The following is a 57,671-nucleotide window of genomic DNA, read 5'->3' as shown; positions in this document are numbered from 1 at the left end:
GATGGTGCCGAGCACCGTCGTCAGGCCGAAACCGAGGACGATCAGGCGTGCCGGCTGGGTGGGGCCGGCCATTCCGCGGGCCATGAGCCGAACCTACCGCGCCCCCGGGCTACCGCCCCAGATACGCCCCGATCCACCGCGGGCCCACGCCGGCCGCCAGTAGCGCCAGCAGCACGATCCGCGCCTGGCCGGGCCGCAGGCGCCGCGACAGCAGCGCCCCGGCGGCGACGAGATCGGCCGCGCCGCCGCCCCCGCCGTACGCCGCGTCGACGGGTCCGGACGCGATCCGCGTGGAGACGACCACGACGACACCCGCGTCCAGGGCGCGCCGCACCGCGTCCGCCAGCGCCACCGTCGTGTTCCCGCTTCCGGTGCCCGCCAGCACGATCCCGCGCGCCCCGGCTTCGACGGCCGCGTCGACGAGCGCACCGTCGGCCCCCGGATACGACGCCACGACGTCCACCCGGACCCCCGCGACCGGCGCGGGCTTGGTCAGCAGCCGGTGCGGCGCGGTGCCGGCGAGCTCGGCCACGGGGAGGCCGCCGGCGAAGGGCTGCGGCGCGACCGTGGAGACCTTAGCGAGGCCACGCACCGTCTGGACCTGCCCGGCGAAGGAGAGCAGCACCCCGAGTCCGCGGTAGGCGGGGTCGGCGGCGACGGCGATCGCCTCCGCGAGGTTCGCGGGACCGTCGGCGGCGGGGGAGTCGGCGGGGTGCTGCGCGCCGGTGAAGACGACGGGCCGCGGGTCCGCATGCGTGAGATCGACCAGCAGTGAGGTCTCCTCCATGGTGTCCGTGCCGTGCGTCACCACGACGCCCGCCACGCCCGGGTCGCCGAGGGCGTCCGTGACCGCGGCGCGGATCTCGTCCAGCTGGTCGAGCGTCAGCGCGGACGAGTCCGCCGAGGTCACGTCGCGGACCGTCACGTCGACGCCGGGTACGGCCCCGGCGGTCGCGACCAGCGCCGCGCCCGCGTCGGCGGGGACCGCGGCGCCGGCGTCGTCGTAACGGCTGGCGATGGTGCCGCCCGTGGCGAGCACGATCACTTCAGGCATGCGAGCAGCATCGCATGCCGGACGCGGGCTGCGGTGGCGCACCGCGCCGCGTTTGGCATAGTGGAGGCGGCGAAGCAGCGGCCGGACGGAGGTGAACTTCTCGATGCGCGGACGGGTCTTCATGGCCCCCGTCGCGGTACTCGTGGGCCTGGCCTGCGGTGCCTGCAGCGGGGAGAGCACCGAATCGCGGTCGAGCACCCCCTCGGCCGTCTCCGCCCAGGTGACGGAGGCCCCGTCGAGCACGCCGGACCGCGCGCCGTCGACGCAGCAGCTCGAGGAGATGCTCTCCCGGGCCGTCGATCCGAAGGTCCCGCTCGAGGAGAAGGTGCAGCTGGTGCAGGGCGCCACCCCCGCCGACGCCCCGCTGTTCGACGAGCTGGTCAAGCTGCGCAGCGACAATCCTCAGGTCAGCTGGCACATCGGCCGACCGGTGCTGGAGCAGCCGGGCCTGGCGAAGGCGCAGTTCTCGGTGCTCATGGGCGGCACGAACCAGCTCGCCTACGCGTCCCTCGCCTTCGACGAGGGCCGGTGGAAGCTGCAGCGCTCCTACGCCTGCCAGATGATCGTCCAGGTCGGGCGCGACTCGCCCTCCTGCCACTGACCGCGGGATCCGGGCTACTTCGGCCCGAACCGGTAGACGCTGCCCGTCTTCTGCGTGAGCTTCTTCGCCGGATCGTCGCCGAGCAGCGTGCGGCCGCCCTCCAACTGCACGCCGCCCTGGCCGAAGGCCCGCGCCGGGTCGATCTCGATGGTGCCGTTGCCCTCGGAGGTGTAGCTCTCGATCGTCAGGGTGGTGCCGCTGCCGGGCACCCGGAAGACGGAGTCGTCGGGCGACTCGTCGACCTTCGCCTTCAGCTCGGGCCGCTCGACGGTGCCGCCGAGCGTCACCTGCATGGTCTGGGTGAGGGTGCTGTCGGCGCGGATGGACCGCGTGACGGTCCACGTCGCGCCCGGGGCGACCGGCTCGGCGGGCAGGGGAACGAGCCGCAGGAAGGTCTGCAGCAGGGCCTGCTCGAACGTGGACTGCGCCTCGGCGGAGACTCCGGGCGGGGCAGCGAGGGTGAACGCGCGCACCTCGCCGCTCGGGGCGAGCCGCACGCGGGCGACGGACCCGGCCTCGACCTCGAGGGCCTGCGTGGTGGCGGCGTCGGTGGACCGCGGCGCGGCGAAGAAGAGGTAGACGTCGAGCGGATCGGCGCAGGTCGGCTGCGCGACCATCGGCAGCGTGACGTCGCGGTTGCCACCCGACGGTGGCTCGGTCCCGACCTGGGAGACCTGCAGGGAGTTGGTGAACAGGGCGTACTCCGCGACCGCGGTCGGGCGCACCGTCAGCGCGCGCGGCGCACCGGTGCCGGGGGAGTCGAGCACCACCTTCGCCTGTGGCACGTCGACGGTGACCGCGTGGCTGGGGAGCGCCGGCGGGGTCGCGACGCAGCCCGCCGTCGCGGCCGGGGCCGCCACCGACTGCCGGGCGGGCGCCGCCGACGAGGAGGCGCCGGCGCCGGCGGAGTCGCCGTCCCCGCATCCCGCGAGGGCGGTGACGAGCACCACCGTCGATGTCGCCACCACCGGGACCAGCCGCAACCGCTTGCCATGCACACCGCCACCGTAGTGGATGATGGAGCCATGGATTCCCCCGCAACCGCACGGCCGAGCTGGTATCGGAACCCGCGCATCCTCCTGGCGGTGGTCGCGGTCGCGGTCTTCCTCATCGACCTGGCCGCGAAGACCACGGTGGTCCGGCACATGACCTACGGCGAGAAGATCCACGTGCTCGGCCCGTTCAGCCTGCTGTTCGTGAAGAACCCGGGCGCCGCCTTCTCCATGGCCACCGGCTACACCTGGGTGCTCACGCTGATCGCCGTGGGCGTCGTCGTATGGATCGTGCGGATGGGCTCCAAGCTCACGTCGCTGCCCTGGGCGCTCGGCCTCGGCCTGGTCCTCGGCGGCGCGCTGGGCAACCTCGCCGACCGGATCTTCCGTGCTCCCGGCGTCTTCCGGGGCCACGTGATCGACTTCTTCTCCGTCGGCGACTGGTTCCCCGTGTTCAACACCGCCGACTGCGCGATCAGCGTCGCCGCCGTGCTGCTCGTGGCGCTCACGCTGTTCGGGCGCGACCCCTACGAGGGCTTCGGCGAGAAGCGCACGCGCACACCGGATAAGACCACGGCCGAGAAGGCCGGCACCACCGGATCGGAGGCGACCGATGCGTGAATCGCGCACCATGCCCGTGCCCGACGGGCTCGACGGCCTGCGGGTCGACGCGGGCGTCGCCCGCCTGCTGGGGCTCTCGCGGACCGTCGTCTCCGAGCTGGCCGCCGAGGGCTCCGTCACGCTCGACGGGGTCGCGGTCGGCAAGTCCGACAAGCTGCACGCCGGGGCCCTGCTCGACGTGACGCTCCCCGAGCCCGCGCGGCCGCTGGAGATCGTCGCCGAGCCCGTGCCCGGGATGAACATCCTCTACTCCGACGCCGACATCGTCGTCGTCGACAAGCCCGTGGGCGTCGCCGCGCACGCCTCCGTCGGCTGGACCGGTCCGACGGTGATCGGCGGCCTCGCCGCCGCCGGCTTCCGGATCTCCACCTCGGGCGCGGCCGAGCGGCAGGGCATCGTGCACCGCCTCGACGTCGGCACCTCCGGCGTCATGGCCGTCGCCGTCTCCGAGCGCGCTTACACCGTGCTCAAGCGGGCGTTCAAGCAGCGCACCGTCGACAAGCGGTACCACGCGCTGGTACAGGGCCACCCGGATCCGATGTCCGGCACCATCGACGCCCCGATCGGCCGGCACCGCAGCTCCGACTGGAAGTTCGCGGTCACCAAGGACGGCAAGCCGTCGATCACGCACTACGACACGATCGAGGCCTTCCAGGCCGCGACGCTGCTGGACGTGCACCTCGAGACCGGCCGCACGCACCAGATCCGCGTGCATTTCGCGGCGCTGCACCACCCGTGCTGCGGCGACCAGACCTACGGCTCCGACCCGGTTCTCGCCAAGCGGCTGGGCCTGGACCGGCAGTGGCTGCACGCCCGCACCCTGGGCTTCACGCACCCCACGCAGGGGGAGTACGTGGAGTTCACCTCGCCCTACCCCGACGATCTGCAGCACGCCCTGGACGTCCTGCGGGACGCGTGACCCGGACCCTCGCCGGCTGGGCCGCGCTGCTCGCCGTCGCCCTCGGCCTGGCCTTCTGGCTCGGCTCGGCGACGCCGGTGCGGGTTGCGCGGTCCGACGGTGACCGGCTCGGCCCGCAGTCCGGCCAGGCCGTCGCCGAGTACCTCGGCGAGGCGCGCGCGTCGCTGGCCGCGGCGCCCGCGGGGGAGCGGCGCTGGGCGCTGATCTCCCCGGCGACCGAGTGGACGCCCGACGAGGTGTGGACCCGTGCCGCGGGCCTGGACCGCGTGGGCCGCGTGCTGGTCCGGGTGCGCATCCCCGGCGTCCAGACCCCCACGGCGACGGTGCCGCCCGGCCAGAGCATCGAGGGCGTGCGGGCGGTGAACGAGCTGGCCGCCCTGGCGATGCCGGGACTCGTCGCCCCCGGGGCGCGGGGTGACGCGATCGCCCGTGTCACCGCCTCCCGCTTGCGCGCGGGTGTTCCCGCGGTGGTCGGCGTCGTGGCGTGGGGCACGGGCGAGGCGCTGCGCGCGGTGTCCGGCCGGCCCGGGGTGCGGTCCGTCCAGGTCCTCCCGCGCGACGGTGCCCGGTTCGGCGTCTCCGCCCTGCTCCCGTCGTCGGCGGTGACCGTCGTCCCCGGCCCCGATGACCGTCCGGTGCCGCCGCGATAGATTGCTGTTCTGGATCTGTATCGTGTTGATATGAATTCGTCGCGGGCGCGGCAGTCGGGATGCCTGGTCTCCGTCGTCGTGGCCATGGCGGTGTTGGCGACCTTCGTCTGCGTGGTCGCCTCGTGCGTGACTTTCGGTGACACGACGCGCGACCTCGACGCCGACGGTGTGCGGACGGTTGTGAAGAACTGGACGGGAGCCGTGCTGCCGGAGGGGATCGCCGTCGTGACGGCGCAGGAGTACCCGTCGCGGGATTCGTCGATGCACGCCGTCTTCGACGCCCCCTCCGGTGGTCTCGACGACTTCTTCGCGCAACTCGGCGAACGTAGTGTCCGCGAGCTCGCCCCGGACTGTCGCGACCTTGCGCAGCCGGTCGGGTTCAGTGAGGTGCCAGGCTCTGTACGCCTTCTCGACGCGGCGCCGGGATCCCGGTTCGAACGAGGCGGAAGTAGCTGGCAGTTCCTCGTGACGCAGGCGGTCGAACAGGGCCGCCTCGACAGGTGTCGCACTGTCGTCGCCGTGTCCGCGAGGCCGACCGACCCGTTCGTGGATGCCGCCGTCCAGGCCGGCGGTGCTGGGGTTAGTCGGGTGATCCTCAGCGTGGTGTACACCTGACTCGACAGGTGTCTCACGTGGGACCCGGAGGTTTGCAATATAGATCAGGCTAACCTAAGTCCATGAAGAGGCAATGGGCGATGGTTCTGGTGGGTACGGCGCTGGCGGTCGCCGCGTGCTCCGGCGGTGGCGGGGGCGACGGTGCTCCGTCGGATACCCGTACCGTGACCCACGCGCGGGGTACGACCCAGGTCGCGCAGCATCCGCAGCGGATCGTGACCCTGGAGCCGCTGGAGCTGGACACGGCGGTCGCGCTCGGGATCACGCCGGTCGGCGCGGCGGTCGCCAGCAACGTGACGACGATGCCGGCCTACCTCGGCGTCAGCGGCGTCGAGGCCGTGGGCACTGTGCCCGATCCGGACGTCGAGAAGATCGCCGCCCTCAAGCCCGATCTCATCCTCGGAACGGAGGCGCGCCACGCGGCGCTGTACGACCGGCTCAGCAAGGTCGCTCCGACGGTGTACATCAAGACCCAGGCGGATCCCTGGCAGGACAACGCGCGCGTGATCGGCGACGCGCTGAATCGCAGCGCCGACGTCGACAAGCTGCTCGCCGACTACAACGGGCGGTGCGCCGCGATCAAGGCGGAGTTCTCGCTCGACGGGAAGACGGCGCAGTTCATCCGGCCGCGCAGCTCCCAGCTGAGCCTGTACGGACCCACGTCCTTCGCCGGCAGCGCCCTGCAGTGCGTCGGCTTCACGATTCCCCCGCGCGACTGGGCGGACGGGATCCAGGCCGACATCTCCCTCGAGAACCTGTCGACCGCGCAGGCCGATTACGTCTTCGTGCCGTCGCAGAAGCCGGGGGACGCCTCCACGATCCCCGCGGAGATCCGCGACAACCGCGCCTGGTTCCCGCGCGTGTCCGTCGTGGACACCGCGTACTGGGTCTCCGGCGTCGGGCCGAAGGGCGGCGGCATGGTCCTCGACGACATCGAGAAGATCCTGCGCGAACAGCGCTGACGACGCTGGCCGCTTCTCTGCTCGCTGGATCGGTACCGTGGTGAGATGACATCGCGGGGGCGGGTTTTCGTGGAGGTGGCACTGCTGGTGACGCTGACGGCCGGCGAGGCGCACGAGATACATCTCACGATGTGAGAAAGCTCTCCGCGATCACACAGTGAATCCGCGCCATCGCGAACTAGCGTCGGAGGCATGGCCACCGTGCATCGCAGCAGCGGATTCATCGCCCTTCCGGCGCGTTCGTTGTGGGACGTCCTCGTCGACCTGGAACGCCTGCCGCAGTGGCAGCCCTTCGTCACCTCGGCAGCGCTGCGCGACCCGGTCGCCCTCGGCGCCCGCGTGGATTGGGTGCCGGATCTGCGCGCGGCGTGGGTCCATCGCCGGTTCGCGGAACCCGCCCGCGTGACCGAGTTCGCGCCGGAACGCGCCCTCGCGCTCACGCAGGAGGAGCCCGCGGGGACCACCGTCCTGCGCTGGGTGCTGCATCCGGTCGAGGGCGGCACCGTCGTCGAGCAGACCGTGACCTCCGACGGCCCGTCCGGGCCGTTCTTCGATCGCCTCGTCGCCCGGCGGTTCGCCGCCGACGCCGACACGAGTCTCGCGCGGCTGGCGATGCTCGCGGGCCCGCCCCGCGCCGCGGAACCGCTCCACGTCGTCATCGCGGGCGGCACCGGGGCGCTGGGCCGCCGGGTGGCGGCCGACCTCGTCCGCCGCGGGCACGACGTCACGATCCTCACCCGCTCGATCCGCGACGACCTGCCGTACCCGCAGGTCGCGTGGGACGGGCGCACCGTCGGCGCGTGGGAGGCGGTGCTCGACGCGCCGAACACCGCGGTGATCAACCTGGCCGGGAAACTGGTCGACTGCCGGCCCACCGCGGTGAACGTCGCCGCGCTCACCGCGAGCAGAGTGGACGCGACCCGCGCGCTCGTCGCGGCGGCCCGCGGTAAGGGCGTCCGCCGCTGGGTGCAGGCGAGCACGACGGCCATCTGGAGCGACGCGGGGGAGCTGTGGTGCACCGAGGACACTCCGTTGCCCGACCCGGGGCTCCCCCAGATGACCGGCGTCGCCCGCCCGTGGGAGGAGTCCGCCGCCGACGCCGAAACCGACCACCTGACCGTGCTGCGCACCTCCATCGTGCTCGACACCGACTCGCCCGCGCTGGCGAAGATGGTCGGCGTCACCAGGGCCTTCCTGGGCGGCCGGCTCGGCGACGGTCGGCAGTGGTTCAGCTGGATCCGCCGGGACGACTGGCTCGCGGTCGTCCGGGCGGGACTGGGAATCGAGCCGGGCGTCGACCTGTCCGACGGCGTGGTGGTCGCGGCCGCGCCGCACCCCGTGCGCAACGCCGACCTGATGGGTGCGCTGCGCCGGCACCTGCACCGGCCGCCCGCGCCGCCGACACCCGCGCCAGTCCTGGCGCTCGGCGCGATCGCGATGCGCAGCGATCCGGCCCTCGGCCTCACGGGCCGGCACGCCACGTCGACGGTGCTGCCGGCCGCGGGCTTCGCGTTCGCGCATCCGGACCTCGACGGGGCCCTGGCCGATCTCCTCGACTGACGGGGCTCGTCCGCAATCGACCGATTCGCCCGGGGCGAACGGAGAATCAATTGTGAGTGGGCGCTCACTTCTGTAGTCTCGAAGTCGTGCCCGCGGCTAACGAAACTCGAACCCGCGCGCCGCACCTGCCGCCTGACGAGCGGCGCGCGGCGCTGATCGCCGCCACCCGGGACGCCCTGCTCGAGCACGGCGCCGTGCCCACGACCAAGCAGATCGCCGCCGCCGCGGGCGTCGCCGAGGGCACCATCTTCCGCGTCTTCGACTCCAAGGAGGCCCTGCTCGACGCGGTGATGATCGAATCCTTCGACCCCGACGAGTTGCTCGCGCAGATCGACGGCATCGACCCCGCGCCGCCGCTGCGGGAACGGCTCTACCGGTTCACCGAGCTCGTCCAGGCCCGGTTCCAGCGGATCTTCGGCCTCATGGACGCACTCGGCCTCGTCGCCCCGCCCCACACCCGCGACCGGGAAGCGCACCGTCGGGCGAAGGACGGCGGCCCGGCGGTGATGGCCCGGCTCCACGGCGTCATCGGCGACGACGCCGACCAGCTATCCGTCCCTCCGGAGGAGGCCATTCACCTCCTGCGCCTGCTCACCTTCTCCGGCAGCCACCCCCACATCAGCGACGGGCACGTCCTGTCGCCGCAACGCATCGTCGACGTCCTGCTCGACGGCATCTCAGCCCAGCCCACCACTCCCTTCGCGGGAAGGAACAGCCCCCAGTGACCCTTCTCAGACTGATCGTCGAGCACCTGCGGCCCTACCGGCCGTGGCTGCTCGCCGTGGCCGCCTTCCAACTCGTCAGCGTCGTCGCGAACCTGGTGCTGCCCAGCATCAACGCCAAGATCATCGACCTCGGCGTCACCCCGGGCGACACCGGCTACATCTGGCGCATGGGCGGAATCATGCTGGTGATCACGCTGTTCCAGGTGATCGCCGCCGGCGGCGCGACGTACTTCGCGGCCCGCAGCGCCATGGCCTTCGGCCGCGACACCCGGCGGTCCCTGTTCGGCCGCGTCCGCACCTTCTCCGGTCGCGAGGTCTCCGGCTTCGGCGCCGCCTCGCTCATCACCCGCACCACCAACGACGTGCAGCAGGTGCAGCTCCTCGTGCTGATGACGCTGTCGATGATGATCCAGGCCCCGTTCATGGCCGTCGGCGGCGTCTTCATGGCGCTGCGCGAGGAACCCGGACTCGCCTGGCTCATGGTGGTCGCCGTGCCCGTTCTCGGCGCGGTCCTCGGCGTGGTGATCGCCAAGATGATTCCCGGCTTCCGCGTGGTGCAGACCCGGCTCGACTCGGTCAATCAGGTACTCCGCGAACAGCTCACGGGCGTCCGGGTGATCCGGGCCTTCGTCCGCGAGCCCGTCGAGCGCGAGCGGTTCGACGGTGCCAACACCGTCCTCACCGACGCCTCCGTCCGCGTGATGCGGCTGATGGCGGTCATGTTCCCGTGGGTGATGCTGGTGCTCAACCTCTCCACGGTCGCGGTCTGGTGGTTCGGGGCGCACCTCATCGCCGACGGCTCCGCCCAGATCGGCTCGGTCACCGCCTACATGCAGTACATGATGCAGATCCTCATGTCGGTGATGATGGCGACCTTCATGGTGATGATGGTGCCGCGCGCCTCCGTCGCGGCCGAGCGCATCACGGAGGTGCTCGACACGACCTCCACGGTCGGACCGCCGGAGCGCCCCGACGCACTCCCCGCGATCACCGGCACCGTCGAGCTCGACGACGTCACGATGTGCTACCCCGGCGCCGCGAAACCGGTGCTGCAGAACGTGAACCTGACGGCCCGCCCGGGGGAGACGGTCGCGATCATCGGGTCCACGGGCTCCGGCAAGTCGACGCTGATCAACCTGCTCGCGCGCCTCTTCGACGCCACCGCCGGCGCGGTGCGCTACGACGGCGTCGACGTCCGCGATCTCCGCACCGACGCCCTGTGGGGGCACGTCGGACTGGTGCCGCAGCGCGGCTACCTGTTCAGCGGCACCGTTGCGAGCAACCTGCGCTTCGGCAACCCGGACGCCACCGACGACGACCTCGCGGAGGCGCTGCGCATCGCGCAAGCCGACGACTTCGTCGCCGAGATCGGCGGGCTGGACGCGCCGATCGCCCAGGGCGGCACCAACGTCTCCGGCGGGCAGCGGCAGCGACTCGCCATCGCCCGAGCCCTCGTCGCCAAGCCCGCGGTCTACCTCTTCGACGACAGCTTCTCCGCGCTCGACCTCGCGACCGACGCGAAACTGCGTGCGGCCCTGCGGCCGTACACGCGGGACGCCACCGTCTTCATCGTCGGCCAGCGCATCTCGACGATCGCGGGCGCCGACCAGATCATCGTTCTCGAGGACGGCGAGGTGGTCGGCCACGGCACCCACGCCGAACTCCTCGAGACGTGTCCCACCTACCAGGAGATCGCCGGCAGCCAGGCGACGGCGGGGAGTGCAGCATGACCGGACCGGGAGCACGGGCGTCCGCCGCCGCGACGGCGGGCTCGCCCGCACAGAAGCCGATGACCTTCTGGCCCTCGCTGAAACGACTGTTGGGCCGGCTGCGGGAGCAGCGCTCGGCGATGACGGCCGCGGTGCTGCTGTCGGTCGGCTCGGTCACCGCCGCGGTGATCGCGCCGAAGGTGATCGGCAGCGCGGTCGACGCGATCTACGACGGCTTCCGCTCGCAGCTGCAGCACGGGCCGGGCATCGACTTCCAGCACGTCGGCACCATCCTCGCGTGGGTGATCGGGTTGTTCGTGGCGAGCGCGCTGCTGCAGTACGCGCAGGGCTTCCTGCTCAACGGCGCGGTGCAGCGGGTCATGTACTCGCTGCGGCGCGAGGTCGAGGAGAAGCTGAACCGACTGCCGTTGAGCTACTTCGACAAGCAGCCCCGCGGCGAGTTGCTCTCCCGCGTGACCAACGACATCGACAACCTGGGCCAGTCGCTGACGCAGGCGCTGAGCCAGCTCATCGTCTCGGCGTTCACGGTGGTCGGGGTGCTGATCATGATGCTCGTCGTGTCGCCGCTCCTGACCGCTGTCGCGGTCGTCGTGATCCCGCTCATCGTGATCTTCGCGGGACAGATCATGAAGCGCAGCCAGAAGCACTTCGTCGCGCAATGGAAGTCGACGGGCTCGCTCAACGCGCAGGTCGAGGAGGCCTTCACCGGCCACGACCTGGTCACCGTCTACGGCCGCGGCGACGCGCTGCAGGAGCGCTTCGCGCAGGAGAACGACGCGCTCATGAACGCGAGCTACAAGGCGCAGTTCCTCTCCGGCCTCGTGATGCCGATCAGCATGTTCGTCGGCAACCTGCAGTACGTCGCCGTGTGCGTCGTGGGCGGGCTGCGGGTGGCCGCCGGCGGCATGAGCCTGGGCGACGTGATCGCCTTCATCCAGTACTCGCGGCAGTTCACCCAGCCCGTCACGCAGATGGCCTCGATGGTGAACATGCTGCAGTCGGGCGTCGCCTCCGCCGAGCGGGTCTTCGCGATCCTCGACGCCGATGAGCAGACCGCCGAGCTCGCCGGCGCGCTGCCCGTGCCCACGCGTGGCCGTGTCGCCTTCGAGGACGTCTCGTTCGGCTACAAGCCCGACGAACCGCTGATCGAGGGGCTGAACCTGGTCGCCGAGCCGGGCCGCACCGTCGCGATCGTGGGCCACACCGGCGCGGGCAAGACCACCCTGGTCAACCTGATCATGCGGTTCTACGAGCTCAGCGGCGGCCGGATCACCATCGACGGGGTCGACATCGCCGAGGTCGAGCGCGCGGACCTGCGGCGACGGATGGGCATGGTGCTGCAGGACACCTGGCTGTTCGAGGGCACGATCCGGGAGAACATCCGGTACGGCCGCCTCGACGCGACCGACGAGGAGGTCTACGCCGCCGCGCGCGCCACCTTCGTCGACCGCTTCGCGCACTCGCTGCCCGACGGCTACGACACCGTGCTCGACGACGAGTCCGGCAGCGTCTCCGCGGGTGAGCGGCAGCTGATCACCATCGCGCGGGCCTTCCTCGCCGAGCCGGCCATCCTCATCCTCGACGAGGCGACCAGCTCGGTGGACACCCGCACCGAGGTGCTGCTGCAGCGGGCCATGCACGCGCTGCGGGCCGACCGGACCAGCTTCGTCATCGCGCACCGCCTGTCGACCATCCGCGACGCCGACGTCATCGTCGTGATGGACCACGGGCGGATCGTCGAGCAGGGCTCGCACGACGAGCTGCTCGCGGCCGGCGGCCACTACGCCGACCTGTACCGGGCCCAGTTCGAGGGCGTCGAGATCTGACGCGCGAGTCCGCGAACGGCTCGCCACCGGGGCGACGGTCCGCGGCCGGGTTACGCTGGTGTTCGACGGAACGGACGATATGGGGCAGAAGCGGCGGACATGAGTGACGAACTCGCACCCGGGACGGTGATCGGCGGTTATCGGATCGAGCGGCGCCTCGGATCCGGCGGCATGGGCTCCGTCTACCTCGCCAAGCACCCGGAGCTGCCCCGATACGACGCGCTCAAGGTGCTGGGCGCCGGCTACTCGGGCGACGAGGCCTTCCGCAAGCGCTTCCTGCGGGAGGCGGAGCTCGCCGCGCGCCTCGACCACCCGAACGTGGTCACCATCTACAACCGCGGCACCGAGGGCGCCCGGCTGTGGATCGCGATGCAGTACGTCGAGGGCGACGACTGCTCGGTGCTGCTCAAGCGCAGCCCGGGCGGGCTCGACCCCACCGTCGCCGTGGAGATCATCGGCCAGATCGGCCGAGGCCTCGACCGCGCGCACCGCGCCGGCCTGCTCCACCGCGACATCAAGCCCGCGAACATCCTGGTGGCAGCCGTCGACGACGAGGACGACGGCGACGAGCGGCGCGCCCTGCTCACCGACTTCGGCGTGGCGAAGGGCGGCGAGGACACCTCGCAGCTCACGGCCGTCGGCACCGTCCTCGCGACGCTCGCCTACGCCTCCCCGGAGCAGCTGTGTGGCGAGGAACTCGACCCGCGCTCGGATCAGTACTCGCTGGCCGCGACGTTCTTCCACCTGGTCACCGGCAAGGTGCCCTACACGGGGGCGAGCACCGATGCGGTGATCGACGCGCACTTCAACGCGCCGCCGCCGCGGATCTCGCAGATCCGCCAGGGCGTGCCGCCCGCCGTCGACGCCGTGGTCGCGCGGGGGCTCGCCAAGACCCCGGCGGAGCGATTCGCGACGTGCAAGGAGTTCGCGACCGCGCTCAAGTCCGCGCTGACGGCGCCCGTCGGCCGCGCCGCGCCGCGCCCGGTGCCGCGACCCACGCCGCCCGGTTACGTGCCCGGTCCCGGGCATCCGTCGGGCCCGCAGGCCCCCGCGACCGCGGGACGTCCGTCCCTGCCCGTGCAGCGGACCGTCGCCCCGGGGATCCGGGGGCAGGCGAACCGGCCGAGCTACCCGACGGGGCGTCCCCCGCAGCCCGCCGTTCCGCAGTCCGCAGCCCCGCAGCCGTTGTACGGGGCGACCGCGGGTGCCCAGTCCGGCGCGATGCCGCGCCCGCCGGCGCCGCGCGCGCAGCCCGCGAAGCCCTCGGCACCGGCCACGCCCTCGGCGCCGGGCGGGATGTCGCCCGCCGTGCTGGTGCTGGTGGGGGTGGCGGTGGCCGCGTTGCTGGTGTTGATCCTGGTCATCGCCTTCGGCTGACGATCCGCGGGACGTGTCGGTGGAGGGGCCTACACTGCCTAATGACAGCGATGAGATTCTTCACCGGAGGTGAGTAGCCCATGACGTCCGCCGCCGGCTCGTTCGTCCATCTGCACAACCACACCGAGTACTCGATGCTCGACGGTGCGGCCAAGGTCGACCCGTTGTTCGCCGAGGCGAAGCGGCTGGGCATGACGGCGGTGGGCATGTCCGACCACGGCAACATGTTCGGCGCGTCGGACTTCTACAACACCGCGGTGAAGTACGAGATCAAGCCGATCATCGGTATCGAGGCGTACATCGCGCCGGAGTCGCGGTTCAACACCAAGCGGGTGAAGTGGGGCGATCCGTCGCAGAAGAGCGACGACGTCTCGGGCTCGGGCGCGTACACCCATATGACGATGGTGGCGGAGAACGCCACCGGCCTGCGGAACCTGTTCAAACTCAGCTCGCTGGCGTCGCTCGAGGGGCAGCTGGGCAAGTGGTCCCGCATGGACGCCGAGATCATCGCCGAGCACGCTGCGGGGATCATCGCCACCACCGGCTGCCCGTCGGGCGAGGTGCAGACGCGGCTGCGGCTGGGGCACGAGCAGGAGGCGCTGGAGGCCGCGGCGAAGTGGCAGGAGATCTTCGGCAAGGAGAACTTCTACCTGGAGCTGATGGACCACGGCATCGACATCGAGCGCCGGGTCCGCGAGGGCCTGCTCGACATCGGCCGCAAGCTCGGGATCAAGCCGCTGGCCACCAACGACTGCCACTACGTCACGAAGGACAAGGCCGAGTCGCACGGCGCGCTGCTGTGCATCCAGACCGGCAAGACCCTGTCCGATCCCACGCGGTTCCAGTTCGACGGTGACGGCTACTACCTGAAGTCGGCGCAGGAGATGCGTGACCTGTGGGATTCGCAGGTGCCCGGCGCGTGCGATTCGACCGTGGAGATCGGCGAGCGCGTCCAGTCCTACAAGGAGGTCTGGGAGCACAAGGACCGCATGCCGCGGTTCCCGGTCCCGGAGCACCACACCCAGGAGTCGTTCCTCGAGTCCGAGGTCATGGACGGCCTGAACCGCCGGTTCCCGGACGGCCCGCCGGCGGACTACGTCGAGCGCGCGAAGTACGAGCTCTCGGTGATCAACGAGATGGGCTTCCCCGCGTACTTCCTCGTGGTCGGCGACCTGATCGCGCACGCGCACGAGGTCGGCATCCGCGTGGGCCCGGGCCGTGGCTCCGCGGCCGGCTCGCTCGTCGCGTGGGCGCTGGGCATCACCAACATCGACCCGATCCCGCACGGCCTGCTGTTCGAGCGGTTCCTCAACCCCGAGCGCGTGTCGATGCCCGATATCGATATCGACTTCGATGATCGCCGGCGTGGGGAGATGATCACCTACGCCTCGGAGAAGTGGGGCTCGGACAAGGTGGCCCAGGTCATCACGTTCGGCACCATCAAGACCAAGGCCGCGATCAAGGACTCGGCCCGCGTCATCTACGGCCAGCCCGGCTACTCGATCGCCGACCGCATCACCAAGGCGCTGCCGCCGCCCATCATGGCCAAGGACATCTCGGTCAAGGGCATCACGGACCCCTCGCACGAGCGGTACAAGGAGGCCGTCGAGGTCCGGCAGCTCATCGAGACGGACCCGGACGTCAAGAAGATCTACGACATGGCGCTCGGGCTCGAGGGGCTGATCCGCAACGCGGGCGTGCACGCCTGCGCGGTGATCATGTCCTGTGATCCGCTCACCGACGCGATCCCGGTGTGGAAGCGCGCGCAGGACGGCGCCATCATCACCGGCTGGGACTACCCGTCGTGCGAGGCCATCGGCCTGCTGAAGATGGACTTCCTGGGCCTGCGCAACCTCACCGTGATCGGTGACGCCCTGGAGAACATCAAGGCCAACCGCGGCATCGAGCTCGACATGGACGAGCTGCCGCTCGACGACGAGACCACGTACCAGCTGCTGCAGAAGGGCAACACCCTCGGCGTCTTCCAGCTCGACGGCGGCCCGATGCGGGATCTGCTGCGCCGCATGCAGCCCACCAAGTTCGAGGACATCGTCGCCGTCGGCGCCCTGTACCGCCCCGGCCCGATGGGCATGAACGCGCACAACGACTACGCGGACCGGAAGAACGGGCGGCAGGACGTCAAGCCGATCCACCCGGAGCTGGAAGAGCCCCTCAAGGAGATCCTCGCGGACACGTTCGGCCTGATCGTGTACCAGGAGCAGATCATGCACATCGCGCAGAAGGTCGCCGGGTACAGCCTGGGCCAGGCCGACATCCTGCGTCGCGCGATGGGCAAGAAGAAGAAGTCGGTGCTGGACGAGGCCTACGGCGGTTTCCAGCAGGGCATGCTCGACAACGGCTTCTCGCAGGCCGCGATCACCGCGCTCTGGGACACCGTGCTGCCCTTCGCCGGGTACGCGTTCAACAAGTCGCACGCCGCCGCGTACGGCCTGGTCTCGTACTGGACCGCGTACCTCAAGGCGAACTACCCGGCCGAGTACATGGCCGGGTTGCTCACGTCGGTCGGTGACGACAAGGACAAGGCCGCCATCTACCTCGGCGACTGCCGCCGCCTCGGGGTCACGGTGCTCCCGCCCGACGTCAACGAGTCGCACCTGCAGTTCACCTCGGTCGGCGAGGACATCCGGTTCGGCCTCGGCTCGGTGCGCAACGTCGGTGAGGGCGTCGTCGCGTCCATCGTGCGCAGCCGCGCCGAGAAGGGGAACTTCACCTCCTTCTCCGACTACCTCGCCAAGATCGAGGTCGCGGCCTGTTCCAAGAAGGTCACGGAATCGCTCATCAAGGCGGGCGGTTTCGACTCCCTCGAGCACCCGCGCAAGGGCCTGTTCCTGGTGCACAGCGACGCCATCGAATCGGTGCTGTCCACCAAGAAGGCCGAGGCCGTGGGCCAGTTCGATCTCTTCGGTTCCATGGGAGAGGAGGAGGGCGCCGCCGGTCCCATCGACGACGTCTTCACCATCAAGGTGCCCGAGGAGGAGTGGGACGGCAAGCACAAGCTCGCCCTCGAACGCGAGATGCTCGGCCTGTACGTCTCCGCGCACCCGCTCGACGGGGTGGAGCACGTGATCGCCGCGCAGACGGACACACCCATCCCCGCGATCGTCGAGGGCGACGTCAAGGACGGCACCCAGGTCACCGTCGGCGGCATCCTGCAGTCGGTGAACCGGCGCGTGAACAAGAACGGCGCCCCGTTCGCGTCGGCGCAGCTCGAGGACCTCTCCGGCGGTATCGAGGTCTTCTTCTTCCCGCAGGCCTACGCCGCGTTCGGCGCCGAGGTGGTCGAGGACGCGGTGGTGCTGATCAAGGCCCGCGTGAACTTCCGCGACGACAAGGTCACGCTGATCGCGAACGACATCGCGCCCATCGACCTCTCTCAGATCGGGGTCGCGAAGCCACTGTCGCTCACGATGCAGACGCGGGTGTGCACGCAGGACAAGGTCTCCGCGCTCAAGCAGGTGCTGCAGCGGCACCCGGGCGTCTCCGACGTGCACGTCAAGCTCGTCAGCGGCGACAAGGCCACCACGCTGCGGCTCGACGACACCTTGCGGGTGAATCAGTCGTCGTCGCTGATGGGTGACCTGAAGGCGCTGCTGGGGCCCAACTGCCTCTCGTGACCCTCTCCTGACGTGGACGCGGCCGCGCTCGCCGCGTCAGACTCCCGCTCCGGCGCCGAAGATCCGCTGGAACAGGTCCTCTCCGTGACTGGTCGGGAGGGGGCGGCCGGGTAGCACCCGGAAGGTGCGGTCGCCGGAGTCGAGGCGTTCGGCGCGGAGGAAGGCGTGCCGCGGATCTGCCGCGTCGGCGAGACCGCGCGCGAGCTCGTACATGTGGGTCACGTACACGACGGTGATCCCGCAGTCCCGCATGGTCTCGACGATCTGCCGCGCCAGTGCCGCGCCCTCGCGTTCGTTCGTCGACGCGAGCGATTCGTTGCAGAGCAGCAGCGCGCCGGGGCGGATCACGTCGGCGATCGCGCTCATGCGCCCCAGCTCCTCCTCGAGCCGCCCGGCGGTGTCTCCGCCCTCGCGCTCCTCGCCGCCGAAATGGGTGAGCACCTGGGGGTGGACGGCGCCGCGGTACTCGCGCGCGGGGACCGGCATGCCGCAGCGCAGCATGAGCTGCGCTGTCCCGATGCTCCGCAGCAGCGTGGTCTTCCCGCCGTGATTCGCGCCGGTGATCATCGTGACCGCCGCGTCCTCGGTGTCGATGTCGTTCCCGACCGCCGGCTCCCGGGCCTCGAGGGCGAGCACGGGGTGGTAGAGCCCGCGGCAGGTCAGGCCCCGCGCCGCCGGCTCGGGCAGGCACCAGGGCGCGCCGCGCTCGTCGAGGGCGGCGAGGAGGTTCATGACGGCGCGGTAGAAGCCGAGCTCGTCGGCGATGGTCCGGAAGTACGCGGCCACGTGTTCCGCCGCCTGCGCGACGGCGTCCGCGGCCGTCCGGATGCCGCGGCCCGCCAGCACGGCCAGGGCCTCCGCGGCGGCGGGGTCGTCGACGTCGAGGTCGATCGTTCCGTCCCGTCCGCGCAGGCGGCGCCACGTCGAGTGGTCCGGGTGGCGCAGCACGTGATCCGTTCCGTGCGCCCCGGCCCCGAGGCGCACGCTGATCAGTTCTCCCTTCGCGAACCGGAGCTCCTTGAGGTGCGCCCGCACCGTCGCCAGGTACTCGTCGTCGAGCTCGGTCGCGATGCACGTGAAGAAGGCGTCGAAGCCCGCCGAGGAGAAGCCGCCGCGCCACCGGTCGCAGGCCGCCCGCAGCTCGGCGAACGCGTCCACGAACATGTCCAGCACGTCGAGGGAGCGGTAGAGCACCTTGTCGGGCGTCGCGCGGGTGAAGAGCCCGAAGTAGTTGTGCCGCTCCCGTTCGACCGCGGCTGCTGCGATCCGGCGCAGCTCGTCGACCGCGTCGGGGTGGACGAGGCAGTCCCGCAGGACCTCGTGCCGGTAGCGGATGTCCGCCGCGGAGGCGACGTCGCCGAGCAACAGGCTCTCCGCGACGCGGTACAGCGCGTCGTCGCCGGCGGCCATGACCGGAAGCAGGCGGTCCAGCCCGAGGTTGCGGCGCAGCTCCTCGGAGCGCGGAGGCGCCGCCGGGGTGTCGTGCAGATCCCGGTCGCGGCACAGCAGGCGCGTCCTCATGACGCGATCCTGCGGCGCAGGGTCTCGGCGTCGAGGCCGTGCCGGCGGGCGAGGGCCGCGGCGTGGGCGGGCCCCTGCGGCCGGCCCCGTCGTACCCGGTAGGTGCGCTCGGCGGGATCGGCGGGGACGTCGGCGGTCATGCTCACCACCCCGTCGCCGAGCAGGGCGATCTCGTCGACGAAGGTGACGTAGACGCAGCGCGCCCCGGTCGACACCAGTCCGCGGACGACGGCGGAGCCGAGGCGGATCCCGTCCTCCAGGGAGGTCGACGCGAAGGTCTCGTTCATCACCACGACGCTCCGATCGGTGGCCGCGGTGAGGATCTCGCGCATACCCGCGATGTCGGACTCCAGCCTGCCGTGCCGGTCGTCGGCGGATTCGGGGCGCTCGAACTGCGTGAACAGCGCGTCGAAGAGCCCGATCTCGGCCGCGGTGCCGGGCACGGGCAGGCCGAGCGCCGCCAGGTGGTGGATCTGGCCGAAGGCCCGCGCGAGCGCCGTCTTCCCGCCGTGGTTGGGGCCGGTCACCACGAGGACGCGCTCGTCCGCGTCGAGCCGGAGGTCGTTGCCGACGACGGGCGTTCCGCGGCGGTGCAGGTCGGTCGCCATTGCGAGGTCGACGGTGCCGCGCGCGTCGAGGACGGGATCGTCGGCGATGGTCGGGAGGGTGAACGGCAGTCCGGCGGCCTCCGAGCGGGCGACGAAGTCCAGATAGCCGAGGTACCAGCGGATCTCGAGGTCGGCCGCGGTCACGACCGGGTCGCCGTAGCCGGCGCGCCGCTCTCGGAACCGGGCGAGCGCGGCGAACGCCTCGGGGAACAGGGCGGTGACGTCCGTGAGGATGGCGGCCTCGACGCCGTCGAGTCCGGGGCGGACGGGGGCGTCCTCCGCGCGGCGGGTGGCACCGTCGACCCGGAACCGCTCGAAGACCGCGGCGACCTCGGCGCCGTAGTCCGGTTCGCCATGATAGCGGCCCACGCGGACGTCGGACTTCTTGATCCGGACGGTGTACTCGACCGCATCCATCAGCGCCGTGACCTCCGCCGCATCACGCTCGAGCCCCCGATGTCCGGGCGAGTCCGACAGCGCGTCGAGGTGGACCAACAGGTCGCGCACCGCCGCCGGCGGGTCCGTCGGCTCGGCGAGCGCCGCGCGGAGGTCGGCGACGGCGGCGAGGTAGCGGCGGGCGCCGTCGAGCGCCCACGCGTCGCGCTCGGGGCGCAGCCGCAGGCGCTCGGCGTTCGATGCGGCCTCGCGCATCCCGGCCATCGTCGCGCAGAACCGGCGCAGCGCTGTGGTGAGGCGCGCGTCCCGGCGCAGCACCCGGCATACGTCCTGCCGGTACCGCGCGGCGGCCACCGTCGGGGCCGGGGCGCGGAAGAGGGGCGCGATGTCCGGGTCGTGCGCCGCGGCCTCGGCGATGATGCGGTCCAGTCCCAGATCGGCGAAGTACGCGGGGTCGCGGCCGGGGGAGTCATGGGAGGGCGCGCCCAGGAGGGAGGGGGAGTCCACGGCGCACCTCCGCTCTCGTCCGTGTCGTCACGGGCCGACCGGCGGGTGTGGCGGCGGCGCCTCACGAGGTCCGCCGGTTCTTCGACCGTACGTCCGCGGCGAACGCGGGGGCAAGGGCCGTGCTGGGCGGCGTGACCGCGGTCTACAGGCCCGCGCGCTCCATCTCCTGGTCCCACGCCTCGATGAGATCCTGGCCGGACAGGCCGGCGGCCTCGAGGGCGTCCCGTCGTCGACGGAGGCCGGGCCTCGCCGGCTCGTACCGCTGCAGCCACGCCTCCTTCTGCGTGCGCCAGTAGCCGATCACGGTCATCGCCGCGTTCGGCAGGCCGCGCTCGTGCCGCAGGTGCTTGCGGATCGCGCGCGTGGCCGATGTCTCCGCGGCAGCCCAGACGTACACCCCGTCGCCGGGGAGCGCGAGGTTCCGGACCGCATCGGGGAGGCCCGACGGTGCGCGGCCCATCCCGCTGCCCGTCAGCCACGTGGTCGTGAGGTCCGCCGCCGACGGCAGGTCCTGGACGTCGTCGTCGGAGGCGACCTCGACGATCGCGTGGGCGCGGACGTCAGCGGGGAGTTCCTCGGCGATCCGGCCGATCGCGGGGAGCGCGGTCGCGTCGCCGACCAGGAAGACGGACGTGACGCCGGCGGGGCGGCGGTACCAGCCTCCCGCCTGGGAGAGTCCGACCGCGTCGCCCGGCCCGGCTCGCATAGCCCACTCGGCGGCGACGCCGCCCTCGTGCACCACGAAGTCCACGTCGAGCGTTCCCGTTCCGACCCGGCGGACCGTGTAGCTGCGCTGTTCGGGCGCGGCGGCGTCGTCGAAGTGCCAGGCGCCGCCGGCGATCCGGGGGCGCGGGGGCGTACGCCTGCCCGGACTGGGGAACGCGATGGTCAGGCGTTCGTCGGGGTCGCCGCTGCTGACCCACTGCGCGAGCTCCGGCCCACCGAACCGCACGCGGACCATGTTCGGTGTCACGCGGTGCGCCGCGACGACCTCCGCCTGGTAGTACCCGTCGAATCGGGCCATCGGTCCGGATCTCCTTTCAGCGCAGCGACTGCGCGGCCGCGGCCAGGTCGTCGACCAGCGCGGACGCGGTCAGGACGAGGCCGTTGTTGTACTGCGGGTTCAGCTTCGCCACGCGGCCCGCCTGGACCGCGGGGAGCGTGCGCCAGGTCTTGACGTCCGCGATGGATCCGTCGGTGTCCTGGTGGAGGATCAGGTCGGCGCCGGCGAGCACGTCGAGGTTCTCGAGGCTCGCCTCGAAGGAGCCCTTCGACGGGTCGACCTGCCGGTCGCCGAAGAGGACGTCCATGCCGATCTCGCGCCCGATCGCGGTACCGAAGGTCTGCGCCCACACCAGGACGGTGCCGCGGGCCTTGCTCCCGGTCGTGGTCACCATCGCGATCCGCTTGCCCGCGAGCGTCCCGGCGAGGTCCCGCTTGGTCGCCGCGACCTTCGCGTCGTAATCGGCGACGTACTGCTGCGCGTTCGCCGTGCGACCGACGGCGGCGAGCTGTGCGTTCATGTCCTCGCGCCACTGCGGGCGGTTCACCTCGACGGCCAGGATCGCGGTGGCGCCGGAGAGCTGGGAGTTGTTGTACCAGTCGCCGCGGTAGGCGTTGGCGCGCATCACCACCAGGTCCGGCGCGTGGATCAGCACCTCTTCGGCCGTGGGACGCGCCCCGGCGGCGGGGGAGAGGATCGTCACGTCGTCGCCGAGCCTGCCGGCGAACTGCCCCGACGGCCGCTTCCCCTGGTCGTAGGCGTTCGCGGTGGCCACGACGGGATAGCCCGCGAGCAGGGCGAACTCCAGGTCGCCGCGGCCCTCCATGACCACGACCCGCTTCGGCTCGCGAGGGACGGCGAAGGACAGGTCGAGGTACCGGACGTCGACGGTCGGCGCCCCGGACCCCGACGAGTCAGTGCTCCCGCAGGCGGCGGTGCCCAGCGTCGCTGCGACGGCGCCCGCCCCCGCGAAGTGCAGGAAGGAGCGGCGGCTGCGCAGCGTTCGTGGCACGACGACTCCCGTGATGAGGACCGGTTTGGTTAGGCGATCCTAAGGGGGGAGGCGGTCGAGGCGCAAGGCGCCGGAGGTGCAGTTACGCGCGGGCGTGGACTGCGCGCGCCGCCCACCACACCGCGACGCCGACTCCGGCCGCGGCGAGCACGGCGGGCGCGAATGAGGCCGCACCCGTGGCGAGCGTGAGTACGACGCCCAGGGCGAGCACGACCAGCGCGGCGACCAGCGCCTCGGCCTTGTAGCGGGGCCACGCGACACCGAAAACGTCGACGGTGGACCGCTGTGCTGCGGCACGGAGGTCGGAAGTCGAGGATGCGGCGACGGTGGTCATGGAGTTCACCCTACCCTGCGACCGAGATTTCGGCCACCCGAACTCACGGTCCGGCGGGTCGATCTGGGATGATGGGACGCGTGTTGCGCTGGATAACCGCAGGAGAATCGCACGGCCCCGCCCTCGTGGCCCTCATGGAGGGCATGGTCGCGGGCGTCGAGGTCACGTCGTCGGACATCGCCGCCCAGTTGGCGCGGCGACGCCTCGGCTACGGCCGGGGTGCGCGGATGAAGTTCGAGGCCGACAAGGTCACCATCCTCGGTGGTGTCCGGCACGGCCGTACCCAGGCGGGTCCCGTCGCCATCGAGATCGGCAACACCGAGTGGCCCAAGTGGGAGCAGGTCATGTCGGCCGACCCCGTCGACCAGGAGCTGCTCGACGGCATGGCCCGCAACGCGCCGCTCACCCGGCCGCGCCCCGGTCACGCCGACTACTCGGGGATGCTGAAGTACGGCTTCGACGACGCCCGTCCCGTCCTCGAGCGCGCCAGCGCCCGCGAGACGGCCGCCCGCGTCGCCGCCGGTACCGTCGCCCGGAACTTCCTGCGCCAGGCCTTCGGCGCCGAGGTGGTCAGCCACGTCATCTCCATCGGAGCGTCCGAGCCCTACGTCGGGCCGACCCCGTCGGGCGACGACCTCGAGAAGATCGACGCCTCGCCCGTGCGGGCCTTCGACGAGGCCGCCGAGCAGTCGATGATCGCCGAGATCGAGGCCGCCAAGAAGGACGGCGACACCCTCGGCGGCGTCGTCGAGGTCGTGGTCACGGGCCTGCCGGTGGGCATCGGCTCCGTCGCGTCCGGGGAGAGCCGCCTCGACGCGCGCCTCGCGGCCGCGCTCATGGGCATCCAGGCGATCAAGGGCGTCGAGGTCGGCGACGGCTTCGAGACCGCCCGCCGCCGCGGCAGCGCCGCGCACGACGAGATGCTGCCCGACAAGGGCGGCGTGCTCCGCTCGACCAACCGCGCGGGCGGCGTCGAGGGCGGCATGACCAACGGTGAGGAGCTGCGCGTCCGCGCGGCGATGAAGCCGATCTCCACGGTGCCGCGCGCGCTGCGCACCATCGACATGCAGACCGGTACCGAGGCCGTGGCGATCCACCAGCGCAGCGACGTCTGCGCCGTGCCCGCCGCCGGCGTCGTGGCCGAGGCCATGGTGGCGCTCGTCGTGGCCCAGGCGGCGCTCGAGAAGTTCGGCGGCGACAGCCTCGACGAGACCCGCAGCAACTTCGAGCGGTACTCCGAGCAGGTGGCGGCGCGGTTGCAGCGGGTGACGCCCGAGGCGATCTGATGGGCACCGCGCCCGGCCGCGAGCCGGGGCCCGCGGCGATCCTGATCGGCCCGCCCGGGGCGGGGAAGACGACCATCGGCCGTCGGCTCGCGCGCGCCCTCCGGGTGGAGTTCCTCGACATCGACGAGGAGATCGAGCGCCGCGAGGGCCGCACCATTCCGCAGATCTTCGCCGGCGACGGCGAGCCCGCCTTCCGCGCCATCGAGGAGGAGGTCGTGGCCGACGTGGTCGCGCACCATCCCGGCGTCGTCTCGCTCGGCGGCGGCGCCGTTCTCTCCGAGACCACCCGTACGCTGCTGCGCCGGCACCAGGTGGTCTACCTCGAACTGACCGAGGAGGAGGGGATCCGGCGGACCGTCAGCCCGGCCGCGTCGAACCGCCCGCTCCTCAAGGGCGACGACCCCGCCGCGGCGTACCGCGCCCTGATGGCGCGGCGCACGCCGATCTACCGTGAACTCGCGACGATCCGCGTCTCCACCGTGGGGCGCGCACCGTCGTCCGTCGTCCGGCAGGTGCAGCGGCGCCTCAAGGACACCGCACCCGGGCGGGAACGCCGCGGCCCCTGGCCGAAGCTGCCCACCGTCCTCCGCACGTCCGCCAAGAATCGATCGGAGTAGTAGATGAGCGAGAATCCGGTGAAGGTCCGCGTCGACGCGGGCAGCCCCTACGACGTGGTGATCGGTCGCGGGCTCCTCGACGAGACCGTCGCCGCGGCCGGCGAGGCGACCACGGCCGCGATCTTCTACCAGCCGACCCTCGCCGAGACCGCCGAGGTACTGCGGCAGGCCCTGGCGGACAAGGGGATCGATGCGCACCGCATCGAGCTGCCCGACGCCGAGGCCGGCAAGGACCTCCAGGTCGCCGGGTTCTGCTGGGAGGTGCTCGGCCGCATCGGCCTCAGCCGCCAGGACGTGATCTACAGCCTCGGCGGCGGCGCCGCGACCGACGTCACCGGCTTCGTGGCGGCCACCTGGATGCGCGGCGTGCCGGTGGTGCACGTCCCCACCACGCTGCTCGCGATGGTCGACGCGGCCGTCGGCGGCAAGACAGGCATCAACACCGACGCCGGCAAGAACCTGGTCGGCTCCTTCCACGAGCCGCGGGCCGTGATCGTCGACCTGGTGACGCTGGAGACGGTGCCGCGCAACGAGATCGTCGCCGGCATGGCCGAGGTCATCAAGACCGGCTTCATCGCCGACCCGGTGATCCTCGAGCTGATAGAGAAGGACCCCGAGGCCGCGCTCGATCCCACCGGCGACGTGCTGCCCGAGCTGGTCCGCCGCTCCATCGAGGTCAAGGCGAAAGTGGTCTCCGCCGACCTCAAGGAGTCCTCGCTGCGCGAGATCCTCAACTACGGCCACACTCTCGCACATGCGCTGGAGCGCCGCGAGCGCTACCGCTGGCGCCACGGCGCCGCCGTCTCCGTCGGCCTGATCTACGCCGCGGAGCTGGGTCGCCTCGCCGGCCGCCTCGACGACGAGACCGCCGACCGGCACCGTCGGGTCCTCGAATCCGTCGGCCTGCCCACGAGTTACGACGCCGACGCCTTCGGTCAGCTGCTCGAGTACATGGGCAAGGACAAGAAGAACCGTGCGGGCCTGCTCCGGTTCGTCGTGCTCGACGGCTTGGCCCGTCCCGGCCGGCTCGAGGGCCCGGACCCGTCCCTGCTGGTCGCCGCCTACTCCGCCGTCGCCAAGGAGGGGACGCAGCCCGCGGGCGCCGTGCTCCTCTGAGCGCTGCTGCGCAGTTGACCTCAACCGTCGTTGTGGTCTTAGCGTGGCCGCATGACGAATGTCGCACCGGCGCGAGCGGGGCGGAAGCAGTGGGCGGGGCTCGCGGTGCTGGTCCTGCCGACGTCGGTGGCGTCGCTCGAGCTCACCCTGCCCAATCTCGCCCTGCCGGCGATCGCGCGGGATCTCGGCCCTTCGGCCTCTCAGTCCCTCTGGCTCGTGGACGTCTACGGTTTCCTGCTCGCGGGGTCGTTGATGGCCATGGGGGCATTGGGTGACCGGGTCGGTCGTCGTCGGCTGCTCCTGTTCGGTGCCGCGGGATTCGGAGCGGTATCGGTCCTCGCCGCGTACGCGCCGAGTGTTGAGGCGCTCATCGCCGGCAGGGCGCTGCTCGGGGTGATGGGCGCGACTCTGATGCCGACGGCGCTCGCACTCGTCGCGACGATGTTCGCTGATCCACGCCAACGGACGTCGGCCGTGGGCGCCGTGATCGCGAGCGTCGCCGGAGGCACCGCGGTGGGTCCCCTGATCGGCGGTTGGGTTCTCGAGCACTTCTGGTGGGGTGCGACCTTCCTGACCGTGGTGCCGTTGGTGCTCGCCCTCCTCGTGATCGGCCCGTTCGTCCTTCCCGAAGGACGCTCGCAGGGGGCGGGGTGCGTGGATCTCCTCAGTGTCGCGTTGTCTCTGGTCGCCGTCCTGTCGGTCATTCTCGGTCTGAAGGAGATGGCGGAGAACGGTATCCGTCTGCCGGCGACCGTGACGCTCGGCCTCGGCGTGGTCGCGGCCGGAGTCTTCCTCCGGCGCCAGCGGCGAATCGACGATCCGCTGGTGGATCTGACCCTGTTCCGTTCCAGGCGGTTCCGGCTCGCGATCGTCACCCTGCTGCTCGGAATCTTCGCCCTGTTCGGCACGAACTTCCTCCTCGCCCAGTATCTGCAACTGGTCCTCGGGCTTTCCCCGCTCGCCGCCGGGCTCTGGACCGTCCCCGCCGCGCTCGGGGTGCTCGCAGCGGCGACGGCCGCGCCGGTCGCGGCACGACGTTGGCCGCCCGGCAACGTCGTGGTCGCCGGGCTCCTCGTCGCCGCCGGGGGCTTCGCGGTGCTGATGCGCGTGGACCCCGCTGGCGGAGCGATGCTTCCGGTCGTCGGTTCGGTGATCGTCTCACTGGGCCTGGGGGCGATGATGACACTGTCCACCGACCTCGTCGTCGGAGCCGTGCCCGTCGCCCGTGCGGGGCAGGCTTCCGCGCTGTCCGAGACGGCGCCGGAACTGGGTGGAGCGCTGGGCGTCGCGATCCTCGGCAGTGCCGCTGCGGTCGTCTACCGCGGCCGCCTGTCCGACGTGTCGGTGACGGAGGTCCCGGCCGAGGTGGCAGCACGTGCTTCGGAGACTCTGTCCGGTGCGTTTGTGGCAGCCGATCTCATGCCGCCCGCCGCCGGCGGCGAGCTGATCGCGGCAGCGCGCGAGGCGTTCACGACGGGCTTGCACACGGTCGCGACCATCGATCTCGTGCTCATGTCGGTTCTGGCACTGCTCATCGCAGTCGTGATCCGCCGCTGAGGCGGAGGGCGCCTCGCCCCATCGATCAGTCCAGCCCGAGTAGGTCCGCGGTCCGCTCCAGGGTGTAGTCGAACAGCGCGTCGGCGGGCTCGAAGGTGTTCGCGTACTGGCCGAACAGCTCGAAGCTCACGGCGCCGAAGAGCTGCGTCCAGGCGAGCACGCCCAGTGCGAGCTGGGCTCGATCGGCGTCCGGGGCCACGACCTCCGCCGCGGCGCGCAGCTGCTCGTCGAGCCCGCCCGACGGTGCCGGGCCACCGCCCTTCCCGCACACCGCGATCCGCGCGAAGGCGCCCGACGTGCGGATCGCGGCGGCGGTCGTCTCCGCCGGCGCGTGGTAGCCGGGCACCGGCGAGCCGTAGAGCAGCGTGTATTCGTGCGGGTTCGCCAGGGCCCAGGCGCGCAGGGCCCGTCCCGCGGCGAGCCACCGCGCCCGCGGGTCGTCAACGCTCGCGTCCGCCGCCTCCACCGCGTCACCGAGCGCCGTGTAGGCGTCCGTGATCAGCGCGGTGAGCAGCGCGTCGCGGCTGGAGAAGTAGCGGTACACCGCCGACGAGGCCAGGCCCAGGTCGCGGGCGACCGCGCGCAGCGACAGTGCGGCGGCGCCGACCTCGCGGAGCTGGTCCCGCGCGCTGCGGGTGATCTCGGCGGTGAGTTCGGCGCGGGCGCGCTCGCGGGCGGTCAGGGAGGCGTTCACCCCTCGATCATTGCACTGATCCGAAACGAGAGCACTGCTCTTGACAACGGCGGGTCGAAGACGGAGCATGGAATCGAAACGAGAGCAGTGCTCACACTTTGGAGGATCTCATGACCGCACCCGCCGCCGACCACGTCCGCCCCGGCCGCACCGCGACCGCGTTCAACAACACCGTCGCCTGGCTCGCCCGGCGCGGCGTCTCCCTATACGGCAGCAGGGAACTCGCGGTCCGCGGGCGCACCTCGGGGGAGTGGCGCACCACCCCCGTCAACGTCCTCGCGGTCGACGGCGGCGAGTACCTCGTCGCCGCGCGCGGCGTCACCCAGTGGGTGCGGAACATGCGCGTGGCGGGCTCGGGCGAGCTCCGGCTCGGGCGGAACGCCGATTCCTTCACCGCCACCGAGGTCACGGATCCGGCCGCCAAGGTGCCAGTGCTGCGCGCCTACCTGCGCAAGTGGGCCTGGGAGGTGGGCGCCTTCTTCCCCGGCCTCTCCGCCGACAGTTCCGACGACGAGCTCGCCGCCGCCGCGGTCCGCTACCCGGTCTTCGTGCTCCACCGTCCCTGAGGCGACCCCGGCGGCGCGCCCGCCCAGCTAGGGTGGCCGCGTGGCGCTGGTGGGCAGGGACGACGAGCGCGCGCGGATCGACCGGCTGCTCGCCGGGGCGCGCGCCGACCGCGGCGGGGCTCTCGTCGTGCGCGGCGAACCGGGCATCGGCAAGACCGCCCTCCTTGATCATGCGGTGGGGCTCGCGTCCGACGCCGGCATGCGGGTCGTCCGCGGGGCGGGAATCGAGTCCGATTCCGAACTCGCGCACGGCGGCCTGCACCAGCTCCTGCACCCGTATCTGAACCGGCTCGACGGATTGCCGGTCCCGCAGGCCGCGGCACTGCGCACCGCGTTCGGCCTCGCCGAGGGGTCGGCTCCGAATCGCTTCCTGGTGTCCGCGGGCGTGCTGGCACTGCTCTCCGACCTCGCCGACGAGGCGCCCCTGCTGTGCGTGGTCGACGACCTGCAGTGGCTCGATCGGGGATCGGCGGTGGCGCTGCAGTTCGCGGCGCGCCGGTTCGCCGCTGATCCGGTCGCGCTGATGTTCGCGGTGCGCGAGACGTCGATGCCCTTCGCCACCCCCGGAATCGACACCCTGCACCTGGACGGCCTCGAGGCGCACGCCGCGGCCCGCATCCTCGACGCGCACGCGCCGGGGATCGACGACGCCCTGCGCGCCCGGGTGCTCGAGGAATCGGCGGGCAATCCGCTCGCGCTCATCGAACTCGGTGCGGTGCCGCGGTCGGGCGGCGGAGCACCGTCGGAACCCGTCGGCCCGGTGGGCGCGCTGGCCGCGCCGTTGCGCGTCCAGGAGGCCTTCCGCGGACAGATCGCGGCCCTGCCCGAGCCGACGCGCCGCGCCCTGCTCGTGGCCGCGGCGGACTCCGCGGCCCCGCTGGCGACGATCGTGCGCGCCGTCGAGGGGCTCGGCGGCGCGGTCGCGGACCTGGCGCCCGCGGAACGCGCCGGCTTGATCGGGATCGGGGACCGCGTCTCCTTCCGGCATCCGCTGGTGCGGTCCGCGGCGTACCGGGGCGAGCCCCTGCCGCACCGGCTCGAGGCGCACCGGGCTCTCGCGCGCGCCTGCGCGGCGGACCCGGACCGGTACGCGTGGCATCTCGCCGCGGGCACGCCGACGCCGTCCGAGTCGGTCGCCGTCGCGCTCGACGGGGTCGCGGAGCGCGCCCGGCATCGCGGCGGGGCCATGGCGGTGTCGATCGCGTACGACCGCGCGGCGCGGCTCAGCGAGGACGATCCGCGCCGCGCCGCGCGGATCGCGCGCGCCGCCCAGGCCGCCTACGACGGCGGACGGCCCGACCGCGCACAGCGGCTCGCCGCGGAGGCCCTGTCGCTCAGCAGCGACCCGGGGGTCTGCGCCGACGCGGTCTACGTGCTCGGCGCCGTCGCCTACGAGCGCGACTCCCCGCGCGCCGACGCCGAGCTCACCCTCGATGCGGCCGCGTCGACGATGGACGACGACCCCGAGCGGACCGCGCTCGCCCTGTACGAGGCGGGGCACGCCGCTCGGCACGGTGCGGAGGGCGATCTGCTCGGCCGGGTCGCCGCGATGCTGAGCGACTTCGCGCCCCCGGCGCAGTGGACGCTCGTGATCGACGCGATCCGTGGCTGGGCCGAGCTCGCCGACGGGCGACCGGGACCGGCAGTCGCCCGGATGCGTCCGCTCGCGGCGGGGGCGGACGCCCCGTTGACCCATGCGATCACCGCCGCCATCAGCGGGCTGCTCACCGCGCGGGAGGACGAGGTCGTCGGCCTCGTCGCCGACATGCTGGACGCCGCGCGGGCGGAGGGGGCCCTGGGCTGGATCCCGTACTGCCTCGGCGTCCTGGCAGTGGCCCGGCTGCTCCGCGGGGAGTTCGCGGACGCCCGCGTCTGCGTCGCGGAGGGGGCGGCGGTGAGCGAGGAACTGGGTAACCGGACGGAGTACCTCGCGCACCGCTCGCTCGAGGTGTGGCTCCTCGCGGTCGCGGGCGAGCAGGACGCGTGTCGCGCCCTCGCCGAACGGACCCTGCCCGATGCCCGGAACCGGCATCGCGTCGACGCCGAGGTCGGGGCGTGGGGGACCGGTCTGCTCGATCTCGCCGCGGCGCGATACGCGGACGCGCTGACCGTGCTGGAGTCGGTGTGCACCGGACCCGCAGGGCGCGACGTCCTCCTGCGCGCGGTCCCCGACCTGGTCGAGGCCGCCGCGCGGGGCGGGGTGCCCGAGCGGGCGGCCGCGCCGTTCGCGGGCTTCGTGGAGTGGGCGGAGGTGGTCGACCGCCCCGTGACCAGCGGCCTCGTGCTGCGCTGCCGTGCCCTCCTCGCCCCCGACGACGAGGGCGAGGACCTGTACCGCGCCGCGCTGCGGCTGCACGAGGAGGCCGCCGGCGGCTACGACCTGGCCCGCACCCGACTGGTGCACGGGGAGTGGCTCCGCCGCCGGCGCCGGCGGACGGAGGCGCGGGCGGAGCTCGCGGCCGCACTCGCCGGGTTCGAGGACGTCGGCGCCGCGCTGTGGGCGGAACGCGCCCGCGCCGAGCTCGTGGCGCTCGGCGGCCAGGACGCGGGCCGGCGCAGCGCGGGCCCGCTCAACCGGCTCACCCCGCAGGAACTACAGGTGGTGCAGCTCGCGGCGGCCGGCTGCACCAACAAGGAGATCGCGGCCCGCCTCTTCCTCAGCCCGCGCACGGTCGGCTACCACCTCTACAACGCGTATCCCAAGCTCGGCGTCGCCGCCCGAGGCGACCTGGCGGCCCTCGTCGCGCACGGAAGCGGTACCGGTACGTCGCACCCGGAACCCGGTCACCGTGACTGATCCGCCCGCCGCTGTGCGCTCGTAGCGTTCTCCGTAGGGCATTCGGCCCCACACCGGACAACCGCACCAAGGAGCGATCATGACGCAGTACTTCCTCAGCCTTCCCCACGACTCCGCGGAGGAGACGACGATGGCCGACATCGACCCCGCCGAGCTGGAGGCGCTCTTCGCCGAGGTCGGGGCGTTCAACGACGAGCTCCAGTCGACGGGCGCGTTCGTCTTCGCCGGCGGCCTGCAGCCACCGTCGACCGCGACCACCGTCGACGCCTCGGGCGACGCGCCGGTGTTCACCCCGGGCCCGTTCGTGGAGGCGCCCGAGTACCTCGGCGGCTTCTGGGTGATCGAGGCCGACAACGACGACGACGCGATCGAGTGGGCCAAGAAGGCGTCCCGCGCGCTGCGCAGCCGGGTGGAGGTCCGCGCGCTGCAGGAAGCGCCCGCGTGACCGGTGCCGGCGCTCGACCGCCGGTACATTCGGGACTGTGACCGAGACCAGGACCATCGATCAGTCCAGCGGCGTGCTGGAGGTGCACACCGGCGTGGCCGGGCGGTCGGCCCGGCTGGGGCACCGCCTGGTGCTCGCGCCGACGACGTGGCGGGCGGCGATCGAGGTCGACGGCGAGCAGCCGGTCTCCCTCGTCGTCACCGTCGACGCGGGCTCCCTGGAGGTCGTCTCCGGCGAGGGCGGGCTCACGCCGCTGACCTCGCCGGAGCGGGCGGTGGCCACCGCCAACGCGCACCGCTCGCTCAAGGTCAAGGCGAACCCGACGATCGAGTACCGCTCGGCGACGATCGAGGCCTCCGAGAACGGCTTCCGCGTGCGCGGGGAGCTGACGATCTGCGGCACCACCCGCCCGTGCGACTTCGCCCTCGCGTACGAGGAGGCCGAGCCGGCTCCCGCGTTGGCCACGGCCGTCCCGGTGCGGCAGACGGATTTCGGGATCAAGCCCTTCTCGCTCATGATGGGCACCCTGCAGGTGGTCGACGAGGTCACGGTCGTCGCGCGCGCGACGGTCTGACGCAGCGGGACGGTCCGACGCCGCGCGGCGGCGCGCGACCGCCGCGCCGCGATACCGTGGCAGGATGCCGCAGACGATCACCGACCACGCCCGCCGGCGCGACACCCTCCGCGCCGCGCTCGCGAGCCACGACCCCGCCCTCGACGCACTGCTCGTCACCGATCTCGACAACGTGCGCTACCTCGCGGGCTTCACCGGCTCCAACGGCGCGCTGCTCGTGGCCTCGGATCCCGCCGCCGACGCCATCGCCACCGACGGCCGCTACCTCACCCAGGTCGCGGAGCAGTCCGGCGACCTGCGCGCGATCATCGAGCGCGACGTCGCGAAGGCCCTCCTCGCGGAGGCGGACGGCACCGTCGGCTTCGAGGCGACGGCCCTGAGCTACGCCGACCACGCCCGGCTCGCGCCGGAGGCGCGCCTGGTCCCGACCACCCGGCTCGTCGAGAAGCTCCGCGAGGTCAAGGACGACGGCGAGATCGAGCTTCTCCGCCGCGCCTGCGCGATCAGCGATCAGGCCCTCGGCGCGCTGGTGGAGGAGGGCGCGATCCGCCCCGGGGCCACGGAGGCGCAGGTCGCGCGGCGCCTCGAGAATCTGATGTACGAGTTCGGGGCCGAGGCGGTCGCCTTCGAGACCATCGTCGCCGCCGGGGCGAACTCGGCGATCCCGCACCACCGGCCCACCGACGCGGTGCTCGCGGCCGGCGACTTCGTCAAGATCGACTTCGGCGCGCGGTTCCGCGGCTACCACGCCGACGAGACGCGCACCTTCGTCCTCGGCGAGCCGGCGGCCTGGCAACGGGAGATCTACGACGTGGTCCGGGCGGCGCAGACCGCCGGGCGGGAGGCCCTCGTGCCGGGCGCCGACGTCCGCGCGATCGACGGCGCGGCCCGCGCGGTGATCGAGGCCGCGGGCTACGGCGAGCAGTTCCTGCACGGCCTCGGTCACGGCGTCGGTGTGCAGATCCACGAAGCCCCGACGCTGGGCAAACTCGGCAGCGGTACACTGTCCGACGGTGCTGTGGTCACCGTGGAGCCGGGTGTGTACCTCCCGGGTCGTGGTGGAGTCCGCATCGAGGACACCCTCGTGGTCCGTGCGGACGGACCGGAACTGCTGACGCGCACCACCAAAGACTTGATCGCACTCTAGGAGAATCGACACAACGTGGCATCGACTGCTGATTTCAAGAACGGCCTGGTCCTCAACCAGGAGGGCCAGCTGTGGCAGATCATCGAGTTCCAGCACGTGAAGCCGGGCAAGGGCCCCGCCTTCGTGCGGACCAAGCTGAAGAACGTCGTGTCGGGCAAGACCGTCGACAAGACCTTCAACGCGGGCGTCAAGGTCGAGGTCGCCACCGTCGACCGGCGTGACTTCGACTACCTGTACCACGACGGCTCGGACTACGTCTTCATGGACGCCGAGACCTACGACCAGATCAACCTGGACGACGCCAAGGTCGGCGACGGCGCGAAGTTCCTGCTCGAGAGCATGCGCGTGCAGATCTCGATGCACGAGGGCGAGGCGCTCTTCGTCGAGCTGCCCCTGTCGGCCGAGTACGTCGTGCAGCACACCGACCCGGGCCTGCAGGGCGACCGCTCCACCGGCGGCACCAAGCCCGCCACCCTGGAGACCGGCGCCGAGATCAACGTCCCGCTGTTCATCAACACCGGCGACAAGCTCAAGGTCGACACCCGTGACGGCGGCTACCTGGGGCGCGTGAACTCCTAAGTGCCCGAGCAGTCTGACAACCGGCGCCCGAAGAAGTCGGGCGCCCGACACCGGGCGCGCAAGCGCGCCGTCGACCTGCTGTTCGAGGCGGAGGCCCGCGGGGTCACCGATCTCGACGACCTGCTCGCGGAGCGCCGGCAGCTCGCCGCCGACGACGCCTCCGTCGCCCCGGTGTCCGAGTACACCGCCACGCTGGTCACCGGCGTCGGCCTCGACGGCGCCCAGGTCGACTCGGTGATCTCCTCGCACCTGACGGGCTGGACGCTCACGCGCCTGCCCGCCGTCGACCGGGCGATCCTGCGGATCGCCGTCTGGGAGCTCTTCAACGCCGTCGACGTGCCTCCCGCCGTCGTGGTCGACGAGGCCGTCGAGCTCGCCAAGGAGCTCTCGACCGACGATTCGCCGACCTACCTCAACGGGGTGCTCGGCAAGGTCGCGGCGCTCGCGCCGCAGGTCCGGGCCGCAGCCGCCGCCCAGCCGGCCGACCGCCCGGAGTAGCCGCTCAGCCCTTGAGGCGCTCCGCGAGGGCGCGGGCGTTGCGCAGCGCGAGGGCCTGCACCACACCGATGGGGTGCACGCCGCTCGCGGTCGGCAGGGCCGAGGCGTCGGCGATCACCACGTTCGGCACGTCCCACAGCGCGCCCTCCGGGTTCGCCGCGCCGCGCCGCTCCGAGGACGCCATCCGGACGGTGCTCATCGGGTCCTGCGCGCCGAGCGCGATCTCGCCGACGCCGTACCCGGCCGCGTGCGACTGTTCCAGGAACCGCTCGACCGGGCGGTCGCCGGGAACGTGATCGCCCCCGCGCTGCTGGCCGGTGAAGATCCGCCGCGCCCCCGCGGCTTCGAGGATGCGGACCGCGGTGTCCACACCCGTCCGCAGGTTCGTCCGGTCGGCCTCCGCCAGGTCGTACCGCACGGAGGGCTCGCCGGAGGCGTCCATCACCACCTCGCCCGCGCCCCGGTCGCGCAGCACCACGCGCACGATCGACAGGTGCGGGAACTGCCGCATCACGTTGAGGTGTTCGACGGGGTTGCGCCACGGCACGAAGCTCGACGCCAGCGCGGGCGTGAGCGGCGCGGTCTCGTACCGCACGCCGAAGCCGTTGCCGTCGAGGTTCGCGTGCGCGTCGCTGAACCGGGTCGATGGTGCGCCCAGCCACGGGTCCACGGTCTCGCCGAACAGGCCGACCGCAGTGGCGGTGGGGTGCAGGTGCAGGTGCTTGCCCACGTGCTGCCCGCCGATGCCCGAGCGGGCGAGCAGCGCCGGCGTCTCGAAGCCGCCCGCGGCCACCACGACGGCGCTGCAGCGCACCGTGAGCCACGAGCCGCCCGAGGTCCGCGCGATCACCGTGCGGGCGCGCCCGCCCTGCGTCTCGATCGACCGGGCCTGTGCGCCGGTCACGATGCGGGCGCCCTTCTTCTCGGCGTCGCGCAGCCACGTGCGGCCGGCGTCCTGCTTGGCCGCGACCCGGCTGGACGGGCCCCACCGGCCCTCGGACTCAAAGTCGTCCGCCAGGCTCACGGGCCGTACCGGCAGGTCGAGCGCGCGGCAGCCCTTCTCCAGGATCACGTCCCGCGCAGAGGGGGTGCCGGCGCCGTCGGTCACGCCCGAGCGCTGCCACACCTCCGCGAGGGCGGCGTCCAGTGCGGGTCCGGTGTCGATGCCCCGCGCCGCCCAGTCGGCGCGCACCTCCTCGGGCGGGAGGAAGTAGCCGCCGTGCGAGACGGTCGTGCCCCCGCCGAGGCAGCGCGAGGTCAGGAGGTAGGACTGCGCGTTCTCGGTCCAGAACGGTCCCGGCGCGTACAGCTGCGCCAGGTTGTCGAGGTCGGAGTCGCCCACCTCCGTGGGCGCGACGTAGTCGCCGCGCTCGAGGACCAGCACGTCGAGCCCCGCCTCGGCGAGCGCCGCCGCGGCCACCGCGCCGCCCGCGCCGGAGCCGATCACCACCACGTCGCACGCGGTCGAGGCGTCGATCTCGTAGCGCGCGGGGGAGAGGGGCCGCTGCGCGCGCAGGGCGCGGGCCCGCGGCTTCTTCATGGGCGCCTGCCGCGGGTAGCCGATCGCGGCCATCAGCTCGGCTCCCGGGCCGTGCTCGCCGTCGGCCCCGCCCGCGGCGTAGTAGGCGAGCAGCGCGATGTTGCGCAGGCGCTTGAACAACATTCGCTTCTGCACGAACCGCGACCGGGACAGATCGATCAGCACCCGCTCGCGTTCGGCGGCCGAGAGGTCGGCGAAGCGCTGCCCCCGGGTCCCCAACACAGTGGTGCAGAACACGCGGTTGTCGAAGAGTGACAGGGACTGCGCGAGCGTCACGCCGTCGCTGTCGCGTGGACTGCGGTCGGCGTAGGAAACGGCCAGGTCACCGGCCCGGAGGTCGCTTGCGGAGGGGATCGCCACCCCGTCCCCCGGGGCGAAGGAGTCGACGATCGCGGACAGCGTCGTGCGTTGCCTGGTCGACAATTCCATGACCTGAACGTACTGGTATGCTTCGTGTCGCATCAAGGCATCCTTTTCAGTCCGTCCAGTGAGGCGGAGCGAGCCGTCCGGAGAGGCGGAGAAGGGGGTCACGTGGCTCGGGAACTCATGTCCGCGGCCGATGTCACCCGAACGGTGGCTCGGATCGCGCATCAGATCATCGAGAAGACGGCCTTAGACACCAGGGCCGCGGGTGATGAATCGCATCCCCGCGTCGTCATCTTCGGCATCCCTACGCGCGGTGCGGTTCTCGCCGCCCGGCTGGCGGCCGACATCGAGGAGTTCTCGGGCGTGGCGGTGCCCGTCGGTCACCTCGACATCACCCTCTACCGCGACGATCTGCGGCACAAGCCGCACCGTCCCCTCGAGCGCACCACGGTGCCGCCGCAGGGGGTCGATGGTGCGCTGGTCATCCTCGTCGACGACGTCCTGTTCTCGGGCCGGACGGTGCGCGCCGCGCTCGACTCGCTGCGCGACATCGGGCGGCCCGCCGCGGTCCAGCTCGCGGTCCTCGTCGACCGCGGTCACCGGCAGCTGCCGATCCGCGCCGACTACGTGGGCAAGAACATCCCCACCTCCCGGCAGGAGGACGTGCAGGTGCGGCTGCAGGAGAAGGACGGCGAGGACGCCGTGGTGATCTCCGAGCTGCCCGCACCGGAGACGACGGAGGACGCGCTGTGACCAGGCACCTGCTCTCCGCCGCGGACCTGAGCCGCGCCGAGGCCGAGGAGATCCTCGACGAGGCGGACCGGCTGCAGCAGGCGCTGATGGGCCGCGAGGTCAAGAAGCTGCCCACGCTGCGCGGCCGCACCGTGATGACGGTCTTCTACGAGAACTCCACCCGCACCCGCGTCTCCTTCGAGGTCGCGGGCAAGTGGATGAGCGCCGACGTGATCAACGTCTCCGCGTCCGGCAGCTCCGTCGCGAAGGGCGAGTCGCTGCGCGACACCGCGCTCACCCTGCACGCCGCCGGCGCCGACGCGCTGATCGTCCGGCACCCGGCGTCCGGTGCGGCGCAACAGATCGCGGACTGGACCCACTCGGCCGCCGCGCTCGGCGGCCTGCCCGGGCCCGTGGTGATCAACGCCGGCGACGGCATGCACGAGCACCCCACCCAGGCCCTGCTCGACGCGCTGACCCTGCGGCAGCGGCTCGGCGGCATCGAGGGCCGGCGCATCGTCATCGTCGGCGACGTGCTGCACAGCCGGGTCGCCCGGTCGAACGCGCTGCTGCTGTCCACGCTGGGTGCCGAGGTCGTCCTGGTGGCGCCGCGCACGCTGCTGCCGGTCGGCGTCGAGACGTGGCCGGTCACGGTCGCCGATTCGCTCGAGGCCGAGCTCCCCGGGGCGGACGCGGTGATGATGCTGCGCGTGCAGGCCGAGCGCATGAACGGCGGCTTCTTCCCCAGCGAGCGCGAGTACTCGGTGCGCTTCGGCCTCAACCCGCAGCGCGCGGCCCTGCTGCCCGATCACGCCGTCGTACTGCACCCCGGACCGATGCTGCGCGGCATGGAGATCGGCTACTCGGTCGCGGACTCCGCGCAGGCCGCGATCCTGCAGCAGGTCAACAACGGCGTGCACGTCCGCATGGCGGTCCTCTTCCATCTTCTCGCCACTGAGGGAGGCCCCGAATGAGTGTGCTGCTCACTGATGTCCGGCCGTACGGCGAAGGCGATCCGGTCGACGTCGCGATCGCCGGCGGCGAGATCACCGCCATCGGTGCCGGTCTCACGCCCGCCGAGGGCGCCGAGGTGATCGACGGCGGCGGCAAGGTCCTGCTGCCGGGCTTCGTCGACCTGCACACGCACCTGCGCGAGCCCGGCCGTGAGGACACCGAGACCATCGAGTCCGGTTCCGCCGCCGCCGCGCTCGGCGGCTACACCGCCGTCTTCGCCATGGCCAACACCAGTCCGGTCGCCGACTCCGCCGTGGTCACCGACCACGTCTACCGCCGGGGCCAGGAGGTCGGCCTCGTCGACGTGCACCCCGTGGGCGCCGTCACCGTCGGCCTGAAGGGCGAGAAGCTCGCCGAGATGGGCATGATGGCCGCCGGCCCCGGTCGGGTGCGGGTGTTCTCCGACGACGGTGTCTGCGTGTCGGATCCGCTGCTCATGCGCCGCGCCCTGGAGTACTCGGCGTCGCTGGGCGTGGTCATCGCGCAGCACGCCGAGGAGCCGCGCCTGACCAAGGGGGCCGTGGCGCACGAGGGTCCCGAGGCCGCGCGCCTGGGCCTGGCCGGCTGGCCGCGCGCCGCCGAGGAGGCGATCGTCGCCCGCGACGCGCTGCTGGCCCGCGATGCCGGTGCGCGCGTGCACATCTGCCACGCCTCCACGGCGGGCACCGTCGAACTGCTGAAGTGGGCCAAGGGCCAGGGCATCGCGATCACCGCCGAGGTGACCCCGCACCACCTGCTGCTCGACGACTCGCGGCTGCAGACCTACGACGCGGTGAACCGGGTGAACCCGCCGCTGCGCGAGGCCTCCGACGTGGCCGCGCTGCGGAAGGCGCTGCGGGACGGCGTGATCGACTGCGTCGCCACCGATCACGCGCCGCACGCCGAGCAGGACAAGTGCTGCGAGTTCGCCGCCGCCCGCCCCGGCATGCTGGGACTGGAGACGGCGCTGGCGATCGTCGCGCAGGTCTCGGTGGAGACCGGCGACCTCGACTGGCGCGACGTGGCGCGGGTGATGAGTGAGAAGCCCGCGCAGATCGCGCGCCTGGACGATCAGGGCCGGCCGATCGGCGTGGGTGAGCCCGCGAACCTGACGCTGGTCGACCCCGACCTGGGGTGGACGGTGCGTGCGGACGAGCTCGCCAGCCGCTCGCGCAACACCCCGTTCGCGGAGCTGAGCTTCCGGGCCAAGCCCGTGCTCACGCTGCTCCGCGGTCGGGTCACCGCCCGCGACGGCGCGGCCGCGCAGCCCGGGACCGGGGTGCGGGCGTGAGCGTCAGCGACTTCGCCACGCTGCTGCTCGTGCTCGTGGTGTTGGCCGCCCTGTTCGCGCTGATGGCGCTGGGCTGGCGCCGCCGCGGGCAGCGCCAGGCCGCGTCGGTGGGCGAGATCCCCAGCACGCCGGAGCAGCTCAGCGAGCTGGTCTTCGGCCCGGTCTCCGGCGTGTACGTCGGCAGCACCGTGGCGCCGCACTGGCAGGACCGGGTGGCGGTGGGGGACTGGGGCTACCGCGCCACCGTGAACCTGAGCCGCTACGCCGACGGCTACCTGATGGAGCGCGGCAGGGGCAACCCGATGTGGATCGCCGACGAGCACCTGGTGGAGGTGCGGCGAGCCTCCAAGCTGGCCGGCAAGGTGATGCCCGGCGACGGACTGCTGGTGTTCCGCTGGGAGCTGCCCACCGGCACCGTCGTGGACACGGGCTTCCGCGCCGACGACAAGACGACGTATCGAAAACTGATGGACGTGAGGGAAAGTTAGATGGCTGCCGACAACAAAGCACTGCTGGTCCTGGAGGACGGAACCGTGCACCGCGGAGTCGAGTTCGGCGCCGTCGGGCAGACCCTCGGCGAGGCCGTCTTCTGCACCGCGATGACCGGCTACCAGGAGACGCTGACCGACCCGTCGTACGCGCGACAGATCGTGGTGGCGACCGCCCCGCAGATCGGCAACACGGGCTGGAACGACGAGGACGACGAGTCCCGCGGCGACAAGATCTGGGTCGCCGGCTACGCCGTGCGCAACCCCACCCGCCGGGTGAGCAACTGGCGCGCCAGCGGCACCCTCGAGGGCGAGCTGGTGGACCAGGGCGTCGTCGGCATCGCCGGCATCGACACCCGCGCGCTGGTGCGCCGCCTCCGCGACAACGGCTCCATGCGCGCCGGTGTGTTCTCCGGCGAGGCGCTCGCTCCCGAGGCCGAGCTCCTCGACCGGGTGCGGGAGCAGCCGTCGATGAAGGGGCAGAACCTGATCGGCGAGGTCTCGACCACCGAGTCCTACACCATCGAGCCGGAGGGCGAGGCCCGCTTCACCGTGGTCGCCGTCGACCTCGGCATCAAGACCAACACGCCGCGCATGTTCGCCGAGCGCGGCATGCGGGTGCACGTGGTGCCCTCGACCATCACGCTCGACGAGGTGCGCTCGTTCAACCCGGACGGCTTCTTCCTCTCCAACGGCCCCGGCGACCCCGCCACCGCCGCGCACGAGGTGGAGCTGACCCGCGGCGTCCTGGACGCCGGGCTGCCGCTGTTCGGCATCTGCCTGGGCAACCAGCTGCTGGGCCGTGCCTTCGGCCTGGAGACCTACAAGATGAAGTTCGGCCACCGCGGCATCAACATCCCCGTCGTGGAGCACGCCACCGGCCGGATCTCGATCACCGCGCAGAACCACGGCTTCGCCCTCGAGGGCGAGCGCGGCGCCGAGTTCGACACCCCGTTCGGCCGCGGCCGCGTCAGCCACGTGTGCGCCAACGACGGGGTCGTGGAGGGCGTCGAGCTGCTCGACGGCCGCGCCTTCTCGGTCCAGTACCACCCGGAGGCCGCTGCGGGTCCGCACGACGCCGCCTACCTCTTCGACAAGTTCGCGACTGTTATGGGAGACAAGTAAATGCCACGGCGCACCGACATCCAGCACGTCCTGGTGATCGGCTCGGGCCCGATCGTGATCGGCCAGGCCTGCGAGTTCGACTACTCCGGCACCCAGGCCTGCCGCGTGCTGCGCGCCGAGGGCCTGCGCGTCTCGCTGGTGAACTCGAACCCGGCGACGATCATGACGGACCCCGAGTTCGCGGACGCCACCTACATCGAGCCCATCACCCCCGAGTACATCGAGAAGGTGATCGTCGCCGAGCGCGACAAGGGCTTCCCGATCGACGCCGTGCTCGCCACCCTCGGCGGCCAGACCGCGCTCAACGCCGCGGTCGGCCTGCACGAGCAGGGCATCCTCGAGAAGTACGGCATCAACCTCATCGGCGCCGACTTCGACGCCATCCAGCGCGGTGAGGACCGGCAGAAGTTCAAGGACATCGTCGCCAAGATCGGTGGCGAGTCCGCGCGGTCCAAGGTCTGCTTCACCCTGGACGAGTGCAAGGAGACCGTCGCCGACCTGGGCTACCCGGTCGTCGTGCGGCCGTCGTTCACCATGGGCGGCCTCGGCTCGGGCATGGCCTACGACGAGGCCGACCTGGTCCGCATCGCGGGCGCGGGCCTCGCGGCCTCACCGACCGCGAACGTGCTCATCGAGGAGTCGATCCTCGGCTGGAAGGAGTACGAGCTCGAGCTCATGCGCGACGGCCGCGACAACGTGGTGGTCGTCTGCTCCATCGAGAACGTCGACCCCGTGGGCGTGCACACCGGCGACTCGGTCACCGTGGCCCCGGCGATGACGCTCACCGACCGCGAGTACCAGATCATGCGCGACCAGTCGATCGCCATCCTCCGCGAGGTGGGCGTCGACACCGGCGGCTGCAACATCCAGTTCGCGCAGGACCCGCGCGACGGCCGGCTGGTCACCATCGAGATGAACCCGCGCGTCTCGCGCTCCTCGGCGCTGGCGTCGAAGGCCACCGGCTTCCCGATCGCCAAGATCGCCGCGAAGCTCGCCGTGGGCTACACGCTCGACGAGATCCTCAACGACATCACCGGCGAGACCCCGGCGTGCTTCGAGCCCACGCTCGACTACGTCGTGGTCAAGGCCCCGCGCTTCGCCTTCGAGAAGTTCCCCGGCGCCGACGACACGCTCACCACCACGATGAAGTCGGTGGGCGAGGCCATGAGCCTGGGCCGCAGCTTCGCCGAGGCCTTCGGCAAGGTGATGCGTTCCCTGGAGACCAAGCGCCACGGCTTCTGGACGGGTGCGCCCGTCGAGGGCACGCTCGAGGAGCTGCTGCAGGAGATCACCGTCCCCAAGGACGGCCGGTTCTACCTGATCGGCCGGGCCTTCGAGCTGGGCGCCACCGTGGAGCAGGTCTTCGACGCCACGGCGATCGATCCCTGGTTCCTCGAGGAGATCAAGGCGGTCATCGACCTCGGCACGCAGGTCCGCGACGCGGACCTGACGCCGGACCTGGTGCGGCTGGCCAAGACCCACGGCTTCTCCGACCTGCAGATCGCCGAGCTGCGCGGGGTGAGCGAGGACGAGATCCGCGCCTTCCGGCACGAGCACGACGTGCGCCCGGTCTACAAGACCGTCGACACGTGCGCCGCCGAGTTCGAGGCGAAGACCCCGTACCACTACAGCAGCTACGAGCTGGACCCGTCGGCCACCGGCGAGGTGGCCCCGCAGACGGAGCGGCCCAAGGTGCTCATCCTCGGCTCGGGCCCGAACCGCATCGGCCAGGGCATCGAGTTCGACTACTCGTGCGTCCACGCCGCGCTCACCCTGAGCGAGGCCGGCTACGAGACCGTGATGATCAACTGCAACCCGGAGACGGTCTCCACCGACTACGACACCGCCGACCGGCTCTACTTCGAGCCGCTGACCTTCGAGGACGTGCTCGAGGTCTACCACTCGGAGCAGCGCTCCGGCGAGGGCGGCCCGGGCGTCGTCGGCGTCATCGTGCAGCTCGGCGGGCAGACGCCGTTGGGCCTGGCCGCGCGCCTCAAGGCCGCGGGCCTGCCCATCGTCGGCACCTCGCCCGAGGCCATCGACCTCGCCGAGGACCGCGGCGAGTTCGGCCGCGTGCTCACCGAGGCCGGGCTGCCGGCGCCGAAGTTCGGCACCGCCACCACCGCCGAGGGCGCCCGCGAGGTCGCCGCCGGGATCGGCTACCCCGTGCTCGTGCGCCCGTCGTACGTGCTCGGCGGCCGCGGCATGGAGATCGTCTACGACGAGCAGGCGCTCCTCGACTACATCTCCCGCGCCACGGAGCTCGCGCCCGATCGCCCGGTGCTGGTGGACCGGTTCCTCGAGGACGCCGTGGAGATCGACGTCGACGCGCTGTGCGACGCCACGGGCGAGGTCTTCATCGGCGGCATCATGGAGCACATCGAGGAGGCCGGCATCCACTCCGGCGACTCGGCCTGCACCCTGCCGCCCACCACGCTCGGCCGCGCCGACATCGACGCGGTGCGCGCCGCCACCGAGGCACTCGCCCGCGGTATCGGCGTGCACGGCCTGATGAACGTGCAGTACGCGCTCAAGGACGACGTGCTCTACGTCCTCGAGGCCAACCCCCGCGCCTCGCGGACCGTGCCCTTCGTCTCGAAGGCCACCGCGGTCCAGCTCGCGAAGGCCTGTGCCCGGGTCATGCTCGGCCAGACCATCGCCGAGCTGCGCGAGCAGCAGATCCTGCCCGCGGAGGGCGACGGCTCGCAGATGCCGATCGACGCGCCGGTCTCCGTCAAGGAGGCGGTGCTGCCGTTCAACCGCTTCCGGCGCGCGGACGGCACCGGCGTCGACTCGCTGCTCTCGCCCGAGATGAAGTCCACCGGCGAGGTGATGGGCGTCGACCGCGACTTCGGCACCGCCTTCGCCAAGTCGCAGACGGCGATCAGCGGCTCGCTGCCCGCCACCGGCAACGTCTTCGTCTCCGTCGCGAACAAGGACAAGCGGGCCCTGATCTTCCCGATCAAGCGCCTGGCCGACCTCGGCTTCTCCATCCTCGCCACCGAGGGCACCGCGGACGTGCTGCGGCGCAACGGGGTCCAGGTGGAGACGGTGCTCAAGCACTCGGACGTCATCCCCGAGGGTGAGCAGTCCATCGTCGAGAAGATCAAGGCCGGCGACGTGGGCCTGATCATCAACACTCCGTTCGGCAACGCCGGCCCTCGCGTCGACGGCTACGAGATCCGCACCGCCGCGGTGCAGGCCTCCGTGCCGTGCGTGACCACGGTGCAGGGCGCCTCGGCGGCCGTGCAGGGCATCGAGGCGGCGCTGCGCGGCGGCATCGGCGTCAAGAGCCTGCAGGACATGCACGCGGCACTGGTGAACCGGTGACCTTCGCCGCGCGCGTCGCCACCGCCGTCGCCGACCGGGGGCGGCTGGTCGTGGGCATCGACCCGCACCCGCCGCTGCTCGCCGCGTGGGGCCTGTCCGACGACGCCGCCGGCGTGCGGGCCTTCGGGCTGCGCTGCGCCGAGGCCTTCGCCGGCGAGGTCGGCTTCGTCAAGCCGCAGGTGGCCTTCTTCGAGCAGTTCGGCGCCGCCGGGATGCTCGCGCTGGAGGAGGTCATGGCCGCGTGCCGCGAGGCGGGCGCGGTCGTGATCGCCGACGCCAAGCGCGGCGACATCGGCTCCACCATGGCCGGCTACGCGCGCGCCTGGCTCGGCGACTCGCCCCTGTCCGCCGACGCGGTGACGCTCTCGCCCTACCTCGGCTACGGCTCGCTGCGACCGGCGATCGACGCGGCCCGCGCCGCCGGGCGCGGCGTCTTCGTCCTCGCCCGCACCTCCAACCCCGAGGGCGCGCAGGTGCAGGCCGACGGCGTCGGGCAGCGGATCGTCGACGACGCCCGGGCCGACAACGCCGACGGGACCGGCACCGTCGGCCTCGTGGTGGGTGCCACCCGCGAGCACGGCCTGGACCTGGACGGCCTGGCCGGGCCGATCCTCGCGCCGGGACTGGGCGCGCAGGGCGCCACTCCGGCGGACCTCGCGGCGATCTTCGGCACGGGTGCGACGGTGCTGCCCAACTCGTCGCGGCAGGTGCTCGGGGCGGGCCCCGAGGCCGCGGCGCTGCGGTCCGCGGCGCTGGCCGTGCGGGACGAGGTCGAGCGCGCGCTCGGCTGATCCGTCCTCGCCCGATCCGATCCTCGCCCGATCCGCCGCGGCTATCGTCGACGGGGTGAACGTCGATGTGACACCGCTCCCCGGCATCGGAGTGCGCAAGGACTTCGAGCTCGCCACCGGCCGCCGCGTGGGGGTCGTGGCGCACCGCGACGGCACCGTCGAACTGTTCCTCTCGGAACGCGACGATCCCGACGCGAGCGCCGCCCAGGTGCCCCTGTCCGGCGAGGAGGCCGGCGTGCTCGCCAACCTCCTCGGCGCGCCGCAGCTGGTCAACCAGTTGCGCGCTGACCAGCGCGGACTCGAGGGCATCAACACGCGGCAGCTGCCGATCCTCGCCGGCTCGCCGTACGACGGGCGGACACTGGGGGAGACCCAGATGCGGACCCGGACCAAGGTCTCGCTCGTGGCGGTGATGCGGGCGGGCGAGGTGCAGCCCTCGCCCGGCCCCGAGTTCGTCTTCACCGCGGGCGATCTGCTGGTGGTCGTCGGGACGGCCGAGGGGCTCGACGCCGCCGCGCAGATCCTGACGAACGGGTGACCCTCCACCTCGACGAGAACACGGTCGCGCTGATCGAACTCGGCGCCATCTTCTTCGTCCTGGGCTTCCTCGGCCGCGCCGCCAGCAAGGTGGGGGTCTCGCCCATCCCGCTGTACCTGATCGGCGGCCTGGCCTTCGGGGTCGGCGGCGTGATCCCGCTCGGCGAGGCCTCGGAGTTCAGCCACACCGCCGGCGAGATCGGCGTGATCCTGCTGCTGCTCATGCTGGGCCTCGAGTACACCGCGGCGGAGCTCACCACCGGCCTGCGGCAGTCCTGGCTCGCCGGTGTGGCCGACATCGTGCTCAACGCCACCCCGGGCGCCGTCGTCGCGCTCGTCCTCGGCTGGGGGCCGACCGGCGCCCTCGTACTCGCGGGCGTCACGTACATCTCGTCGTCGGGCATCGCCGCGAAGGTGCTCAGCGACCTCGGCCGGCTCGGCAACCGCGAGACGCCCGTCGTGCTCTCGGTGCTGGTCTTCGAGGACCTGGCGATGGCGATCTACCTCCCGATCCTCACGGCGATCCTGGCCGGTCTCGGACTCGCGGGCGAGGTCTCGGCGGTGACGATCGCGGTGGTGGTGGTTAGCGTCGTGCTGATCTCGGCGGTCAAGTACGGCCACCGGGTATCGGCGCTGGTCTACAGCGACGACCGCGAGGTCTTCCTGCTCAAACTCATCGGCGCCGCCCTGCTGGTGGCGGGTGTGGCGTCGGCGCTGCAGGTCTCCGCGGCCGTGGGCGCCTTCCTGCTCGGCATCGCCATCTCCGGGTCGATCGCGCACGAGGCGACGCGCCTGCTGGAGCCGCTGCGCGACCTCTTCGCGGCCCTGTTCTTCGTGGTCTTCGGGCTGAACACCGATCCGCGGGCCATTCCGCCCGTCCTCGGCTGGGCGGTCCTGCTCGCCGTCGTGACCACCGCGACGAAGCTCGCCACCGGGTGGTGGGCGGCGAAGCGGGTCGGCGTGAAGCGGATGGGCCGGGCCCGCGCCGGCGCGGCCCTCGTGGCGCGCGGGGAGTTCTCCATCGTCATCGCCGGACTGGCGGTCACGGCGGGTGCCGTGGACGGCCGCGTCGCCGCGCTCGCCACTACGTACGTCCTGATCATGGCCGTGGTGGGGCCGATCATCGCCCGGGTCGTCGAGCCCGTGGTCCGGGCGGGGGAGCGGACGGTGCGGCGCGTGCGTTCCGGCGCATCGCCCTCGGCGGGGTGACGGCGGGCCCTCGTCGACGGCGAACGGGGCGCCGACACGCCCGGGCCCGCCGCGAAGTGCAGGTATTTTCGCAGGTCACTTGAGTTTCACCTGTCACATCGGTCGGTCGCTCGTCGCGAGGTTCTACCGATCTGAAAGCATTGTGGTGCAACGGTTCTCGATTGCAACGCACACTGTGTGCAGCTGTTCGGGCCGTCGCCCGGCCGGGACGCCTACAACACCGCCAAACCGCAGGTGAGAGGGGGGTGGGGTTCCCATCCCGCGCGAAACGTGGGTACCGTCGCAGGAGTCGCAAGTACGCGGCAAAGACCTAAGTACATCGAAGACGGAGGAATCGTGGCCCTTCCCCAGTTGACCGACGAGCAGCGCGCCGCTGCTCTGGAGAAGGCAGCTGCCGCTCGTCGTGCACGCGCCGAGCTGAAGAACCGGCTCAAGGGCGGCACCACCACCCTGCAGCAGGTGCTCAAGGACGCGGAGACCGACGAGGTCATCGGCAAGATGAAGGTCTCGGCACTGCTCGAGGCGCTTCCCAAGGTGGGCAAGGTCAAGGCGCAGGAGCTGATGACCGAGCTCGAGATCGCCCCCACCCGCCGCGTGCGGGGTCTGGGCGACCGGCAGCGCAAGGCGCTGCTCGAGAAGTTCTCCGCCTGACACGTAGTGTCCGGAGAAGTTCCCGCGGGCCGGAGGGGCCGACTGGTTGTACTGGTCGGCCCCTCCGCCGTCGGTAAGTCGTCTGTGGTCGGCAAGCTCCGCTCGGAGGTTCCCGACCTGTTCTTCTCGGTGTCCGCCACCACGCGCGATCCGCGCCCCGGTGAGGTGGACGGCCGGGACTACCACTTCGTCGGCGACGGAGGTTTCGACCGCCTGATCGCCGACGGTGCGCTCCTCGAGTGGGCGGAGATCCACGGCGGCCTGCAGCGGTCGGGGACGCCCGCGCAGCCCGTGTACGCGGCGCTCGAGGCCGGGCGGCCCGTGCTGGTCGAGGTGGACCTCGCCGGCGCGGCCAGCGTCAAGGCCGCGCTGCCCGAGGCGGTCACCGTCTTCCTGAGCCCCCCGAGCTGGGACGAGCTGGAGCGCCGGCTCCGCGGCCGGGGCACCGAGAGCGCTGAGAAGATCGAGCGCCGACTCGAGACCGCGCGGGCCGAGATGGCCACGCGGGACGACTACGACGCGGTGGTCGTGAACGACGACTTGGACCGCGCCGTGTCGGATTTGGTATCCTTGCTGGTCGGCGCCGGCGACCCGACGGCCTAGCCCTGCCGCCTTGCGGGCGTAGACTGGGCGGACCAGCGATAATCGTGAAGTTTGTGACGTAGGAGAAGCGTGAGCACCACCACTGAGACCGTGTACGACCAGCCGCTCGGCATCACCAACCCGCCGATCGACGAGCTGCTCGAGCGCACCTCCTCGAAGTACGCCCTGGTGATCTACGCGGCCAAGCGCGCGCGTCAGATCAACGACTACTACAACAGCCTGTCCGACGGCATCCTCGAGTACGTCGGCCCGCTCGTCGAGCCGGGCCTGCACGAGAAGCCGCTGTCGATCGCCATGCGCGAGATCCACGAGGATCTCCTGGAGCACACCGAGGGCGAGTAGAGCTGACGCGCCCATGATCATCGTCGGCGTCGGCGGCGGTATCGCCGCCTACAAGGCGTGCGCTCTGGTCCGGCACTTCACCGAACGCGGGCACGAGGTGCGGGTGATCCCCACCGAGTCCGCGCTCAAGTTCGTCGGTGCCGCGACCTTCGAGGCGCTGTCGGGCAACCCCGTCCAGACGGGGGTCTTCGAGTCGATCCCCGAGGTGCCGCACGTGCGCCTCGGGCAGTCGGCCGACCTCGTCGTCATCGCCCCGGCGACCGCCGACCTGATGGCGCGCGCCGCCCAGGGCCGCGCCGACGACCTGCTGACCGGCACCCTCCTCACCGCCCGCTGCCCGGTCGTCTTCGCTCCGGCGATGCACACCGAGATGTGGGAGCACCCCGCCACCCGGGCCAACGTCGCGACTCTGCGCGAGCGCGGCGCCGTCGTCATCGAGCCCGCCTCGGGCCGGCTCACCGGGAAGGACACCGGCGCCGGCCGGCTGCCCGAGCCCGACGAGATCGGCGCCCTCGCCGACGTCCTGCTGGAGCACCCGGGAGCACTGAACCGCGACCTCGAGGGCCGGAAGGTCGTCGTCTCCGCGGGCGGTACCAAGGAGGCGCTCGACCCGGTCCGCTACCTCACCAACCGCAGCTCCGGGAAGCAGGGCTACGCCCTCGCCCGGCTCGCCGCGCAGCGCGGCGCGCAGGTGACGCTGGTCGCGGGGAACACCGTCGGCCTGGCCGACCCGTCGGCCGTCGAGGTCGTGCGCATCGCCTCCGCGCTGGACCTCCAGGCCGCCATGGCCGAGCACGCCGCCGACGCCGATCTCGTGATCATGGCCGCCGCGGTCGCCGACTACCGGCCCGCCGAGGTCGCCACCACCAAGCTCAAGAAGGGCGCCGACGGCAAGAGCGAGGCCCTCGAATCGATCACCATGATCGAAAACCCCGACGTGCTCGCCGGGCTCGTCGCCGCGCGCCGCGAGGGCTCCCTGCGCTCCGACGCCGTCATCGTCGGCTTCGCCGCGGAGACGGGCGACGCCAACGGCTCCGTCCTCGACTACGGCCGGGCCAAGCTGCGCCGCAAGGGCTGCGACCTGTTGGTGCTCAACGCGGTCGGCGACGGCCGCGCCTTCGAGGTCGACGAGAACTCCGGCTGGCTGCTGGGTGCGGACGGCGGCGAGACCGCCCTGCCCCTCGGCTCGAAGGCCGCCATGGCCGCGCGCATACTGGATGCCGCGGTCTCCCGCGTGCCGGCAGCGCGCTAGCATTTCCAATCGCAAACATCATCGAGAGGACGTCCGAAGTGGTTTCCGGTTTCGCCAGTTCCGCCCACCGCCTGTTCACCAGCGAGTCGGTCACCGAGGGCCACCCGGACAAGATCTGTGACGCCATCTCGGACTCGATCCTCGACGCCCTCCTCGCGGAGGATCCGACCTCGCGCGTCGCGGTCGAGACCCTGGTCACCACCGGCCAGGTCCACGTCGCCGGCGAGGTGACCACCTCCGCCTACGCCGACATCCCGCACATCGTGCGCGACAAGGTGCTCGAGATCGGCTACGACAGCTCCGCCAAGGGCTTCGACGGCAACTCCTGCGGCGTGAACATCGCCATCGGCGCGCAGAGCCCCGAGATCGCCCAGGGCGTCGACCGGGCCTACGAGCACCGCGTCGACGGCGCGCAGGACGAGATCGACGCCCAGGGCGCCGGCGACCAGGGCCTGATGTTCGGCTACGCCTGCTCGGACACCCCCGAGCTCATGCCGCTGCCGATCTCGCTGGCCCACCGCCTCTCGCGCCGCCTCACCGAGGTGCGGAAGAACGGCGCCCTGCCCTACCTGCGCCCGGACGGCAAGACCCAGGTCACCATCGAGTACGCGGGCGAGCAGCCCGTCCGCCTCGACACCGTGGTCATCTCCAGCCAGCACGCCGCCGACATCGACATCGACGGCATGCTCGCCCCCGACCTGCGCACCCATGTGCTGAACACCGTGATCGCCGACCTGAACCTGCCCAGCCTCGACACCTCCGCGGTGCGGCTGCTGGTGAACCCGACGGGCAAGTTCGTGCTCGGCGGGCCGATGGGCGACGCGGGCCTGACCGGCCGCAAGATCATCGTCGACACCTACGGCGGCATGGCCCGCCACGGCGGCGGCGCCTTCTCCGGCAAGGACCCGTCGAAGGTGGACCGCTCGGCCGCGTACGCGATGCGCTGGGTCGCGAAGAACGCCGTCGCCGCGGGCCTCGCGGAGCGGATCGAGGTCCAGGTCGCCTACGCCATCGGCAAGGCCTCGCCCGTCGGCCTGTTCGTCGAGACCTTCGGCACCGAGCAGCTCGACCCGATCAAGATCCAGCAGGCCATCGCCCAGGTCTTCGACCTGCGTCCCCGCGCGATCATCAACGACCTCGACCTGCTCCGGCCGATCTACGCGCCCACCGCGGCGTACGGCCACTTCGGGCGCACCGACATCGACCTGCCGTGGGAGCGCACCGACCGCGTGGACGCCCTGCGCTCCGCGGCCGGCCTCTGACACCCGCCCCGACCGGTGTGACCGCACCCGGCCCCGCCGAGGCCGCGCAAGCGGCCGTCGAACTCCCGATCGCCCGCGTCCTGCCGCTGCTGCAGGTCAGCCACCTCGATCGGGAGTTCGACTATCTCGTCCCGCCCGAGCTGGACGAGCAGGCCCGGCCCGGCGTCCGGGTCCGGATCCGGTTCTCCGGCCGGCTCGTCGACGGCTATCTCCTCGAGCGGCTCCCGCGCACCGAGCACGAGGGCAAGCTCGCGCCGCTGCAGCGCGTCGTCTCCCCGCTGCCGGTCCTCACCCCGCCGGTGCTCAAGCTCGTCACCGAGGTCGCCGCACGCTACGCCGGAACCAGGGCCGACGTGCTGCGCCTCGCGATCCCGCCGCGACACGCCCGCGTCGAGAAGACCCTGCTGGAGCAGGAACCCGCCGAACCCGCGCCGCCGGAGGCACCCCCGGCAGCCCTCGCCGAGTACACCCACGGCACCCAGTTCGCGGCGGCGGCGGTCGCCGGACGGTCGCCGCGCGCGGTCTGGCAGGCCCTCCCGGGCGAGGACTGGGCGGCGCGCCTGGCCGAGCTCGCGGCCACCGTCGTCGCGGCCGGACGCACGGCGCTGCTCATCGTCCCCGACCAGGCCGACCTCGACCGGCTCGCCGCGGCGTGCGCCCACCTCGACCCCGCGGTGCTGGCCGCCGGCCTGGGGCCCTCCGCCCGGTACCGGCGGTGGCTGCTCGCGCTGCTCAGGCGGACCCGGGTCGTGATCGGCACGCGGAGCGCCGCGTTCGCGCCGCTGCCCGACCTCGGTCTCGTGGCCGTGTGGGACGACGGTGACGAGTCCTTCGTGGAGCCGCGCGCCCCGTACCCGCACACGCGGGAGGTGCTCGCGCTGCGGGCGCACCAGGAGGGCGCGGCGCTGGTCATCGGCGGTTTCGCCCGCACCCCCGAATCGCAGGCCCTCGTCGAGGCGGGGTGGGCCGCGGAGATCGCGGCGCCCCGCGAGCTGGTCCGCAGCCGCTCGCCCCGCATCTCCGGGACCGCGGACTCGGACATCGCGCTGGCCCGCGACCCGCTCGCGCGCTCGGCCCGGCTGCCCGCCGCGGCCTTCGCCGCCGCGCGGGAGGCGCTCGACGCCGAACGCCCCGTGCTCGTCCAGGTCCCGCGCCGCGGGTACGCGCCCGCGCTGTCGTGCGAGCGCTGCCGCACACCGGCCCGGTGCCGGCGCTGCCACGGCCCGCTCGAGCAGGCCGGCGGCGGCGTCCTGCGCTGCCGGTGGTGCGCGCAGGACGACCCCGGGTACCGATGCCCCGCCTGCGGCGGCACCGCGATGCGCGCGGTGATCGTGGGCGCGATGCGCACCGCCGAGGAACTCGGCCGGGCCTTCCCCGGGGCGGCCGTCACGGTCTCCGGCGGCGAGACGGTGCACGCCGAGGCGCCCGCGGGCCGGCGGATCGTGGTCGCCACGCCCGGCGCGGAGCCCGTGGTCGACGGCGGCTACGGCGCGGCGCTGCTGCTCGACGGCTGGCTGCTGCTCGGCCGCGCGGACCTGCGGGCCGCGGAGGAGACCTTCCGCCGCTGGATGAACGCGACCGCGCTGGTCGCCGCCGACGGCGCCGTGGTCTGCGGCGCGGATGCGGGTATCCGCGCGGTGCAGGCGCTGATCCGTTGGGACGCGGCCGGTTTCGCCGCCGCGGAGCTCGCCGAGCGGGCCGAGGTGGGGTTCCCGCCGGCCACGCACCTCGCCGCGCTCGACGGTGCCGAGGCCGACATCCGGGCCGTCGCGGACGCCGCGACGCTGCCCGACGGTGCCGAGGTGCTCGGCCCCGTCGACCTGCCGCCCGGGGTGCGGATCCCCGGCGCACCCGACGAGGGACCGCCGCCGCAGCGGCTCCTGGTGCGCGTCGCGCGCCGGGACGGTCGCGCCCTGGCGCGGGCGCTGTTCCTGGCGCAGGTGGGCCGGAGCCTGCGGCGCGAGGGCAACCCCGTCCGCATCCAGATCGACCCGCTGCGGATCGGCTAGGCGCCGCCCCGGCGCTGTGGCAGCCGGGCCTCGACGGCGCTGATCGACAGGCCGATCATGTACTCGAACTCGGCGTCCGCGTCGAACCGCGCGAGGTCGGGAGCCACCGACTCGACGGCCGGCAGGCCGCACGCGGCGAGCCCCGCCCGGCGGCGCTCGATGGCCTCGGCGTCCGTCATCCCGAAGGTCGGCGCCGCCTCGAACTCGCGGAGCAGCGTGCCGATGAGGGAGGCGAGCAGAGAGCGCATCAGGTGCACGGCCTCCGCGGGGGCGAATCCCGCACTGAGCAGGACGTCCAGGATCGACTGCGTCGGCGCTAGTGCGGCGACGGACTGCACCTGGCGGGTCAGCACGAGCGTGGCGGCCCGGGGGTGTGCCTGGGCCGCGGTGCGGAAGGCGCGCGCCACGCCGGCGAGATCGGCGCCCAGGTCACCGGTCGGCACGTGCACGACGATCGAGCGGAGCAGGTGCTCGGTGACCGCGTCGAGCAGGTCGTCCTTGTCGCGGACGTGGTTGTAGAGGCTTTTCGCGTCCACGGACAGGTACCGCGCGATCGCGCGCATCCCGACCTCGGCGACGCCGTCGCGGTCGATGAGCGCGAGGGCCGCCTCGACGACCGCGGCGCGCGACAGCCTGGGTGCTCCGAGGGCGGGGCGCCCCCGTCGGGGCCGCGGCGTGGTCATGAACCCCATCATCCCCTACATTCGGCACCTGAAAATATCCACGCTGTGGGTAATATGGCGGGATGATCGCCCACACCTCCCGCTTCGTCATGCCGCCCGCGTCCGTCCTCCGGGCGCGCGAGAAGCTGGTGCTCGACCACTTCCACGACGAGGTGCGCCAGGACTGGGACGCGACCCTGGCGACCTTCCCGCATCCGCACTACGAGCTCGTCGCGCAGATGACCGTGCACGACGGCGACGACGAGGTACGCGACTACTACGCGGACACCCGGGTCGCCTTCCCCGACCAGGACCACGAGCTCATCGCGCTGCGGCACAGCGTGGACGCCGTGATCGTCGAGTTCTGGCTGCTCGGGACCCATCGTGGGCCGCTCGGCGCGATCCCGCCCACCGGAACCCGCCACCGCACGCGGATGACGGCGTACTTCGTCTTCGACGAGGAGGAGCGCCTTGTCGCCGAGCGGATCTACTTCGACCAGCTGACCATCCTGCGGCAGCTCATCGGGGGCCTGAACCTGCGCAGCCCGAAGGGTCTGCTGACGCTCGGACGGGTCCTGGTCGGCGCCCTCCGGATGCAGAGCGGCCCGCCGGATCCGAGGCTCACGCGGACCGCGCCGCCCCGGCTGGACGACTGACCCCTCGGGTCACTCCTCCTCGTCGGCCGCGGTGGCCTCGATCAGCTCGTCCGCCGTCGCCGCCTCGGGGTCCGGGCGCGGCTCGTCGGCGGATTCCGGTTCGGCGACGGGCTCGATGGGGGCGGAGGCGGATTCGGGCTCGGCGGCCGATTCGATGATGCCGGGCGACTCGGCCGGCGTGCCGACCTCGCGGGGTGCGTTCCCGGTGTCGATGGTCGCAGTGGACGGCTTGTCGGTCTCCTCGTCGGCGGCGGACGCGATCCCGGCTCCGGAGAAGGTGATGGCTGCGGCGGCGACGATTGCTGCGAGAGTGCGCATGTCGGTGTCCTGGTGTCGGCTGCGGTGGCTGGCGACCGTTCCTTCATCGCGCGACCGACCCTACGCCGGTCGACGGCGACGCGCAGGGGAGGTTCTAACCTCGAAGCCGTGACTACGACGGGGTGGCGGGCCGGATGGGCGAAGACGGACATCACGGGGGAGCCCTGGGGCGTGGGGCTGATGGGCTACGGCATGCCCGGCCAGCGCGGCCGCGGCCTGCTCACCCGGCAGTGGGCCCGCGCCTTCGTCGTCGCCACCCCCTCGCACCGGGTGGCCTACGTGGTCGCCGACATCGGGATGTTCTTCCAGGCCGCCGTCGACGAGATCACCGATCGGCTGGCCGCCGCGACCGCCGGCCGGCTGTCGGCCGAGAACGTCGTGCTCACCGCCACCCACACCCACTGCGGCCCCGGCGGCCACGGCCGCCACCGCCTCTACAACATCACCACCCTGGGGCACCACCGCCGCACCTTCCACCGCCTGGTCGACGGGGTCGTCCGCGCCGTCCTCGACGCCGAGGCCGCCCTCGCGCCCACCGCGCTGTCGTCCGCCCGCGGCGAGCTGCACGACGCCTCCGTCAACCGCAGCGCGAGCTCCTTCGACCGCAATCCGGACCGCGACCGGCTGCCCGGGCGCATCGATCCCGCGATCACCCTGCTCCGCTACGAGCGCGACGGCGAGCTCCGCGCCGCGATCGACTGGTTCGCCGTGCACTGCACGTCGATGGGAAACGGCAACCGCCTCATCAGCTCCGACAACAAGGGCTGGGCCGCGGCCGCCTGGGAGACCGCCGAGCGCGACGTTCATCCCGACTTCGTGAGCGCCTTCGCTCAGACCAACTCCGGCGACATGTCGCCCAATCTTGGGGGCGCCGCCGGCCACGGCCCCACGGACGACGAGCGGGCCAATACCGCCGAGATCGGCAGGCGCCAGCTCGACGCCGCCCGGCTGCTCGCCGACGGACCCGGCCGCCCGCTGACGCCGGTCATCGGCCACCGCCTCACCCACGTCGACTTCGGCGCGGCGCAGACGGCGACGGGGCCCACCGGCCGCGCCGTGCTCGGCGCCGCCTTCGCCGCCGGCACGACCGACGGGATCGGGTCACCGGCGTTCCACCAGGGCCTGGGCAACCGCATCGGCCTGATCAGCCGGGCGCTGTACCGCCGCCGCCCGGTGCTCGCGGCGCAGCAGGCGCCGAAGGAGATGTTCTTGCCCGCCGGCGCGCTCGGCTGGGTGCAGGAGGTGCTCCCGGTCCAGTTGATCCGGCTGGGGGAGCTGCACCTGCTCTGCCTGCCCGTCGAGGTCACCGTCACGGCGGGCGCTCGCCTCCGGGACGCGGTCGCCGCGGCGGCGGGGATCGATCCGCACGACGTGCTGGTCCAGGGCTACGCCAACGGCTACGCGCACTACCTCACCACGCCCGAGGAGTACGACGCGCAGCGCTACGAGGCCGGGAGCACCGTCTTCGGGCGCAATCAGCTGGCCGCCTTCACGGAGGCCGCACAGCGACTCGCCGCCGACCTCGCCGCGGGGCGCCCCTCGGAGCCGGGCGCGCCCCCGCCGCGGCAGCGCGCCCCACGGATCGGTTCGCCGTCGGGCTCGACGGTGCTGAGCCGGCCCCGCCCGGTCCGCGTGGCGGCCGTGCGGACGCCGGTCGACGGGGGCCGGTTCGCCGTCGACTTCGACTGCCCGCACCCGAACCGCGTGATCCCCGACAGCTACGCGCGGGTCGAGCGGCGCGAGGGTGACCGCTGGGTGCCCGTCGCCGACGACGACGCCCCATCGACCGAGATCACCTGGCGTCGACGAGGATCTGCGTTCACGGCGACGGTCACCGTCGACCTCGGTGGAGTTCCCGGCGAGTACCGCGTCGGCTACGCCGAGGCCGTGCCGGGCCGGTACGCCTGGGCCACTGTCCGGGTGGCCTAGGCGCGTCTCCGCTCAGAGGTGCACGAGCGCCCGGACGGGGTCCTCGACGTAGTCGGCGAACAGCCGGAGGAAGCCGCCCGCCTCGCCGCCGTCGCACACGCGGTGATCGAAGGCGAGCGAGACCTGGGCGACCTTGCGGACGACGATCGCACCGTCGACCACCCAGGGCCGGTCGATGATCCGCCCGATCCCGAGGATCGCGGCCTCGGGGTGGTTGATGATCGGCGCGGAGCCGTCGACGCCGAAGACGCCGTAGTTGTTGAGCGTGAACGTGCCCCCGGTGAGCCGGGCGGGCGGCAACGCGCCGTCCCGCGCGAGCGCGGTGGTCTCGGCCAGCCGCCGTGCGAGTTCGACCGTGGTCAGGCTGTCGGCGTCCGCGACCACCGGCACGACGAGGCCCCGCGGCGTCTGCGCCGCGATCCCGAGGTGCACCCGACCGTGCTGGACGATCTGCCGGCGATCGGCGTCGACGGAGGAGTTGAGCTGGGGGAACCGCCGCAGCGCCGCGACCGCGAGGCGCGCCAGCAGCGCGAGCAGGCTCACCCGATCCGCGTCGGGGAGCGTCGCGTTCATCGCGGTCCGCGCCGCGAGGAGCTCCGTGGCGTCGACGTCGACCCACGTGGTGGCCTCCGGGATCTCGCGCCGGCTCGTGGTCAGCTTGTCCGCCACGGCCTTCCGGATGCCGTTGAGCGGGATCCGGACGTCGCTCCTGCCCGCGGCCGGTTGCGCCGGCACGGGCGGGGCCGTGCGAGCGGCGAGCGCCGCGTCGACATCCGCGCGGCGGATGACGCCGCCCACGCCCGAGGGGCGCACCGCCGACAGGTCCAGCCCGCGCTCGCGGGCGAGGTCGCGGACCACCGGGGAGATGACCCGCGTGACGGCCGGCGCCGCCTGCTCGCGGGCCGGAGCCTGCGCGGGTGCGGCCGCGGCCTTCGGGGAGGCGGCGCGTCGCCGCCGGGTGGGCCGGTCCGCGCTCGTCCCGTAGCCGATGAGCACGTTCCCGGACGGGCCGTCGGCGGGCGGGCCGTCCGGGAACGTGCTCATCGGCTACGGGACGAGCG

The 57,671-nt window shown here is 72.4% G+C and carries 53 protein-coding genes (1 of these 53 running past the window's edge); 40 read left to right on the top strand and 13 right to left on the bottom strand.

The window, feature by feature from the left end; translation table 11 throughout:
- Positions 1-84, bottom strand: partial view of a TrkH family potassium uptake protein gene (locus LB823_RS09095; RefSeq protein ID WP_224646622.1) — the 5' end (the start) only. It extends 1,278 nt beyond the left edge of the window; 84 of the gene's 1,362 nt are visible here — the first part of the coding sequence; the start codon lies at positions 82-84; its stop codon lies beyond the left edge, outside the window.
- A 25-nt stretch (positions 85-109) separates the two neighbouring features.
- The gene (locus tag LB823_RS09090; RefSeq protein WP_224646621.1) at positions 110-1,054 is read right to left on the bottom strand and encodes an asparaginase; all 945 of its coding nucleotides are present in this window, start codon (positions 1,052-1,054) and stop codon (positions 110-112) included.
- 103 nt (positions 1,055-1,157) lie between these two features.
- Between LB823_RS09090 and LB823_RS09085 the strand changes: the two genes are divergently transcribed.
- The gene (locus LB823_RS09085) at positions 1,158-1,655 is read left to right on the top strand and encodes a hypothetical protein (protein ID WP_224646620.1); all 498 of its coding nucleotides are present in this window, start codon (positions 1,158-1,160) and stop codon (positions 1,653-1,655) included.
- A gap of 14 nt (positions 1,656-1,669) precedes the next feature.
- Here LB823_RS09085 and LB823_RS09080 read toward each other — a convergent pair whose 3' ends face one another.
- Positions 1,670-2,653 (bottom strand): hypothetical protein, encoded by a 984-nt coding sequence (locus LB823_RS09080; RefSeq protein ID WP_224646619.1) that lies wholly within the window; start codon positions 2,651-2,653, stop codon positions 1,670-1,672.
- A gap of 27 nt (positions 2,654-2,680) precedes the next feature.
- On the opposite strand from LB823_RS09080, the gene lspA reads away from it, so the two are divergent.
- The 11 genes from lspA (at position 2,681) to dnaE (ending at position 17,267) form a co-directional block, all read left to right on the top strand.
- Positions 2,681-3,268: a signal peptidase II gene (lspA, locus tag LB823_RS09075; protein ID WP_224646618.1), complete on the top strand. Its 588-nt coding sequence runs from the start codon at positions 2,681-2,683 to the stop codon at positions 3,266-3,268.
- Entirely contained in the window at positions 3,261-4,187 is a 927-nt protein-coding gene (locus LB823_RS09070) for an RluA family pseudouridine synthase (RefSeq protein ID WP_224646617.1), read from the top strand. Before lspA ends, LB823_RS09070 begins: the two co-directional genes overlap by 8 nt.
- Positions 4,184-4,837: a hypothetical protein gene (locus LB823_RS09065; protein WP_224646615.1), complete on the top strand. Its 654-nt coding sequence runs from the start codon at positions 4,184-4,186 to the stop codon at positions 4,835-4,837. Before LB823_RS09070 ends, LB823_RS09065 begins: the two co-directional genes overlap by 4 nt.
- 78 nt (positions 4,838-4,915) lie before the next feature.
- On the top strand, positions 4,916-5,452 hold the full coding sequence (locus tag LB823_RS09060) for a hypothetical protein (protein WP_224646614.1): 537 nt from the start codon (positions 4,916-4,918) through the stop codon (positions 5,450-5,452).
- A gap of 62 nt (positions 5,453-5,514) precedes the next feature.
- A complete protein-coding gene (locus LB823_RS09055) occupies positions 5,515-6,414 on the top strand; it encodes an ABC transporter substrate-binding protein (RefSeq protein WP_224646612.1) in 900 nt (299 codons plus the stop codon).
- A 192-nt stretch (positions 6,415-6,606) separates the two neighbouring features.
- Positions 6,607-7,974 carry a DUF1731 domain-containing protein gene (locus LB823_RS09050; RefSeq protein WP_224646611.1) on the top strand — a complete coding sequence of 456 codons (1,368 nt, stop codon included), beginning with the start codon at positions 6,607-6,609 and terminating at the stop codon, positions 7,972-7,974.
- 86 nt (positions 7,975-8,060) lie between these two features.
- Positions 8,061-8,699, top strand: a complete 639-nt coding sequence (locus LB823_RS09045) for a TetR/AcrR family transcriptional regulator (protein WP_224646610.1) — start codon at positions 8,061-8,063, stop codon at positions 8,697-8,699.
- On the top strand, positions 8,696-10,429 hold the full coding sequence (locus tag LB823_RS09040) for an ABC transporter ATP-binding protein (protein WP_224646609.1): 1,734 nt from the start codon (positions 8,696-8,698) through the stop codon (positions 10,427-10,429). Before LB823_RS09045 ends, LB823_RS09040 begins: the two co-directional genes overlap by 4 nt.
- The gene (locus LB823_RS09035) at positions 10,426-12,255 is read left to right on the top strand and encodes an ABC transporter ATP-binding protein (protein WP_224646607.1); all 1,830 of its coding nucleotides are present in this window, start codon (positions 10,426-10,428) and stop codon (positions 12,253-12,255) included. The genes LB823_RS09040 and LB823_RS09035 overlap by 4 nt, the downstream gene beginning before the upstream one ends.
- A gap of 99 nt (positions 12,256-12,354) precedes the next feature.
- Positions 12,355-13,632 (top strand): serine/threonine-protein kinase, encoded by a 1,278-nt coding sequence (locus LB823_RS09030; RefSeq protein ID WP_224646605.1) that lies wholly within the window; start codon positions 12,355-12,357, stop codon positions 13,630-13,632.
- Between the two features lie 80 nt (positions 13,633-13,712).
- Entirely contained in the window at positions 13,713-17,267 is a 3,555-nt protein-coding gene (gene dnaE / locus LB823_RS09025) for a DNA polymerase III subunit alpha (RefSeq protein ID WP_224646603.1), read from the top strand.
- Between the two features lie 36 nt (positions 17,268-17,303).
- On the opposite strand, the gene LB823_RS09020 is transcribed toward dnaE, so the two are convergent.
- The 5 genes from LB823_RS09020 to LB823_RS09000 form a co-directional block, all read right to left on the bottom strand.
- Positions 17,304-18,788 (bottom strand): DNA mismatch repair protein, encoded by a 1,485-nt coding sequence (locus LB823_RS09020; protein WP_224646602.1) that lies wholly within the window; start codon positions 18,786-18,788, stop codon positions 17,304-17,306.
- Entirely contained in the window at positions 18,785-20,299 is a 1,515-nt protein-coding gene (locus LB823_RS24015; RefSeq protein ID WP_224646601.1) for a hypothetical protein, read from the bottom strand. The genes LB823_RS09020 and LB823_RS24015 overlap by 4 nt, the downstream gene beginning before the upstream one ends.
- 142 nt (positions 20,300-20,441) lie before the next feature.
- Complete coding sequence (locus LB823_RS09010; protein WP_224646600.1) at positions 20,442-21,323, bottom strand: siderophore-interacting protein; 882 nt, start codon at positions 21,321-21,323, stop codon at positions 20,442-20,444.
- 16 nt (positions 21,324-21,339) lie between these two features.
- Positions 21,340-22,314 (bottom strand): ABC transporter substrate-binding protein, encoded by a 975-nt coding sequence (locus LB823_RS09005; RefSeq protein WP_224646599.1) that lies wholly within the window; start codon positions 22,312-22,314, stop codon positions 21,340-21,342.
- 82 nt (positions 22,315-22,396) lie between these two features.
- Positions 22,397-22,648, bottom strand: a complete 252-nt coding sequence (locus LB823_RS09000; RefSeq protein ID WP_224646598.1) for a hypothetical protein — start codon at positions 22,646-22,648, stop codon at positions 22,397-22,399.
- Between the two features lie 80 nt (positions 22,649-22,728).
- Here LB823_RS09000 and aroC point away from each other — a divergent pair, with 80 nt between their 5' ends.
- The 4 genes from aroC to LB823_RS08980 are packed head-to-tail and all read left to right on the top strand — an operon-like array spanning position 22,729 to position 27,224.
- Positions 22,729-23,934: a chorismate synthase gene (gene aroC / locus LB823_RS08995; RefSeq protein ID WP_308011432.1), complete on the top strand. Its 1,206-nt coding sequence runs from the start codon at positions 22,729-22,731 to the stop codon at positions 23,932-23,934.
- The gene (locus LB823_RS08990) at positions 23,934-24,551 is read left to right on the top strand and encodes a shikimate kinase (protein ID WP_224646596.1); all 618 of its coding nucleotides are present in this window, start codon (positions 23,934-23,936) and stop codon (positions 24,549-24,551) included. The genes aroC and LB823_RS08990 overlap by 1 nt, the downstream gene beginning before the upstream one ends.
- Positions 24,552-24,554: 3 nt before the next feature.
- The gene (aroB, locus tag LB823_RS08985; RefSeq protein WP_224646595.1) at positions 24,555-25,667 is read left to right on the top strand and encodes a 3-dehydroquinate synthase; all 1,113 of its coding nucleotides are present in this window, start codon (positions 24,555-24,557) and stop codon (positions 25,665-25,667) included.
- Positions 25,668-25,718: 51 nt separating this feature from the next.
- Positions 25,719-27,224 carry an MFS transporter gene (locus LB823_RS08980; RefSeq protein WP_224646594.1) on the top strand — a complete coding sequence of 502 codons (1,506 nt, stop codon included), beginning with the start codon at positions 25,719-25,721 and terminating at the stop codon, positions 27,222-27,224.
- A gap of 25 nt (positions 27,225-27,249) precedes the next feature.
- On the opposite strand, the gene LB823_RS08975 is transcribed toward LB823_RS08980, so the two are convergent.
- Positions 27,250-27,918: a TetR/AcrR family transcriptional regulator gene (locus tag LB823_RS08975; RefSeq protein WP_224646593.1), complete on the bottom strand. Its 669-nt coding sequence runs from the start codon at positions 27,916-27,918 to the stop codon at positions 27,250-27,252.
- A 110-nt stretch (positions 27,919-28,028) separates the two neighbouring features.
- On the opposite strand from LB823_RS08975, the gene LB823_RS08970 reads away from it, so the two are divergent.
- The 7 genes from LB823_RS08970 to nusB all read left to right on the top strand — a co-directional run bounded on the left by LB823_RS08970 (position 28,029) and on the right by nusB (position 34,524).
- Positions 28,029-28,484: a nitroreductase/quinone reductase family protein gene (locus LB823_RS08970; protein ID WP_224646592.1), complete on the top strand. Its 456-nt coding sequence runs from the start codon at positions 28,029-28,031 to the stop codon at positions 28,482-28,484.
- Between the two features lie 40 nt (positions 28,485-28,524).
- A complete protein-coding gene (locus LB823_RS08965; RefSeq protein WP_224646589.1) occupies positions 28,525-31,281 on the top strand; it encodes a LuxR family transcriptional regulator in 2,757 nt (918 codons plus the stop codon).
- A 79-nt stretch (positions 31,282-31,360) separates the two neighbouring features.
- On the top strand, positions 31,361-31,726 hold the full coding sequence (locus LB823_RS08960; RefSeq protein ID WP_224646588.1) for a YciI family protein: 366 nt from the start codon (positions 31,361-31,363) through the stop codon (positions 31,724-31,726).
- A 37-nt stretch (positions 31,727-31,763) separates the two neighbouring features.
- Positions 31,764-32,300 (top strand): YceI family protein, encoded by a 537-nt coding sequence (locus LB823_RS08955; protein ID WP_224646586.1) that lies wholly within the window; start codon positions 31,764-31,766, stop codon positions 32,298-32,300.
- A gap of 64 nt (positions 32,301-32,364) precedes the next feature.
- On the top strand, positions 32,365-33,447 hold the full coding sequence (locus LB823_RS08950; protein WP_224646584.1) for a Xaa-Pro peptidase family protein: 1,083 nt from the start codon (positions 32,365-32,367) through the stop codon (positions 33,445-33,447).
- A gap of 15 nt (positions 33,448-33,462) precedes the next feature.
- Positions 33,463-34,026, top strand: coding sequence for an elongation factor P (efp, locus tag LB823_RS08945; protein WP_224646583.1), 564 nt, complete (start codon positions 33,463-33,465; stop codon positions 34,024-34,026).
- On the top strand, positions 34,027-34,524 hold the full coding sequence (gene nusB, locus LB823_RS08940; protein WP_224646581.1) for a transcription antitermination factor NusB: 498 nt from the start codon (positions 34,027-34,029) through the stop codon (positions 34,522-34,524). It abuts the gene before it with no gap.
- A gap of 4 nt (positions 34,525-34,528) precedes the next feature.
- On the opposite strand, the gene LB823_RS08935 is transcribed toward nusB, so the two are convergent.
- Positions 34,529-36,526: an FAD-dependent oxidoreductase gene (locus LB823_RS08935; RefSeq protein ID WP_224646579.1), complete on the bottom strand. Its 1,998-nt coding sequence runs from the start codon at positions 36,524-36,526 to the stop codon at positions 34,529-34,531.
- A gap of 69 nt (positions 36,527-36,595) precedes the next feature.
- Here LB823_RS08935 and pyrR point away from each other — a divergent pair, with 69 nt between their 5' ends.
- The 15 genes from pyrR (at position 36,596) to LB823_RS08860 (ending at position 53,045) form a co-directional block, all read left to right on the top strand.
- A complete protein-coding gene (gene pyrR / locus LB823_RS08930; RefSeq protein WP_224646578.1) occupies positions 36,596-37,183 on the top strand; it encodes a bifunctional pyr operon transcriptional regulator/uracil phosphoribosyltransferase PyrR in 588 nt (195 codons plus the stop codon).
- On the top strand, positions 37,180-38,136 hold the full coding sequence (locus LB823_RS08925) for an aspartate carbamoyltransferase catalytic subunit (RefSeq protein ID WP_224646577.1): 957 nt from the start codon (positions 37,180-37,182) through the stop codon (positions 38,134-38,136). Before pyrR ends, LB823_RS08925 begins: the two co-directional genes overlap by 4 nt.
- Positions 38,133-39,446 (top strand): dihydroorotase, encoded by a 1,314-nt coding sequence (locus LB823_RS08920; protein WP_224646576.1) that lies wholly within the window; start codon positions 38,133-38,135, stop codon positions 39,444-39,446. The genes LB823_RS08925 and LB823_RS08920 overlap by 4 nt, the downstream gene beginning before the upstream one ends.
- Positions 39,443-39,934 (top strand): transporter, encoded by a 492-nt coding sequence (locus LB823_RS08915; RefSeq protein ID WP_224646575.1) that lies wholly within the window; start codon positions 39,443-39,445, stop codon positions 39,932-39,934. The genes LB823_RS08920 and LB823_RS08915 overlap by 4 nt, the downstream gene beginning before the upstream one ends.
- The gene (gene carA, locus LB823_RS08910; RefSeq protein ID WP_224646574.1) at positions 39,935-41,059 is read left to right on the top strand and encodes a glutamine-hydrolyzing carbamoyl-phosphate synthase small subunit; all 1,125 of its coding nucleotides are present in this window, start codon (positions 39,935-39,937) and stop codon (positions 41,057-41,059) included.
- Entirely contained in the window at positions 41,060-44,389 is a 3,330-nt protein-coding gene (carB, locus tag LB823_RS08905) for a carbamoyl-phosphate synthase large subunit (RefSeq protein ID WP_224646572.1), read from the top strand.
- Positions 44,386-45,180, top strand: a complete 795-nt coding sequence (gene pyrF / locus LB823_RS08900) for an orotidine-5'-phosphate decarboxylase (protein ID WP_224646569.1) — start codon at positions 44,386-44,388, stop codon at positions 45,178-45,180. Before carB ends, pyrF begins: the two co-directional genes overlap by 4 nt.
- Positions 45,181-45,235: 55 nt before the next feature.
- A complete protein-coding gene (locus LB823_RS08895) occupies positions 45,236-45,718 on the top strand; it encodes a cation:proton antiporter regulatory subunit (protein ID WP_224646567.1) in 483 nt (160 codons plus the stop codon).
- Positions 45,715-46,926: a cation:proton antiporter gene (locus LB823_RS08890; RefSeq protein ID WP_224646566.1), complete on the top strand. Its 1,212-nt coding sequence runs from the start codon at positions 45,715-45,717 to the stop codon at positions 46,924-46,926. The genes LB823_RS08895 and LB823_RS08890 overlap by 4 nt, the downstream gene beginning before the upstream one ends.
- A 336-nt stretch (positions 46,927-47,262) precedes the next feature.
- Positions 47,263-47,577: an integration host factor, actinobacterial type gene (gene mihF, locus LB823_RS08885; RefSeq protein WP_224646564.1), complete on the top strand. Its 315-nt coding sequence runs from the start codon at positions 47,263-47,265 to the stop codon at positions 47,575-47,577.
- Positions 47,578-47,583: 6 nt separating this feature from the next.
- On the top strand, positions 47,584-48,180 hold the full coding sequence (gmk, locus tag LB823_RS08880) for a guanylate kinase (RefSeq protein WP_224646562.1): 597 nt from the start codon (positions 47,584-47,586) through the stop codon (positions 48,178-48,180).
- Between the two features lie 69 nt (positions 48,181-48,249).
- Positions 48,250-48,522: a DNA-directed RNA polymerase subunit omega gene (gene rpoZ, locus LB823_RS08875; RefSeq protein ID WP_068520856.1), complete on the top strand. Its 273-nt coding sequence runs from the start codon at positions 48,250-48,252 to the stop codon at positions 48,520-48,522.
- A 13-nt stretch (positions 48,523-48,535) separates the two neighbouring features.
- Positions 48,536-49,774 (top strand): bifunctional phosphopantothenoylcysteine decarboxylase/phosphopantothenate--cysteine ligase CoaBC, encoded by a 1,239-nt coding sequence (coaBC, locus tag LB823_RS08870; RefSeq protein WP_224646560.1) that lies wholly within the window; start codon positions 48,536-48,538, stop codon positions 49,772-49,774.
- Between the two features lie 38 nt (positions 49,775-49,812).
- Positions 49,813-51,036 (top strand): methionine adenosyltransferase, encoded by a 1,224-nt coding sequence (gene metK, locus LB823_RS08865; RefSeq protein WP_224646558.1) that lies wholly within the window; start codon positions 49,813-49,815, stop codon positions 51,034-51,036.
- 17 nt (positions 51,037-51,053) lie between these two features.
- Positions 51,054-53,045, top strand: a complete 1,992-nt coding sequence (locus LB823_RS08860) for a primosomal protein N' (protein WP_224646556.1) — start codon at positions 51,054-51,056, stop codon at positions 53,043-53,045.
- On the opposite strand, the gene LB823_RS08855 is transcribed toward LB823_RS08860, so the two are convergent.
- The gene (locus tag LB823_RS08855; protein WP_224646554.1) at positions 53,042-53,728 is read right to left on the bottom strand and encodes a TetR/AcrR family transcriptional regulator; all 687 of its coding nucleotides are present in this window, start codon (positions 53,726-53,728) and stop codon (positions 53,042-53,044) included. The two genes, LB823_RS08860 and LB823_RS08855, sit on opposite strands and share 4 nt — an antisense overlap.
- A gap of 62 nt (positions 53,729-53,790) precedes the next feature.
- Here LB823_RS08855 and LB823_RS08850 point away from each other — a divergent pair, with 62 nt between their 5' ends.
- Complete coding sequence (locus LB823_RS08850; RefSeq protein WP_224646553.1) at positions 53,791-54,363, top strand: ester cyclase; 573 nt, start codon at positions 53,791-53,793, stop codon at positions 54,361-54,363.
- A gap of 9 nt (positions 54,364-54,372) precedes the next feature.
- Here LB823_RS08850 and LB823_RS08845 read toward each other — a convergent pair whose 3' ends face one another.
- Entirely contained in the window at positions 54,373-54,681 is a 309-nt protein-coding gene (locus LB823_RS08845; RefSeq protein ID WP_224646552.1) for a hypothetical protein, read from the bottom strand.
- Positions 54,682-54,789: 108 nt separating this feature from the next.
- Here LB823_RS08845 and LB823_RS08840 point away from each other — a divergent pair, with 108 nt between their 5' ends.
- Positions 54,790-56,610, top strand: a complete 1,821-nt coding sequence (locus LB823_RS08840; protein ID WP_224646551.1) for a neutral/alkaline non-lysosomal ceramidase N-terminal domain-containing protein — start codon at positions 54,790-54,792, stop codon at positions 56,608-56,610.
- 12 nt (positions 56,611-56,622) lie between these two features.
- Here the strand turns inward: LB823_RS08840 and LB823_RS08835 are convergent, their stop codons facing one another.
- Positions 56,623-57,654 carry a dihydrolipoamide acetyltransferase family protein gene (locus LB823_RS08835; RefSeq protein WP_224646550.1) on the bottom strand — a complete coding sequence of 344 codons (1,032 nt, stop codon included), beginning with the start codon at positions 57,652-57,654 and terminating at the stop codon, positions 56,623-56,625.
- Positions 57,655-57,671: the final 17 nt, after the last annotated feature.

The sequence above is a fragment of the Tsukamurella sp. M9C genome, from assembly GCF_020169415.1.
In the GTDB taxonomy this organism is placed as follows: Bacteria; Actinomycetota; Actinomycetes; order Mycobacteriales; family Mycobacteriaceae; genus Tsukamurella.
Note: the sequence above shows the minus strand (reverse complement) of the source record. Positions and strands in the feature narration are given on the sequence as shown.

Bases quoted from the DNA above. Each gene is read 5' to 3' on its own strand.
- LB823_RS09090 (WP_224646621.1), bottom strand. From the start codon at position 1,054: ATGCCTGAAGTGATCGTGCTCGCCACGGGCGGCACCATCGCCAGCCGT.
- LB823_RS09085 (WP_224646620.1), top strand. From the start codon at position 1,158: ATGCGCGGACGGGTCTTCATGGCCCCCGTCGCGGTACTCGTGGGCCTG.
- lspA (WP_224646618.1), top strand. From the start codon at position 2,681: ATGGATTCCCCCGCAACCGCACGGCCGAGCTGGTATCGGAACCCGCGC.
- LB823_RS09070 (WP_224646617.1), top strand. From the start codon at position 3,261: ATGCGTGAATCGCGCACCATGCCCGTGCCCGACGGGCTCGACGGCCTG.
- LB823_RS09055 (WP_224646612.1), top strand. From the start codon at position 5,515: ATGAAGAGGCAATGGGCGATGGTTCTGGTGGGTACGGCGCTGGCGGTC.
- LB823_RS09050 (WP_224646611.1), top strand. From the start codon at position 6,607: ATGGCCACCGTGCATCGCAGCAGCGGATTCATCGCCCTTCCGGCGCGT.
- LB823_RS09035 (WP_224646607.1), top strand. From the start codon at position 10,426: ATGACCGGACCGGGAGCACGGGCGTCCGCCGCCGCGACGGCGGGCTCG.
- LB823_RS09030 (WP_224646605.1), top strand. From the start codon at position 12,355: ATGAGTGACGAACTCGCACCCGGGACGGTGATCGGCGGTTATCGGATC.
- dnaE (WP_224646603.1), top strand. From the start codon at position 13,713: ATGACGTCCGCCGCCGGCTCGTTCGTCCATCTGCACAACCACACCGAG.
- LB823_RS09020 (WP_224646602.1), bottom strand. From the start codon at position 18,788: ATGAGGACGCGCCTGCTGTGCCGCGACCGGGATCTGCACGACACCCCG.
- LB823_RS09010 (WP_224646600.1), bottom strand. From the start codon at position 21,323: ATGGCCCGATTCGACGGGTACTACCAGGCGGAGGTCGTCGCGGCGCAC.
- LB823_RS09000 (WP_224646598.1), bottom strand. From the start codon at position 22,648: ATGACCACCGTCGCCGCATCCTCGACTTCCGACCTCCGTGCCGCAGCA.
- LB823_RS08990 (WP_224646596.1), top strand. From the start codon at position 23,934: ATGGGCACCGCGCCCGGCCGCGAGCCGGGGCCCGCGGCGATCCTGATC.
- aroB (WP_224646595.1), top strand. From the start codon at position 24,555: ATGAGCGAGAATCCGGTGAAGGTCCGCGTCGACGCGGGCAGCCCCTAC.
- LB823_RS08980 (WP_224646594.1), top strand. From the start codon at position 25,719: ATGACGAATGTCGCACCGGCGCGAGCGGGGCGGAAGCAGTGGGCGGGG.
- LB823_RS08970 (WP_224646592.1), top strand. From the start codon at position 28,029: ATGACCGCACCCGCCGCCGACCACGTCCGCCCCGGCCGCACCGCGACC.
- LB823_RS08960 (WP_224646588.1), top strand. From the start codon at position 31,361: ATGACGCAGTACTTCCTCAGCCTTCCCCACGACTCCGCGGAGGAGACG.
- LB823_RS08950 (WP_224646584.1), top strand. From the start codon at position 32,365: ATGCCGCAGACGATCACCGACCACGCCCGCCGGCGCGACACCCTCCGC.
- LB823_RS08935 (WP_224646579.1), bottom strand. From the start codon at position 36,526: ATGCGACACGAAGCATACCAGTACGTTCAGGTCATGGAATTGTCGACC.
- LB823_RS08920 (WP_224646576.1), top strand. From the start codon at position 38,133: ATGAGTGTGCTGCTCACTGATGTCCGGCCGTACGGCGAAGGCGATCCG.
- carA (WP_224646574.1), top strand. From the start codon at position 39,935: ATGGCTGCCGACAACAAAGCACTGCTGGTCCTGGAGGACGGAACCGTG.
- carB (WP_224646572.1), top strand. From the start codon at position 41,060: ATGCCACGGCGCACCGACATCCAGCACGTCCTGGTGATCGGCTCGGGC.
- coaBC (WP_224646560.1), top strand. From the start codon at position 48,536: ATGATCATCGTCGGCGTCGGCGGCGGTATCGCCGCCTACAAGGCGTGC.
- LB823_RS08855 (WP_224646554.1), bottom strand. From the start codon at position 53,728: ATGACCACGCCGCGGCCCCGACGGGGGCGCCCCGCCCTCGGAGCACCC.
- LB823_RS08850 (WP_224646553.1), top strand. From the start codon at position 53,791: ATGATCGCCCACACCTCCCGCTTCGTCATGCCGCCCGCGTCCGTCCTC.
- LB823_RS08845 (WP_224646552.1), bottom strand. From the start codon at position 54,681: ATGCGCACTCTCGCAGCAATCGTCGCCGCCGCAGCCATCACCTTCTCC.
- LB823_RS08835 (WP_224646550.1), bottom strand. From the start codon at position 57,654: ATGAGCACGTTCCCGGACGGCCCGCCCGCCGACGGCCCGTCCGGGAAC.